The organism is Aliiroseovarius salicola (genome assembly GCF_027891095.1).
Classification (GTDB): Bacteria; Pseudomonadota; Alphaproteobacteria; order Rhodobacterales; family Rhodobacteraceae; genus Aliiroseovarius; species Aliiroseovarius salicola.
Window position 1 is genome coordinate 277,016 of sequence record NZ_JAQIIO010000001.1, and the last position, 56,033, is coordinate 333,048.

General features: G+C 57.3%; 58 protein-coding genes, 1 tRNA gene, 3 pseudogenes and 1 riboswitch (2 of these 63 running past the window's edge). Of the genes and pseudogenes, 42 read left to right on the forward strand and 20 right to left on the reverse strand.

Annotation, left to right across the window (positions count from 1 at the left end; translation table 11 throughout):
- Positions 1–842, reverse strand: the 5' portion of a protein-coding gene (locus O2N63_RS01400; protein WP_271052283.1) for a phosphoserine transaminase. It extends 301 nt beyond the left edge of the window; 842 of the gene's 1,143 nt are visible here — the first part of the coding sequence; it begins with the start codon at positions 840–842; the stop codon falls past the left edge of the window.
- A 268-nt stretch (positions 843–1,110) separates the two neighbouring features.
- Here O2N63_RS01400 and serB point away from each other — a divergent pair, with 268 nt between their 5' ends.
- Positions 1,111–1,989 carry a phosphoserine phosphatase SerB gene (serB, locus tag O2N63_RS01405; protein ID WP_271052285.1) on the forward strand — a complete coding sequence of 293 codons (879 nt, stop codon included), beginning with the start codon at positions 1,111–1,113 and terminating at the stop codon, positions 1,987–1,989.
- An 18-nt stretch (positions 1,990–2,007) separates the two neighbouring features.
- Here the strand turns inward: serB and O2N63_RS01410 are convergent, their stop codons facing one another.
- The gene (locus O2N63_RS01410) at positions 2,008–2,439 is read right to left on the reverse strand and encodes a 6,7-dimethyl-8-ribityllumazine synthase (protein WP_271052286.1); all 432 of its coding nucleotides are present in this window, start codon (positions 2,437–2,439) and stop codon (positions 2,008–2,010) included.
- Between the two features lie 96 nt (positions 2,440–2,535).
- Positions 2,536–2,663, reverse strand: a riboswitch (FMN riboswitch).
- A gap of 47 nt (positions 2,664–2,710) precedes the next feature.
- Here O2N63_RS01410 and O2N63_RS01415 point away from each other — a divergent pair.
- Positions 2,711–3,469 carry a TSUP family transporter gene (locus O2N63_RS01415; RefSeq protein WP_271052287.1) on the forward strand — a complete coding sequence of 253 codons (759 nt, stop codon included), beginning with the start codon at positions 2,711–2,713 and terminating at the stop codon, positions 3,467–3,469.
- 132 nt (positions 3,470–3,601) lie between these two features.
- Here O2N63_RS01415 and O2N63_RS01420 read toward each other — a convergent pair whose 3' ends face one another.
- A complete protein-coding gene (locus O2N63_RS01420; RefSeq protein WP_271052791.1) occupies positions 3,602–4,588 on the reverse strand; it encodes an asparaginase in 987 nt (328 codons plus the stop codon).
- A 270-nt stretch (positions 4,589–4,858) separates the two neighbouring features.
- On the opposite strand from O2N63_RS01420, the gene O2N63_RS01425 reads away from it, so the two are divergent.
- The 3 genes from O2N63_RS01425 to O2N63_RS01435 all read left to right on the forward strand — a co-directional run bounded on the left by O2N63_RS01425 (position 4,859) and on the right by O2N63_RS01435 (position 7,236).
- Positions 4,859–5,386, forward strand: coding sequence for an invasion associated locus B family protein (locus O2N63_RS01425; RefSeq protein ID WP_408629773.1), 528 nt, complete (start codon positions 4,859–4,861; stop codon positions 5,384–5,386).
- A gap of 145 nt (positions 5,387–5,531) precedes the next feature.
- The gene (gene rlmN, locus O2N63_RS01430; RefSeq protein ID WP_271052288.1) at positions 5,532–6,728 is read left to right on the forward strand and encodes a 23S rRNA (adenine(2503)-C(2))-methyltransferase RlmN; all 1,197 of its coding nucleotides are present in this window, start codon (positions 5,532–5,534) and stop codon (positions 6,726–6,728) included.
- A gap of 304 nt (positions 6,729–7,032) precedes the next feature.
- The gene (locus tag O2N63_RS01435) at positions 7,033–7,236 is read left to right on the forward strand and encodes a hypothetical protein (RefSeq protein WP_271052289.1); all 204 of its coding nucleotides are present in this window, start codon (positions 7,033–7,035) and stop codon (positions 7,234–7,236) included.
- A 65-nt stretch (positions 7,237–7,301) separates the two neighbouring features.
- Here O2N63_RS01435 and O2N63_RS01440 read toward each other — a convergent pair whose 3' ends face one another.
- Positions 7,302–8,144 (reverse strand): LOG family protein, encoded by an 843-nt coding sequence (locus tag O2N63_RS01440; protein ID WP_271052291.1) that lies wholly within the window; start codon positions 8,142–8,144, stop codon positions 7,302–7,304.
- A 182-nt stretch (positions 8,145–8,326) separates the two neighbouring features.
- Between O2N63_RS01440 and O2N63_RS01445 the strand changes: the two genes are divergently transcribed.
- The 6 genes from O2N63_RS01445 (at position 8,327) to O2N63_RS01470 (ending at position 12,199) form a co-directional block, all read left to right on the forward strand.
- Positions 8,327–8,926, forward strand: coding sequence for a GntR family transcriptional regulator (locus O2N63_RS01445; RefSeq protein ID WP_271052292.1), 600 nt, complete (start codon positions 8,327–8,329; stop codon positions 8,924–8,926).
- A gap of 9 nt (positions 8,927–8,935) precedes the next feature.
- On the forward strand, positions 8,936–9,859 hold the full coding sequence (locus O2N63_RS01450) for a threonine/serine dehydratase (protein ID WP_271052293.1): 924 nt from the start codon (positions 8,936–8,938) through the stop codon (positions 9,857–9,859).
- Positions 9,860–9,967: 108 nt separating this feature from the next.
- Positions 9,968–10,795 (forward strand): 2,3,4,5-tetrahydropyridine-2,6-dicarboxylate N-succinyltransferase, encoded by an 828-nt coding sequence (gene dapD / locus O2N63_RS01455; protein WP_271052294.1) that lies wholly within the window; start codon positions 9,968–9,970, stop codon positions 10,793–10,795.
- 21 nt (positions 10,796–10,816) lie between these two features.
- Complete coding sequence (locus tag O2N63_RS01460; RefSeq protein WP_271052295.1) at positions 10,817–11,068, forward strand: hypothetical protein; 252 nt, start codon at positions 10,817–10,819, stop codon at positions 11,066–11,068.
- A 109-nt stretch (positions 11,069–11,177) separates the two neighbouring features.
- Positions 11,178–11,555 carry a hypothetical protein gene (locus O2N63_RS01465; RefSeq protein ID WP_271052297.1) on the forward strand — a complete coding sequence of 126 codons (378 nt, stop codon included), beginning with the start codon at positions 11,178–11,180 and terminating at the stop codon, positions 11,553–11,555.
- The gene (locus O2N63_RS01470; protein ID WP_271052299.1) at positions 11,555–12,199 is read left to right on the forward strand and encodes an HAD hydrolase-like protein; all 645 of its coding nucleotides are present in this window, start codon (positions 11,555–11,557) and stop codon (positions 12,197–12,199) included. The genes O2N63_RS01465 and O2N63_RS01470 overlap by 1 nt, the downstream gene beginning before the upstream one ends.
- Before the next feature lie 257 nt (positions 12,200–12,456).
- On the opposite strand, the gene O2N63_RS01475 is transcribed toward O2N63_RS01470, so the two are convergent.
- From O2N63_RS01475 to O2N63_RS01485, 3 genes are all read right to left on the reverse strand, one after another.
- The gene (locus O2N63_RS01475; protein WP_271052300.1) at positions 12,457–13,050 is read right to left on the reverse strand and encodes a hypothetical protein; all 594 of its coding nucleotides are present in this window, start codon (positions 13,048–13,050) and stop codon (positions 12,457–12,459) included.
- 92 nt (positions 13,051–13,142) lie between these two features.
- Positions 13,143–14,297: a Hint domain-containing protein gene (locus O2N63_RS01480; protein WP_271052302.1), complete on the reverse strand. Its 1,155-nt coding sequence runs from the start codon at positions 14,295–14,297 to the stop codon at positions 13,143–13,145.
- A 113-nt stretch (positions 14,298–14,410) separates the two neighbouring features.
- Positions 14,411–15,808 (reverse strand): Hint domain-containing protein, encoded by a 1,398-nt coding sequence (locus O2N63_RS01485; RefSeq protein WP_271052304.1) that lies wholly within the window; start codon positions 15,806–15,808, stop codon positions 14,411–14,413.
- A 298-nt stretch (positions 15,809–16,106) separates the two neighbouring features.
- Here O2N63_RS01485 and dapE point away from each other — a divergent pair, with 298 nt between their 5' ends.
- The 3 genes from dapE to O2N63_RS01500 all read left to right on the forward strand — a co-directional run bounded on the left by dapE (position 16,107) and on the right by O2N63_RS01500 (position 20,992).
- The gene (gene dapE, locus O2N63_RS01490; RefSeq protein WP_271052306.1) at positions 16,107–17,273 is read left to right on the forward strand and encodes a succinyl-diaminopimelate desuccinylase; all 1,167 of its coding nucleotides are present in this window, start codon (positions 16,107–16,109) and stop codon (positions 17,271–17,273) included.
- Positions 17,274–17,510: 237 nt separating this feature from the next.
- Positions 17,511–19,760, forward strand: coding sequence for a ribonuclease R (rnr, locus tag O2N63_RS01495; protein ID WP_271052307.1), 2,250 nt, complete (start codon positions 17,511–17,513; stop codon positions 19,758–19,760).
- A 77-nt stretch (positions 19,761–19,837) separates the two neighbouring features.
- Positions 19,838–20,992, forward strand: coding sequence for a lytic murein transglycosylase (locus O2N63_RS01500; RefSeq protein WP_271052308.1), 1,155 nt, complete (start codon positions 19,838–19,840; stop codon positions 20,990–20,992).
- Positions 20,993–21,026: 34 nt separating this feature from the next.
- On the opposite strand, the gene O2N63_RS01505 is transcribed toward O2N63_RS01500, so the two are convergent.
- From O2N63_RS01505 to rsfS, 9 genes are all read right to left on the reverse strand, one after another.
- The gene (locus O2N63_RS01505; protein ID WP_271052309.1) at positions 21,027–21,980 is read right to left on the reverse strand and encodes an MBL fold metallo-hydrolase; all 954 of its coding nucleotides are present in this window, start codon (positions 21,978–21,980) and stop codon (positions 21,027–21,029) included.
- A 257-nt stretch (positions 21,981–22,237) separates the two neighbouring features.
- Positions 22,238–22,930: a ribulose-phosphate 3-epimerase gene (gene rpe, locus O2N63_RS01510; RefSeq protein ID WP_271052310.1), complete on the reverse strand. Its 693-nt coding sequence runs from the start codon at positions 22,928–22,930 to the stop codon at positions 22,238–22,240.
- A gap of 189 nt (positions 22,931–23,119) precedes the next feature.
- Positions 23,120–23,611, reverse strand: coding sequence for a hypothetical protein (locus tag O2N63_RS01515; protein WP_271052312.1), 492 nt, complete (start codon positions 23,609–23,611; stop codon positions 23,120–23,122).
- 14 nt (positions 23,612–23,625) lie between these two features.
- A complete protein-coding gene (locus O2N63_RS01520) occupies positions 23,626–24,135 on the reverse strand; it encodes an RNA pyrophosphohydrolase (protein WP_271052313.1) in 510 nt (169 codons plus the stop codon).
- Positions 24,136–24,320: 185 nt separating this feature from the next.
- Entirely contained in the window at positions 24,321–25,652 is a 1,332-nt protein-coding gene (locus O2N63_RS01525) for a S41 family peptidase (RefSeq protein WP_271052314.1), read from the reverse strand.
- A 6-nt stretch (positions 25,653–25,658) separates the two neighbouring features.
- Positions 25,659–26,828, reverse strand: coding sequence for a murein hydrolase activator EnvC family protein (locus O2N63_RS01530; RefSeq protein ID WP_408629778.1), 1,170 nt, complete (start codon positions 26,826–26,828; stop codon positions 25,659–25,661).
- Between the two features lie 2 nt (positions 26,829–26,830).
- Complete coding sequence (gene gpmI / locus O2N63_RS01535; RefSeq protein WP_271052316.1) at positions 26,831–28,348, reverse strand: 2,3-bisphosphoglycerate-independent phosphoglycerate mutase; 1,518 nt, start codon at positions 28,346–28,348, stop codon at positions 26,831–26,833.
- A gap of 155 nt (positions 28,349–28,503) precedes the next feature.
- Entirely contained in the window at positions 28,504–28,974 is a 471-nt protein-coding gene (gene rlmH, locus O2N63_RS01540) for a 23S rRNA (pseudouridine(1915)-N(3))-methyltransferase RlmH (protein ID WP_271052317.1), read from the reverse strand.
- Between the two features lie 7 nt (positions 28,975–28,981).
- Positions 28,982–29,383 (reverse strand): ribosome silencing factor, encoded by a 402-nt coding sequence (gene rsfS / locus O2N63_RS01545; RefSeq protein WP_271052318.1) that lies wholly within the window; start codon positions 29,381–29,383, stop codon positions 28,982–28,984.
- 248 nt (positions 29,384–29,631) lie between these two features.
- Here rsfS and O2N63_RS01550 point away from each other — a divergent pair, with 248 nt between their 5' ends.
- The gene (locus O2N63_RS01550; protein ID WP_271052319.1) at positions 29,632–30,507 is read left to right on the forward strand and encodes an RDD family protein; all 876 of its coding nucleotides are present in this window, start codon (positions 29,632–29,634) and stop codon (positions 30,505–30,507) included.
- Between the two features lie 60 nt (positions 30,508–30,567).
- Here O2N63_RS01550 and O2N63_RS01555 read toward each other — a convergent pair whose 3' ends face one another.
- A complete protein-coding gene (locus O2N63_RS01555) occupies positions 30,568–32,019 on the reverse strand; it encodes a mechanosensitive ion channel family protein (protein ID WP_271052321.1) in 1,452 nt (483 codons plus the stop codon).
- Between the two features lie 312 nt (positions 32,020–32,331).
- Here O2N63_RS01555 and leuC point away from each other — a divergent pair, with 312 nt between their 5' ends.
- The 10 genes from leuC (at position 32,332) to O2N63_RS01605 (ending at position 41,591) form a co-directional block, all read left to right on the forward strand.
- Positions 32,332–33,741 carry a 3-isopropylmalate dehydratase large subunit gene (leuC, locus tag O2N63_RS01560; RefSeq protein ID WP_271052322.1) on the forward strand — a complete coding sequence of 470 codons (1,410 nt, stop codon included), beginning with the start codon at positions 32,332–32,334 and terminating at the stop codon, positions 33,739–33,741.
- 12 nt (positions 33,742–33,753) lie between these two features.
- Positions 33,754–34,359, forward strand: coding sequence for a 3-isopropylmalate dehydratase small subunit (gene leuD / locus O2N63_RS01565; protein ID WP_271052323.1), 606 nt, complete (start codon positions 33,754–33,756; stop codon positions 34,357–34,359).
- A 314-nt stretch (positions 34,360–34,673) separates the two neighbouring features.
- On the forward strand, positions 34,674–35,468 hold the full coding sequence (locus O2N63_RS01570) for a hypothetical protein (protein WP_271052324.1): 795 nt from the start codon (positions 34,674–34,676) through the stop codon (positions 35,466–35,468).
- A 20-nt stretch (positions 35,469–35,488) separates the two neighbouring features.
- Complete coding sequence (locus O2N63_RS01575) at positions 35,489–36,496, forward strand: endonuclease/exonuclease/phosphatase family protein (protein ID WP_271052326.1); 1,008 nt, start codon at positions 35,489–35,491, stop codon at positions 36,494–36,496.
- A gap of 93 nt (positions 36,497–36,589) precedes the next feature.
- The gene (gene leuB / locus O2N63_RS01580) at positions 36,590–37,693 is read left to right on the forward strand and encodes a 3-isopropylmalate dehydrogenase (RefSeq protein ID WP_271052327.1); all 1,104 of its coding nucleotides are present in this window, start codon (positions 36,590–36,592) and stop codon (positions 37,691–37,693) included.
- A gap of 143 nt (positions 37,694–37,836) precedes the next feature.
- A tRNA-Pro gene (locus tag O2N63_RS01585) sits at positions 37,837–37,913 on the forward strand.
- A gap of 370 nt (positions 37,914–38,283) precedes the next feature.
- Positions 38,284–39,693, forward strand: coding sequence for a sensor histidine kinase (locus O2N63_RS01590; protein ID WP_271052328.1), 1,410 nt, complete (start codon positions 38,284–38,286; stop codon positions 39,691–39,693).
- The gene (locus tag O2N63_RS01595; protein WP_271052329.1) at positions 39,690–40,298 is read left to right on the forward strand and encodes a response regulator transcription factor; all 609 of its coding nucleotides are present in this window, start codon (positions 39,690–39,692) and stop codon (positions 40,296–40,298) included. The genes O2N63_RS01590 and O2N63_RS01595 overlap by 4 nt, the downstream gene beginning before the upstream one ends.
- Before the next feature lie 91 nt (positions 40,299–40,389).
- Positions 40,390–40,872 carry a GlcG/HbpS family heme-binding protein gene (locus O2N63_RS01600; protein ID WP_271052330.1) on the forward strand — a complete coding sequence of 161 codons (483 nt, stop codon included), beginning with the start codon at positions 40,390–40,392 and terminating at the stop codon, positions 40,870–40,872.
- A gap of 53 nt (positions 40,873–40,925) precedes the next feature.
- Complete coding sequence (locus O2N63_RS01605; protein ID WP_271052331.1) at positions 40,926–41,591, forward strand: ankyrin repeat domain-containing protein; 666 nt, start codon at positions 40,926–40,928, stop codon at positions 41,589–41,591.
- Positions 41,592–41,785: 194 nt separating this feature from the next.
- Here the strand turns inward: O2N63_RS01605 and O2N63_RS01610 are convergent, their stop codons facing one another.
- Positions 41,786–42,454 carry an aspartate/glutamate racemase family protein gene (locus O2N63_RS01610; RefSeq protein ID WP_271052332.1) on the reverse strand — a complete coding sequence of 223 codons (669 nt, stop codon included), beginning with the start codon at positions 42,452–42,454 and terminating at the stop codon, positions 41,786–41,788.
- A 303-nt stretch (positions 42,455–42,757) separates the two neighbouring features.
- Here O2N63_RS01610 and O2N63_RS01615 point away from each other — a divergent pair, with 303 nt between their 5' ends.
- The 9 genes and pseudogenes from O2N63_RS01615 (at position 42,758) to O2N63_RS01655 (ending at position 47,861) form a co-directional block, all read left to right on the forward strand.
- Positions 42,758–42,955 carry a hypothetical protein gene (locus O2N63_RS01615; RefSeq protein ID WP_271052333.1) on the forward strand — a complete coding sequence of 66 codons (198 nt, stop codon included), beginning with the start codon at positions 42,758–42,760 and terminating at the stop codon, positions 42,953–42,955.
- 35 nt (positions 42,956–42,990) lie between these two features.
- Positions 42,991–43,566, forward strand: a complete 576-nt coding sequence (locus tag O2N63_RS01620; protein WP_271052334.1) for a carboxymuconolactone decarboxylase family protein — start codon at positions 42,991–42,993, stop codon at positions 43,564–43,566.
- 40 nt (positions 43,567–43,606) lie between these two features.
- The gene (locus O2N63_RS01625; RefSeq protein WP_271052336.1) at positions 43,607–44,974 is read left to right on the forward strand and encodes a pyridoxal phosphate-dependent decarboxylase family protein; all 1,368 of its coding nucleotides are present in this window, start codon (positions 43,607–43,609) and stop codon (positions 44,972–44,974) included.
- A 123-nt stretch (positions 44,975–45,097) separates the two neighbouring features.
- Positions 45,098–45,781: a winged helix-turn-helix transcriptional regulator gene (locus tag O2N63_RS01630; RefSeq protein WP_271052337.1), complete on the forward strand. Its 684-nt coding sequence runs from the start codon at positions 45,098–45,100 to the stop codon at positions 45,779–45,781.
- Between the two features lie 143 nt (positions 45,782–45,924).
- Positions 45,925–46,083 carry a hypothetical protein gene (locus O2N63_RS01635; RefSeq protein ID WP_271052338.1) on the forward strand — a complete coding sequence of 53 codons (159 nt, stop codon included), beginning with the start codon at positions 45,925–45,927 and terminating at the stop codon, positions 46,081–46,083.
- Positions 46,084–46,104: 21 nt separating this feature from the next.
- Positions 46,105–46,293, forward strand: a pseudogene (locus tag O2N63_RS01640) (carboxymuconolactone decarboxylase family protein); the annotation flags it as partial.
- The gene (locus O2N63_RS01645) at positions 46,287–46,493 is read left to right on the forward strand and encodes a hypothetical protein (protein ID WP_271052339.1); all 207 of its coding nucleotides are present in this window, start codon (positions 46,287–46,289) and stop codon (positions 46,491–46,493) included. The pseudogene O2N63_RS01640 and the gene O2N63_RS01645, both read left to right, overlap by 7 nt.
- A gap of 158 nt (positions 46,494–46,651) precedes the next feature.
- Positions 46,652–47,488 (forward strand): PhzF family phenazine biosynthesis protein, encoded by an 837-nt coding sequence (locus tag O2N63_RS01650; RefSeq protein ID WP_271052341.1) that lies wholly within the window; start codon positions 46,652–46,654, stop codon positions 47,486–47,488.
- 136 nt (positions 47,489–47,624) lie between these two features.
- A complete protein-coding gene (locus O2N63_RS01655) occupies positions 47,625–47,861 on the forward strand; it encodes a DUF1127 domain-containing protein (protein ID WP_271052343.1) in 237 nt (78 codons plus the stop codon).
- Positions 47,862–47,883: 22 nt separating this feature from the next.
- Here O2N63_RS01655 and O2N63_RS01660 read toward each other — a convergent pair whose 3' ends face one another.
- Positions 47,884–48,075, reverse strand: coding sequence for a hypothetical protein (locus O2N63_RS01660; protein WP_271052345.1), 192 nt, complete (start codon positions 48,073–48,075; stop codon positions 47,884–47,886).
- Here O2N63_RS01660 and O2N63_RS01665 point away from each other — a divergent pair.
- The 8 genes and pseudogenes from O2N63_RS01665 (at position 48,069) to O2N63_RS01700 (ending at position 54,909) form a co-directional block, all read left to right on the forward strand.
- Entirely contained in the window at positions 48,069–48,701 is a 633-nt protein-coding gene (locus O2N63_RS01665) for an OsmC family protein (protein ID WP_271052346.1), read from the forward strand. The genes O2N63_RS01660 and O2N63_RS01665 overlap by 7 nt on opposite strands.
- A 31-nt stretch (positions 48,702–48,732) precedes the next feature.
- Positions 48,733–48,942, forward strand: a complete 210-nt coding sequence (locus O2N63_RS01670; RefSeq protein ID WP_108856052.1) for a hypothetical protein — start codon at positions 48,733–48,735, stop codon at positions 48,940–48,942.
- A 111-nt stretch (positions 48,943–49,053) separates the two neighbouring features.
- Positions 49,054–50,295, forward strand: a complete 1,242-nt coding sequence (locus O2N63_RS01675; RefSeq protein ID WP_271052350.1) for an NAD(P)-binding domain-containing protein — start codon at positions 49,054–49,056, stop codon at positions 50,293–50,295.
- Positions 50,296–50,307: 12 nt separating this feature from the next.
- Positions 50,308–51,477, forward strand: coding sequence for an NAD(P)/FAD-dependent oxidoreductase (locus tag O2N63_RS01680; RefSeq protein ID WP_271052351.1), 1,170 nt, complete (start codon positions 50,308–50,310; stop codon positions 51,475–51,477).
- A gap of 11 nt (positions 51,478–51,488) precedes the next feature.
- Positions 51,489–52,598, forward strand: a pseudogene (gene cysK, locus O2N63_RS01685) (cysteine synthase A); the annotation flags it as partial.
- A gap of 120 nt (positions 52,599–52,718) precedes the next feature.
- Positions 52,719–53,057, forward strand: coding sequence for a glutaredoxin (locus O2N63_RS01690; RefSeq protein ID WP_271052794.1), 339 nt, complete (start codon positions 52,719–52,721; stop codon positions 53,055–53,057).
- Between the two features lie 50 nt (positions 53,058–53,107).
- Positions 53,108–54,064: a DMT family transporter gene (locus O2N63_RS01695; RefSeq protein ID WP_271052352.1), complete on the forward strand. Its 957-nt coding sequence runs from the start codon at positions 53,108–53,110 to the stop codon at positions 54,062–54,064.
- 145 nt (positions 54,065–54,209) lie between these two features.
- Positions 54,210–54,909 (forward strand): annotated as a pseudogene (locus O2N63_RS01700) (IS6 family transposase).
- A gap of 438 nt (positions 54,910–55,347) precedes the next feature.
- Here the strand turns inward: O2N63_RS01700 and glpK are convergent.
- Positions 55,348–56,033, reverse strand: the 3' portion of a protein-coding gene (glpK, locus tag O2N63_RS01705; RefSeq protein WP_271052353.1) for a glycerol kinase GlpK. 805 nt of this gene lie beyond the right edge of the window; the window shows 686 of its 1,491 coding nt (coding positions 806–1,491); the start codon falls outside the window, past its right edge — the gene reads right to left on this strand; the stop codon is at positions 55,348–55,350.

Here is a 56,033-nt window from a genome sequence, read left to right on the forward strand (position 1 = left end):
GCCTTGGTGTTGGCATCTGCACGGTGGATCAGGCCCTCAAGCCCTCCAACCGAACGCGCCCAATCCAGCGCAAAGAGGTAATCCTCGACCGCCAGCATTGACGGCGTGTTGATCGTTGCACCGGTGAAGATGCCTTCGATCAGCTTTCCACCTTTGGTCAGGCGGAAGATCTTCGGCAGCGGCCATGCAGGCGTATAGCTTTCCAGACGCTCAACGGCACGGGGGCTCAGGATCAGAATGCCGTGGGCGGCTTCACCACCCAGAACCTTCTGCCAGGAGAAGGTCGTCACATCCAGCTTGTCCCAAGGCAGGTCCATCGCAAAGGCGGCGGAGGTCGCATCGCAAATGGTCAGACCTTCGCGGTCCGCCGGGATCCAGTCGCCGTTCGGAACCCGCACGCCCGAAGTGGTGCCGTTCCAGGTGAAAACAACATCATTGGTAAAATCAACCGAGGCCAGATCCGGCAGCTCGCCGTATTCGGCGGTCTTGGCGACAGCATCAAGCTTCAGCTGCTTCACAACATCCGTGACCCAGCCCGAGCCGAACGATTCCCACGCCAGCATTTCCACGCCACGCGCGCCCAGCAAAGACCACAGCGCCATTTCAACGGCACCGGTGTCGGAGGCCGGAACGATGCCGATCTTGTAATCTGCGGGAATGCCCAGCACCTCACGGGTGCCTTCGATTGCCGCTTTCAGCTTGTCTTTGCCGATGGCGGCACGGTGCGAACGTCCGAGCGCAGCACCGGACAAAGCTTCCAAATTCCATGTGGGGGGTTTGGCACAGGGGCCAGAAGAAAACCGCGGATTCGCCGGGCGGTTCGCCGGTTGCTGAGTAGCCATTGATGCTATCCTTACAGATAAATGCCCTTCGTTGGGGAAGGGTGTCCCACTGACCGAAATAAGGGGCGAATTTGTGCTGCACAAGCAAAATAATGTCGGATTTGCATTTCGATAGGTCGATTTCGGGCGCAAAATGACCACTATCGGAAACTTTCGTACCGCACCGGGACGCCAGTTTCACAGCCAACCTGCGCATTTCATCTTGTGAACCGCCCCGGATTCGCCGCATGAGAGGGGCAGGTAAAATCGCAGTCCAAAGGCCCGCTCCATGTTTATTGCAACACTTCTTGCCGCCCCCATCGCCCGCAATCTCGACCCGGCTCTGGTCGAAAACCTGCGCAATGCATGGGGTGGTGGCGATGCGATCTGGCTTGCGGCGGATGAGGCGGCAGAATTTCCATTGGATCGCCTGCCCGACAATCAGTGGGAGGTCTGGGAAGACCTTCAGGACATGGGCATCGACCTGATTGTGCTGCCCGCCGAGGGACGCCGGAAAAAGATGCTGCTGGCGGATATGGATTCGACCATGATCCAGCAGGAATGCATCGACGAGCTGGCCGATGAGGCGGGCGTCGGCGAGCGGGTCAAGGACATCACCGCCCGCGCCATGAATGGCGAGCTGGATTTCGAAGGAGCGCTGACCGAGCGCGTGGGGCTTTTGAAAGGCCTGCCGGAAAGCGTGATTGCGGATGTGATCGAAAGCCGCATTACTCTGATGCCGGGTGGCAAGGCGCTGCTTGCAACGATGAAGGCCAACGGGGCTTACGCGGCGCTCGTCTCGGGCGGTTTCACTGCGTTTACCGGCCATGTGGCAGGGGCGCTTGGTTTTGACGAAAACCGTGCCAATACGCTCAATGTCGCGGATGAGGTGCTGACCGGCACAGTTGGTATGCCCATTCTGGGGCGCGAGGCCAAGGTGCAGGCCTTGAAAGAGATTTCCGCGCGGCTTGGTCTGGACCACACAGAGGTCATGGCCGTAGGGGACGGCGCCAATGACCTCGGTATGCTCGGGCTGGCCGGTGCCGGTGTCGCCCTACACGCAAAGCCGTCAGTGGCCGCCGAATGTGACATCCGAATCAACCATGGCGACCTGACCGCGCTGCTCTACATTCAGGGCTATACGCGTGAAGAGTTTGCGGGGGTATAACCCCCGCATCCCATTGTTCTAGCTTATCTCTGCATGGAGTGCGCTGATCTGAAGCGCAGCCTCTGCGGCCTCACGCCCCTTGGTCACAAAATGCTCCTTGTAGATCTCGATATGATGATCCGTGGGCTGGAAATGATGCGGGGTGAGCGAGACCGACAGAACCGGCACGCCGGTGTCAATTCCTGCCTGCAGCAAGCCGTCCACCACCGAAGCGGCCACGAAATCATGGCGGTAGATACCCCCATCCACCACCAGAGCAGCGGCGGCAATCGCGCCATATTTGCCCGATTCCCCTAGCTTTTTCGCCAGCAGCGGCATCTCGAACGCGCCGGGCACGGTGAAAACATCCACCTGATCCGGACTGATCTTTTCCTGAAATCCTACCAAAGCCTGATCGACAATATCCGCGTGCCAGGCGGCTTTGATGAATGCGTAACGGGTGTGTGTCATCGTGTTTCCTTTCTTCATCAGACACGTCACCCAAGGCGCAAACGAAGAAAGGGGGGCACATTCGCCCCGTCTGCGCGCCCGAACCGGCGCGCCCTTACCCGCTCTCTTCCATCCGGACTATCACCGTCGGCCCCGGAATTTCACCGGATCTGCTGACACCCGAAATGGGCCGCTCGCGGGCTATAACCGCCGGTGGGGAATTGCACCCCGCCCTGAGAACGGGCAAAACCTGACACGAGTTTCCCTGTGTGGCAAGAAGCAGAGCAAAAAAATGATCGAAATCTCCTTTGACCTGTTTGCTCTGCTGCTTGGCGCTGCCTTCATCGCCGGGTTCGTGGATGCGATTGCCGGAGGGGGTGGTCTGATAACCGTGCCCGCTTTGCTGCTTGCCGGTGTGCCGCCGGTCACCGCACTTGCCACCAACAAGGTGCAGGGATTGTTCGGCGCAGGCATGGCGGCAATCACCTATGCGCGGGCGGGCCATGTGAACCTGCGCCGCCAGATCCGCCCGGCAATCTTGTCCTTTGCAGGCGGTATCCTTGGCGCGCTTCTAGCCTCTTCCCTGCCTACAGATCTGATCCGCATGGGGCTGCCTGTTTTGCTGATTTCTGTGGCCCTGTTCTTTGCGCTGAAGCCGGGGCTGGATGATGTGGACAAGCATGAACGGATTTCGCCTTTCCTGTTTTCCCTCACCTTTGTGCCTGCAATCGGGTTCTATGATGGCTTGCTTGGGCCCGGAACCGGCGCGTTCTTCATGCTGGGTTTCGTAAGCCTCGCGGGCTATGGCATCCTGCGTGCCACGGCGCATACCAAGCTGTTGAACTTTGCCTCCAACATCGGCGGGCTGGCAGGGTTTGCCCTCGTCGTCCAGCCGCTGTGGCTGTTGGGTCTGGCGATGGGGGCTGCGCAAATCGCGGGCGCATGGCTCGGCTCTCACCTCGCCAGCAAAATCGGTGCGAAATTGATCAAGCCGGTGCTTGTCATCGCCTCGTCAGTCTTGGCCATCAAACTGATCAGCGAGTGGTTCTGAGCCTTTTTCTTGCCTTAAATACCTCGGGGTGAGCCGCGTATGCGGCGAGGGGCAGAGCCCCTGCCCGACGCCACGCAGCAATAAAACGGCACGCAGCAATAAAACGTGCATTTGACGCAATGCACCCCTGCTTTACCCAGCCCAAAGCTCCGCAACCGGACGAATACCACCGGTATCCTCTCCGGCCCGGCTCAGGATGCGCGGAGCGAGGCGCTTTTGCACCATCGGATCTGACGGATCAGCGACACCAAGACGCGCAAGGATCGCCGCAATGGCACATTCAGAGGCGCGGGTGGAACCATCGCTGATTTTCAGCGCCACGCCCAGCTTCTGTTCTGGCAGGATTGCAATGAAAAAGGCTTCTGCGCCGGTTTTCACCGCCACTTTACCCGGCGTGGCCCGCATTAGTTCAGTGCAGGCGCGCCCTTCGCCTGCCACCAGATCCGGGTGCGCCATCATCGCCTCGCGCAAGCGCACCATGGCGCTGTCACGGGCAGACCGTCCCTCCTCCGCCGCAGCAAATGCGGCCATGGCGCGGCCCATGCCCGACAGAGAGGTCGCGAAATTCGGGGCAGAGCAGCCGTCGATACCAAATCCGGGGGTGTCCAACCCGGTCACCTCTTCAAACGCCAATTTCGCCGCCTGTTGCACCGCATGATCCGGGTTCACGTAATCGGCAATATCTGCCCCGAGATGGCGCGCAAGGGTCAGAAAACCCGCATGTTTTCCCGAGCAATTGTTGTGAATACGGCAGGGCTTTTCGCCCGCACAGATCAATGCCTTTTTTGAGGGTCTGTCGTCCGGCAGCTGCGGACCACAGCAAAGATCATCCTCTCCAAGCCCCATATCGCCCAACCAGTTGCGCACGCGATCAGTATGGATCGCCGCCCCATCGTGGCTGGCGCAGGCCAAAGCAAGCTGCTCTGGCGTCAATCCGGCCGCATCCGCCGCACCGCTTTCCACGAGCGGCAGGGCCTGAAGCATTTTGGCCGATGAGCGCGGCAAAATGATCTCATCCGGGTTGCCCCAGCTTTCGATCACCTCTCCGTTTGCATTGACCACCACGGCATGGCCCCAATGCTGACTTTCCATGAACGGTCCGCGCCAGATTTCCACCAAACGCTCTGCTGCTTTTGCCTCGTTCACCCGTTTTTGCTCCTTCAATCCGAACTCTGCCGACACCCGCGCCTTAGAAACACGCAAAAATCCGCCACTTATTCAAGCTCCGGGGCTTTCACAATCCCGGCAATTCACGTTAGACTATGTGCCGTAGGTTTGAAATGCCCGCACGCACCCGAAAGCAGATGAAGACCGCACCAGACGGTCGGGGCATCACGCTGGGGGCACCACGGGGCAAGAGGCAGGAACAGCTTGGAGGCTGTAACGGACATGAAACAAGTGATCGCAGCTGCGATAGGCGCCCTGATGATTGGCGCCATCAGCACAACAGACGCATTGGCACAGGAAAGCACCAACCGCGTCGCCGCTAACACGGACTGGAGCATTTTTGTCGACGACAACCCCACCGAATGCTGGGCCGTGTCATCGCCGAAAGAGACCGTGAACACCAAGGACGGCCGGGCCGTGGCGGTGAACCGTGGTGATATTCTGCTATTCGTCAGCTATCGCCCCGGTGCCAACGTCAAAGGTCAGGTGTCATTCACGGGCGGTTATCCTTTCGCAAAGGAATCGTTCGTTTCACTGACTGTGGGCAGCAATTCCTACCAGCTGTTCACCGACGGTGAATGGGCCTGGGCCGCCCCCGCTGATGATGCCAAAATCATCTCGGCGATGAAGCGCGGTGCCAAGGCTACTCTCGAAGCAAGATCATCGCGCGGCACAAAAACCAAAGATACGTTTTCTTTGCTGGGTTTCACCGCGATGGTGGATGAAGCGGGCAAGCGCTGCGGCGGCTGAATCTCTATCCAGTTTCGTAAAAGATTTCCCCTGCCCGACCATGTCCCGGGTGGGCATTTGACCTGTGCAGACTGCATGGCTGATGGGGTGACAAGCTATTTGTGCTAGGCTATAGACTGCTGTCTTCTATCACAGGAACACGCGCATGGACCCCAAATCGCAAACCCCAATCACGCAGGACGTGAAGGTTGCCCCCCGCATTCAGGCCCCGGCGGCCAAGCCGAACCTTGTTGGCATGACCCGCGACGCGATGCGCGCGGCACTGATTGAGATGGGCACGCCTGAGAAACAGGCCAAGATGCGGGTGAACCAGATCTGGCAGTGGATCTATCAATGGGGCAAACGCGATTTTGCCGATATGACCAACCTTGCCAAGGCCTATCGCACCGAACTGGCGGAGCATTTCGTGATCGAAATCCCGGAAGTGGTCTCGAAGCTGGTATCAGAGGATGGCACGCGCAAATATCTGGTGCGGATTGCCGGCGGGCATGAGGTTGAGGTTGTTTACATCCCCGAAGAGGGGCGCGGCACGCTGTGTATTTCCTCGCAAGTGGGCTGCACGCTGACCTGTACTTTCTGTCATACCGGTACGCAGAAACTGGTGCGCAACCTGACCGCGGCCGAGATCATTGGCCAGGTCATGATGGCGCGGGACGATCTTGAGGAATGGCCCGTGCCCGGTGCGCCCAAGGATGAAACCCGGCTTTTGTCGAATATCGTGCTGATGGGCATGGGCGAGCCGCTTTACAACTTTGAAAACGTGCGCGATGCGATGAAGATTGCGATGGACCCGGAAGGGATCCAACTCTCGCGCCGCCGCATCACGCTGTCGACCTCAGGCGTCGTGCCCGAGATTGCCCGCACCGCCGAAGAGATCGGCTGTCTTCTGGCGATTTCCTTCCACGCCACCACGGATGAAACCCGTGACGTACTGGTGCCGATCAACAAGCGCTGGAATATCGAGGAATTGCTGGGGTCACTGGCGGCCTATCCCAAGGTGTCGAACAGCGAGCGGATCACCTTTGAATATGTGATGCTGGACGGTGTGAATGACAGTGACGAGGACGCGCATCGTCTGATCGACCACATCAAGCGCCACAATATCCCCGCCAAGATCAACCTGATCCCGTTCAATGAATGGCCCGGCGCGCCTTACAAACGATCCTCGAACAACCGGATCCGCGCCTTTGCCAACATTATCTATCAGGCGGGCTATGCCAGCCCGATCCGCAAGACACGTGGGGATGACATCATGGCGGCCTGTGGCCAGTTGAAATCAGCCACGGAACGTGCCCGCAAGTCGCGTAAACAGATCGAGGCTGAGGCGGGTCTGTCTTCTTAACGGATCATCTGGACGATGAGGAGGAAGCGAGGGCGCTGCCCTCGCGCTCCCGAAAGCGTTTCGGTTTTGTTCCAGAATGGTGAAAACTGAAACGCCGCGGAAGATATCAATGTCATGGGCGTTTCGAAACAAACATGTACGTCATGTTTATCCCGAAACGCTTAGGATATTTTTGGCAAGAGGAAGAGATGCGCGTCGATTGATGCCGGATTTCAAACAATTGCCACGATTGTGCTGAATTTGCGCCATCTGCGAGGGCAAATGTGACCTTAGGGTTAACATCTCGCAAAAGAGGGCTGGGCAGATGGAACACACCGACACCAAGGAAATGGAAGCACTGGTCCAGTTTTTGCGCAAAGAACGTGCAAAGGTCACAAATTTCCGGGCCTTCAAGGCGCGGCTTCGCAACTATGGATATTGTATTCGCCGTGAAGCGGGTGAGTTGACCATCCACAGCCTTCCCTCACGCGAAATGATCTGCCCAGTGCCGCGGGAATTGCTTGGCTGACCACCAATGCGAGTTCCACAAACGCCCCCGATCACAGATCAAGGGGCGTTTGTGGGCCCGGGAACTTAACGCCCCGGCAGCACGTCGCGCGTTTGACCGGCGCTTTCCCAGTTATCGATGGCCTCGATTGCAGCTTCGGCGCTGTCGACAAAACGGAAGAGTTCCAGATCTTCCGGGCTGATCGTGCCCGCATCCGACAGCGCATCCCAATTGACGATCTTCATCCAGAAATCCGTGCCAAACAGCAGGATCGGCAGACGGTTCATCCGGCCCGTCTGCACCAATGTCAGCGTTTCGAAAAGTTCGTCCAGCGTTCCGAACCCACCGGGGAACACCGCAATCGCTTCTGCGCGCATCAGGAAATGCATCTTGCGGATCGCAAAGTAGTGGAAGTTGAAGCAAAGATCCGGCGTCACAAATTCATTCGGTGCCTGTTCATGTGGTAGCACGATGTTCAGGCCGATCGACACGCCGCCGGCGTCTAATGCACCGCGGTTGCCTGCCTCCATCACGCCGGGGCCACCACCGGTCACAACCACATGCTCCTTGCCGCCTGTGGCAAGAGACCGTTCAGTCAACAGCTTGGAAAATTCACGCGCCTCTTCGTAATAGGCGGACAGATCGGCGAGCGTCTGGGTGCGTGCACTGTCTTTCTTGGCCGGTTCGGGAATGCGGGCCCCGCCGAACAGCACTACGGTGCTTTCGATCCCATATTCCGACATCATCAATTCGGGCTTTAGCAGTTCCAATTGCAACCGAACCGGGCGCAGCTCTTCGCGACACATGAAATCCTGATCGTCATAGGCAAGACGATAGGCAGGCGCCCGGGTTTGCGGCGTATCGGGCGTGTGATGTGAGGCTTCACGGTCCTGGCGCGAACGGCGCAGGGGATGGCGTTGTTCCGTCATGAAATATCCTGTTCAATACTCGTTTCTTCCCAGTGTTAGCCCTTGCTGGCCCAAGTGACCAGTCACGGCAGGTCACCATCTGGTGCAATTTTCTGCCGAAATTGCAGGGGAACCTTCTGAAAATATCGTCTTGCATCCTGCCGTCGTGAGATTTTATCTATTATCTCGGAAATGAGGGACAAATGACCGCAACCATCGCTGACACGATTTATCAGGCGCTGAGCCAACAGATCATCTCGGGCCAGCTTGAGGCCGGAGAGAAACTGCGTCAGGACCATATCGCCAAGGATTTCAACACCAGCCATGTGCCGGTGCGCGAGGCGTTGCTCCGGCTTGAGGCGCATGGGCTGGCGCAAAGCCAGCCACGGCGGGGGATGCGGGTGACCGCCCTTGATCCGGGTGAAGTGCGCGAGGTAATTGACATGCGCGTCGTGTTGGAAACGCTTGCGCTTTCCCACGCCATTCCGCGCCTTCTGGCGGCGGATATCAAACATATCGACGAAGTTCGTATCGCCTGCGATGCGGCGGAAGACATGGCCTCCTGGGAGGCCAGAAACCGCAAGTTTCACCGGGCCATCCTGACCCCCTGTGCCATGCCGCGCCTGCTGTCCACCATCGACGATCTGCATATCGCGAGCGCGCGCCACCTGTTTGCCCATTGGAAACATCGCTGGACGCAACGGGCAGATATGGACCATGCTGCCATACTGCAGGCGATGAAAAAACGAGATGTCGATGCGGCCTGTGATATCCTCACCCGCCATCTGCGACGTGTGCGATAAGGATCACAAATGAACTGGGCCGATGAAATCACCGCCGCCGCCAAGCGGATCACCCCTTATGTGCTGCGCACCCCTATCGCTACCGTCAGATTGCCGGGGCTGGATCACCCGGTCGAAGTGAAGTTCGAGCAGATGCAACATACCGGCACGTTCAAAGCACGCGGGGCGTTCAATTCGCTTCTGTCCAGTGATGTGCCCAAGGCTGGGATCGTAGCCGCGTCTGGTGGCAATCACGGGGCGGCCGTGGCCTATGCCGCCAGTCGGCTGGGTCATACCGCTGCGGTGTTTGTGCCCGAAATGGCAGGCCCCGCGAAGATCGAGCTGATCCGCCGGGCAGGTGCCGAGCTGCATGTGGTGCCGGGGGCCTATGCAGACGCGCTGGACGCCGCAATTGAATACGAACAGGCGACCGGGGCGATGCAGATCCATGCCTATGACGCCATCGACACGCTGGCGGGGCAAGGCACATTGCTGCGCGAGTGGGAAGAACAGGGGCTTGAGGCCGATACGGTATTGATCGCCGTCGGTGGCGGCGGGTTGATCGGTGGGTCACTAGCATGGACGCAGGGCAGTCGCCGGATTGTCGCGGTTGAGCCGAAAACCTCCTGCGCATTGAATGCCGCCCTTTCAGCGGGCAGCCCCGTGGACGTGGATGTGTCGGGTATTGCCGCCAACGCCTTGGGGGCCAGACGGATCGGCAGCCTGTGTTTCGATCTTGCCCAACAGCATCTGCACAAAAGCGTGCTGGTCACGGATGATGCCATTGCGCATGCGCAACGTCTCTTGTGGCAATCTCTCCGCCAATTTGTAGAGCCAGCCGGGGCAACCGCACTGGCTGCGCTTCTCTCCGATGCCTACCGCCCCGACCCTGACGAGCGTGTCGCGGTCCTGATTTGTGGGGCAAATCCGGCGCCAGATCCGTTTTCCGGATGAATCTGGCGCAATCAGGTCGATAATCCGTCGTTTTGGCAATTGAGCGCAGGCTACAGGACCTTTATACGCGTTTGAAAATTGACCGACCGGAAGGCCAGGGAGAATACCATGTCAAACGCCCAACTTGAAACCGCCATCGAAGCCGCGTGGGATGCCCGCGACACCATCACCCCGTCGACCGGTGGGGAAACCCGTGAAGCGATCGAAGACACGCTGAATGCACTCGACAGCGGCAAATTGCGTGTGGCCGAAAAGCTGGAAAATGGCGACTGGCATGTAAACCAATGGGCCAAGAAGGCTGTACTTCTGGGCTTCCGCATCAAGGACATGGAATTCCATGATGGCGGCCCGCAGGGCGGCGGCTGGTGGGACAAGGTCGACAGCAAATTCAAAGGCTGGGGCGATCACGAGTGGAAAGAGGCCGGCTTCCGCGCCGTACCGAACTGCGTTGTGCGCAAATCGGCCTATGTGGCTCCGGGCGCCGTGCTGATGCCATCCTTTGTGAACCTCGGTGCCTATGTGGACGAAGGCACCATGGTCGACACCTGGGTGACCGTGGGCAGCTGCGCACAGATCGGCAAGAACGTACACCTGTCGGGTGGCGTTGGGATCGGTGGCGTGTTGGAGCCGATGCAGGCCGGCCCGACCATCATCGAGGACAACTGCTTTATCGGTGCGCGTTCGGAAGTGGTCGAAGGCTGCATCGTGCGCGAAGGGTCTGTGCTGGGCATGGGCGTCTTTATCGGCCAGTCGACCAAGATCGTCGACCGTGAAACCGGCGAAGTCATGTATGGCGAAGTACCCGCAGGGTCCGTCGTGGTTGCAGGCTCCATGCCGTCGAAGAACGGCGTCAACCTTTACTGCGCCGTAATCGTGAAGAAGGTCGATGCAAAGACCCGGTCGAAAACCTCGATCAACGATCTTCTGCGCGACTAAGATAAAGGTTTCTATCTGCCAATGATTATCGCGTGCATCGCGGACAATACGGGGCGCGCCGGGCCACATGCACGGCGCGCCCTGGCCATTCTGGATCTCGGGTGTGTTGTCGGGTTCGGAGTGCTTTGCTTTGAGCCGCTTCTTTTGCTTATCTACCTTTTCGGAATTGGAACGCTGGGCGCGACCATCCTGATAACACTATTCGCCTTGCCGCTGATTGTGTTGGCGATCCTCGCTTTGCGGGCGTTCCACCCGACCAGCGAGACCAGCTGACAGGAAGGCTGCTCATCATTTGGGAAGTTTGAACGTTCCGCAAATCGTGCAGGGCTGGACCTTGGGCCGGTTTTTCGGCATGTGGGGAACAGACAGACAGGAGCGCCACATGTCCGAAGAAACGAAACCCGCAAAGAAACCCAAGAAAAAACATCAGGTCTACACGCTTCTGGTCGAGGTGGGCCGCAAGGATGGTGATGGGTTGCCGGAAGGTGCCACCGGCGGTGCATTGGTCTGTTATGCCTCGGGTGTGGATGAGGCTGAGGCGGTTCGTGAAACCGTTGCCATTCTGAAACAGGCTGAGCTCGCGCCCCTGGACGTATCCGGCTATGGATCGCTGGATGAGCGTCTGGCCGAAGGGCATGATATTCCCCCGGAAGAACGCAAGCTGATGGGCCGTGCACTTGAGGAAAACAGCGTGATTATCGCCCAGATGACCCCGTTTTTTGACGGGGAACGTCTGGATGATGCAGCAGGGGAAGCGTGATGCGTCAAGCCGGGAGCAGTGTCTATTGGGACCTCGATGGTACGCTGACGGACCCGAAGAAGGGTATCACTGAAAGCATCCAACACGCCCTGCGCGAACTGGATCTTCCGGTGCCGCATGTGGATGAACTGACTTGGTGTATCGGCCCCGCTTTGGTCTGGAGCTTCGACCGGCTGGGGGCGCCTGATCCTGAGGTGGCCCTTGACCACTATCGCTCGGTCTACACCAGCAAGGGGTTGTATGATTGCACACTATATAAGGGCATTCTGGACGCGCTGGCTGTGATCGGGGCAAAAGGCCCCATGCATATCGCCACGGCCAAACCGCATTCCTATGCAAAAAAGATCACCGCGCATTATGGCATTGCGCCATATATGACCCATGAATTTGGCCCCGAGCTTGACGGCACCCGCAACGACAAAGGCGAGCTTTTGGCCCATGCGCTAGAGATCACGAGGGATGATCCGGTGCGCTCGGTTATGGTTGGCGATCGCCATTATGATCTCAAGGCGGCGCGTGATGTTGGGATGAAATTCATCTCGGTTGGTTGGGGATATGGTGGCAACGATGACCTGTCCGGCGCAGATGCCCATGTGAATTCTACTGCCGAACTGGCTGGTGCTGTAGCGGATCTGATTGGGTGAACAGGGCGACGCCCTGCACTCTCAGATCCCCACGCAGAAAACCAGAAAACCAGAATACTAGTTTTCTAGTTTTCTAGTTTTCTAGTTTTCTAGTTTTCTAGTTTTCTAGTTTTCTAGTTTTCTAGTTTTCTAGTTTTCTAGTTTTCTAGTTTTCTAGTTTTCTAGTTTTCTTCGAAATGCGCTCCCTAGGGATTGTGTCAATCCCTGAAGGTTTCGCGGCTTACCATGGCAATGATTGAAGGGCTGTTTTCAACGGTTCAGCTTGGATCAATCACCACAACAAAGCTGTCAGGCAGATCGTTTTCCGGTGCAAAAAGTATGGTCAGCGGGATCTGCATCGTGGCAGATTTACCATCCGCCGCGATCACCCCATTCGCCTCAACCACCTCAGGGCCGGCCACGGTGATGGTGATATTGCGCCCGGTAAAGGCCTGCATCATTCCGGCCATCATTTGCGGGTCCATACCCTGTTGATCCATATCGCTGCTCATGCTGTCCAGATCAAAGGCAATCTTGATATTACCGTTTTCCAGACGCTCCAGTGCAAATCCATCCCCCATATCCATCGGGTTTTCTGGGTCAGACGATCCTTCCTTCAGCTCGGCGATGATATTGTCGATCGTGTCGGTTTCTTCGATGGTGCACAGATAGCCGCCATCGGCCTGCACTTCGCCTACCCCTTCTTCACAAGGGTCTTCGCCCGAGGCTGCGATCATGCCATAAAGCTCTGGCCCCATACGCATCACCGCGTTCATGCTTGCGTTCTCTTCGTCCTGAATGGTGAGGGTCATGTCGGCGTCGAAACAGGCCGCAAGCGGCAAGATGAGCAGTGCGAGGAACAGCTTCTTCATGGAAAATCTCCTTTTCGCCCGCTGGTGCGCAGCAGGGATCAATATGTGATTTCTCCAAGGCTACGCCCCGGACCACACAAAATCCAGCACGATCAGGCGTAAAGTTCGGTGACCAGATTGCGAGCTTCAAACCGGGTCAGAGTTGGCGTTGGCATCAACTTGTGGATCGGCACATTGAGCGGTGCCATCTCTGACAGAACCGTTGTGCGCAGCATGTCCGGGACAATAGGCCCGACAAACAGGCTTTCGACGCATAACCCCTGCGCAGACAGGCATTCATGGCTGTCGAGAAGTACGGCGTGATAGCGGATCAGCGGCCCACATTCGGCCCAGCTTGCCCCCCGGAAATGACGCAGGTGTTGCGCCTGGATCATCACCGAATCCTGTCCATAGAGATACTCGGCCTCGCCACCCTGCATCACCAGACGCTGTTGCGGGCCAAGCACCAGGTCACTTGTCAGACCGAGAAAAGGTGCGTGCAGGTGCAACGGGCGCATCAAACCCATCGCAGGCACCAGGCGGCTGACCACTCGGCGCACCGGCTTCATCACGTTTTCGCTGGTCAGCACCATGTCCCCTTCACACAGGTTCTCTACCGGGCGCAGGCCTCTCGGTGTCTTGACCAGACTGCCGGTTGCAAGCCCCGGCGCAAGGCCCACAGGTGCAACACCATGGGCCACGCCAAGAGACAGGATCTGGCCATCTCCAGCCTCAACGCCATCACCGCGTACCAGCCTTTCCGCATCTCCAAGCGGCAGCGGCAGTGGGTCGCGGAACCGGGTTTGATGGATGGTTTCCGCCTCAAGATGCTCGACGCTAAGGATGCCCGTCCGATGAGGCGCATCCCAGCTATAGGTCACGCGTAGCTCTGTTTCGCCGATGACCGGGGTGATATGCACCGACACCCGACGCAATTCCTCGCCCTGCACCATGTCGACAACCAGTCGATCCTCGCCCGGCCGATAGGTGATCATCATGCCCCGCAGCCAGCGATCGCGCGCACCATAGCGCATGAGCGTTGCATCGCGGCCCGGCCAGGCATCCACCCTGACTTCAACCACAATCGATCCGCAAGTGACAAGATCATCCGAGGTCGGATTAGCGCCGAACAAAGGTGCGGTTTCCGGCCTGCCCGGCTCTGGCAACCCTCGCTTATCAAAAAACGATTTCTCTCCGGATGCCGCACCCAGCCAGATCACGGGACCGGCTGACAGGACTTTGCGTCTGGCGGTTGGTGAACGGGTCACGCCACACCCCCGGTCTCGCGCCGCGCCTGAACAAAACCGGTCCCCCTTGTGGCGTCAAACAAGACGCTGTGAGGAATAAGATAATCAGATTTGAACATGTCTATTTTCATAAATCAGGCCGCATGGACCGTGGCTGCAAGGAGCTGCGCTTCATAACTGCGCAGCGTTCTTCGGGCGGCGGGGGAATACCCTTCGCCGGTTTTTGGATCGAGGTCGGGAAAAATTTCGCAGATCTCATTGACCACCTCGAGATCAAGACTATCGGTCACTTGCGGACCGGGCAGGAAGCTTTCGGTTGCCAGACCTTGCGAATACACCATCTGGTGCTCGTCAAAGAGGATATGGACATATTCCACTTCTCCACCCTCAATGCGGCGCACGCTGCGATCATTGACCAGGTCTTTGGCAGCCACCAGAACCTCTGGCTCTGCAAACAGAAGATCGGCCAGCGCGTCACGGATCAGCACCCGGTGCTGCGGGGACAGGACTAATTTTCCGTGCCGACCAAATGTATTCGCGGCAATGTGAATCGGGGCAAACTTGCCGATTGCAGGCACTTTGCGACGGCCAATCCAGCGCAGCGGCTGTGCCCCGTTGTCATGGGTAAGGATCATGTCACCGGGGACAAGCGTTTCAATCGGCATCTGGCGTCCATCGCCCAGTTCGATCAGCGTGCCAGCCACAAAACAGGGGATCGAGTTCAGCGTAACCAGAGCCGTATCTGTAACGCCGTTTCCGGTTCCGTTACCAACGGTGTAGGAAAAAGCGACCCCGTCGATGTCCCCATCCCCGACAATGGTCAAGGTCCCGTCGGGGTTCAGAGTTACCTCTTCGCCTGTGGAAAGCGTGATGGTTGACCCAGCGGTGACGGGCTGACCGTCAATATGGGTGATGACAAGGGTCGCCTGGCTGTTGCCGGTGTCATTGGCCAGAACATCCACTGTGGCGGTCCCATCCGCCACCATATCAACCGTATCATCTTCAGCCACAATGGCTTGTGAATTGCCCGGCGCAGCGGACGCTGCAGCGCTATCGGAAATCGCAAAGGACGAAACCGTGTCGGATGCCGCAATTCGGATCGACGTCAATTCCCCAACCGGCACTTCCAGATCGACCCTGAGGGTCAGCGTTGTCTGTCCGGATGTGTCGCTGGCCTTCGAATTCCCACCGCTTTGATCACCCAGCGGCGCCCCTTGGGCATCCAGAATAGTGGCCTCGACCAACTCGCCGTTGACCAGAATTTCGACCACGTCACCAATATTGAACGCGTCGAACATATCGAGCGAGACCGTGGTTTCGATGTTGAAGGAAACCGTGGAACTTGTCGCGATGAAATCGACATCCAAACCTGAACCACCGTCCAGATTGATGGACTGACTGCCACCTTGGGTCTCCAAGGTCGCGGTCATGTCGGGATCGGTAAAGCTGGCCCCAACGACCAGAACCTGGTCCCCCAATATGGCCTGTGCCGTTTCCTCGGCAGTCAGTGTGTTTTGTGTTGGACGTGCCATATCCGCTCTGCCTCAACCTCATTTAAGAGGACAGGCGCAGAGAAAAAGGACGGCCAAGGGCCGTGGATTTCGTCTAACTGCATATCGAACCGACGCGCTTTTGCGCTTGTTTTTCAGCTCGTTGCCCTGCCTCGGGTCATTTTATTGCCCCGACTATGCCGCAGTTTCTGCCTATTGTTAACCCTCGGGGTGCAATATTTGCCGCAACCCACAAAGGTGACACATTTTCCCCACAGCCTCTCCCGCCCGGTTTTCCTTTTCTGCTCAACCCTGTAAGGGATGAGTAAAGGAGAGCACCATGTCCGAAACCAGCACAACCGGGACCGATCCCGTCCTTCTGACCCAACGCCTGATCCAATGCCCCTCGGTCACGCCGGAAGAAGGGGGTGCATTGGTGCTTCTGGAAGGGTTGCTTGCGGAGGCTGGGTTTGCCTGCACACGGGTGGACCGGGGTGACACATCCAACCTTTTTGCACGCTGGGGTTCAAAAAACGCTCGCACGCTGGGGTTCAACGGACATACCGATGTGGTGCCGGTTGGCGATGAAAGCGCCTGGACGGTGGATCCATTTGGCGGCGAGATCAAAGAGGGGGTTCTCTGGGGACGGGGTGCCACCGACATGAAATCGGGTGTCGCGGCCTGGGTCGCTGCCGCCATCGACTATGTTCAGGACGCGCCGGAAGATGCCTCGCTGGTGATCACCATCACCGGGGATGAGGAAGGGGATGCCACTGATGGCACCGTGGCAATCCTCGACTGGATGGATGCGCAGGGCGAAACCATGACGGATTGCATCGTCGGTGAACCCACCTGCCCAAACGAGATGGGCGAGATGATGAAAATCGGGCGGCGTGGCTCGATGACGGCTTTTTTCACCGCGCGCGGCGTGCAGGGCCATGCGGCCTATCCACATCGTGCCAAAAACCCGGTGCCTGCACTGGCACGGCTGATTGCGGATTTGGATGCACATGTGCTGGATGAGGGGACGGATCACTTTGATGCGTCCACCCTTGCCGTGACCACAATGGACGTGGACAACCCGACAACCAATGTGATCCCCGCGGAAGCGCGTGCGACAGTGAACATCCGCTTCAATGACGCACATACATCAGACGAGCTGACCCGCTGGCTGCGCTCGGAGGCGGATCGCATTGCAGATGCCACCGGCATTGATATCGACATGAGGGTCAAAGTGTCGGGAGAGAGCTTTGTCACTCCTCCTGGCGCGCTGTCTGAACTGGTGGCCACCTCAGTCAAATCCGAAACCGGCCGCGACCCGGAGCTGTCCACCTCGGGCGGCACCTCGGACGCGCGTTTTGTGAAAAACCATTGCCCCGTGGTGGAATTCGGTCTTGTGGGCAAGACCATGCATCAGGTGGATGAGCGAGTGGACGTTGATCAGATCCGCCAACTCAAGGCAATCTATACGCAGGTGATGCAGGACTACTTTTCCGAACAACCGTGAGGCGCGGGCGCCTTCACGAATGTTCAGGCGCGCTGTTGGTGGCCTCGCTTCGCTCGGCAGGGGCTTTGCCCCTCGGCCTACGGCCTCACCCCAGGATATTTCGGGTAAGAGAAAGAAGCGCGCGCATGTTTTCCTCTTGCCATAAATATCCCCGCCGGAGGCAAGAAAATAGAATGCACAGTCAGCAAAGCTTTGCGAACGCTTTCTCATCCTGCCGAGCTGTGCTAGGGGCTGGACATGAAACAGATGCCCACAAAAGACGAGATCCTTCAGTGGATCACCGACAACCCCACCCTGACTTCGAAGCGCGACATTGCGAAAGCGTTTGGAATCAAAGGGCAGGCGCGGATTGATCTGAAACGGATCCTGAAGGAACTGGAAGCCGAAGGGCATCTTCAGAAACGTAATAAGACCTATCGCGAGAAGGACAAGCTGCCACCGGTTTCAGTGCTGTTGGTGGGTGACGTTGATATGGACGGCGACCTGTTTGCCAGCCCGCTGGAGTGGCATGGAGAAGGCGAGATGCCACGCGTCCTGATGGTCGCCAAAGCCTCGGAACCGGCGCTGGCCAAAGGCGAGCGCGTTTTGGCGCGGCTAACCGAGGTGCAGGATGAGGATTACGCCTATGAAGGGCGGCTGATCCGTAAGATCGGCACCAATCCCCGCACCATTCTGGGCCTTTACCGCGCGGGCGCGGAAGGCGGGCGGATTGTACCCATCGACAAGGGCGCAGATCGCGAGTGGATGATCCCGGCTGGCGCAGATGAGGGCGCACGCGACGGTGAGTTGGTCGAGGCGCAACAAGTTGGCCCGAAGGCACGTATGGGTCTGCCCAATGCACGGATCATCGCACGGTTGGGCGATCCCTCCGCCCCCAAAGCCGTCAGCCTGATTGCCATTCATCAGCACGGTATCCCCGACCGCTTTCCTGACGCAGTAATTGCAGATGCCGACCGTCAGAAACCGGCGGGGCTCAAGGGCCGTGAAGATCTGCGCCATCTGCCGCTGATCACCATCGACCCGGCGGATGCGCGTGACCATGATGATGCTGTTTACGCCCATGCCGACGACAATCCGAAAAACCCGGGAGGCCATGTGGTCTGGGTCGCCATTGCCGATGTGGCACATTACGTGACACCGGGATCTGCACTGGATCAAGAAGCGCGCAAACGGGGCAATTCCACCTATTTCCCGGATCGCGTGGTGCCAATGCTGCCAGACCGACTGTCCGGTGATCTCTGTTCATTGCACGAAGGCGTGCCGCGCGCCTGTCTGGCTGTGCGCATGGTGCTGGACGCGCAGGGGCACAGAATCAGCCACAGCTTCATTCGCGGCTTGATGAAATCCCATGCCTCGCTCAACTATACCGAAGTGCAGCAGGCGCAGGATGGCAACCCGAACGAAAAATGCGCTCCATTGATGGAGGAGGTCATCACCCCGCTTTATGCCGCCTATCAGGCTGCAAAACTGGCGCGTCATGACCGACAGCCGCTGGATCTCGACCTGCCGGAACGCAAGATCATTCTCAGTGACGAGGGTAAGGTGGAAAGCGTGCGTTTTGCCGAGCGGTTCGACGCACATCGCCTGATCGAGGAATTCATGATCCTCGCCAACGTGGCCGCGGCCGAGGAACTGACGCGGCTGAAGCGCCCGCTTCTGTTCCGGGTGCATGAGGAACCGAGCCCGCAGAAGCTTGAGGCGCTGCGCGAAGTGGCGCAGGCATCGGGGTTCACGCTGGCCAAGGGGCAGGTCTTGAAGACGCGGCATCTGAACAGCCTGCTGGCGCAGGCACAGGACACCGAGTTTGATGAGCTGGTGAACATCTCAACCCTGCGGTCGATGACGCAGGCCTATTACCATCCCGAAAACTATGGGCATTTTGGCCTTGCGCTGCAAAGCTACGCGCATTTCACCAGCCCGATCCGGCGCTATTCAGATCTGATTGTGCATCGCGCGCTAGTCTCGGGGCATGGCTGGGGCAAGGATGGCCTTAGCCCCGAAGATATCGAACGGCTGGAGCCCACGGCGGAACATATTTCCGAAACCGAGCGCCGCTCCATGGTGGCAGAACGCGACACCAATGATCGCTACCTCGCGGCCTATCTGTCAGAGCGGCTGGGCAACGAATTCACCGGTCGCATTTCCGGCGTGCAGCGCTTTGGCGCCTTTGTGCGGCTGGATGATACCGGGGCAGATGGCCTTATTCCCGTTGCCAATATCGGCACCGAATACTTCCGCTATGACCGCGACGAACAGACCCTGACGGGCGAGCATTCCGGGACCGTCATTGGCATTGGCGGGCGCGTTACTGTGCGGCTGGCTGAAGCGGTGCCCACCACGGGCGGCGTCATGCTGGATCTGCTCACGCTGAATGGTGCGCCTCTCCCACGCGGCGGGCGTGGTCGCAAGGGGCGGGTGGTCAAACGCAATGCCGCCAAAGGCAAGCGCAAACAGGCCAAACTCAAGAAAAAGCTCACGCGAAAGTGAGGCGCGCCGTTTTGACAGGTCTGTATGATGGGTTAGCGTAAGGTAAATCTATTAACGACAAACGAGGGACTGATCCTGTGGCTGACACCGCAGAAATTTTATTTAGCACGTGGCAAGAAGATTTTTGTCTGCGGGTGCAGGATCAAGGTATCCGCGCACGCACTCGACGCGTGTTTAGCGAAGCGGCCTCATATCTACCTGACGTTCTTGACCGACAAATGAACCAGAAAGAGGTTCTGTTCTCGGTCCATGATTACCTTGAACTCACCGTATCAGACGAACGCGTGCGCAAAGGACGCAAAGCATTACGCAAGCACCGGAAGCTGATGGGGCAGATTGAAGAGCATTTCAATGTCTCTGCTGACGCCGTACTGGCGATCTGGGGGCTGGAGACCGGTTTTGGTGCCAATCGGGGGAACTTTCCGGTTCTCTCCGCTCTTGCCACATTGGCATTCGCAGGCGAACGCAAGGCGTTTTTTGAAAGCGAACTGATTGCCGCATTAAAGATCGTTCAGGCACGCGATATTACGCCAGAGAAAATGCTGGGCTCTTGGGCGGGTGCCATGGGGCACGGACAATTTATACCGTCCAGCTATTTGAAATACGCGGTAGATTTTGATGGGGACGGCAAGCGGGATATCTGGTCTGATGATCCGACTGATGCGCTTGCTTCGATTGCCAATTATCTGTGTGAACATGGGTGGCGCAGCGGCCAACCCTGCGGCGAAGAAATGGAGCTGCCCAAGGGGTTCGATCTGTCCCTGACCGGGCGGGACCAGATGCGTCCCGTGGCGGAATGGGGTGCAATGGGCGTGCGCTCTCCCAGAGGGATGCACCCGGCTGACTATGGCGAAGCGTCAATCCTGCTGGCCGCAGGGGCGGCGGGTCCTGCCTATCTGGCGTATCGCAATTTCGACGTCTTCCTCGCCTATAACAACTCGGTCTCCTATGCGCTGTCAGTCGGATGTCTCGCCCACCGCATTGACGGAAACATGAAATTCACCAAACCATGGCCTGCAAATCAGCGTGTCCTGTCACGCGATGAAACACGCGAGTTGCAGGAACGCCTGACCCAATTGGGACATGATACGCAGGGGGCAGACGGGATTGCCGGACCGAACACTTATCAGGCCCTTCGCACCTGGCAGCAAAGTGTTGGGCTTCCGGCAGATGGTTTCCCCTGTGGGGAAATGCTGGATCAGCTTCGGGAAGATACGCCAATCCGGCACTGATACTCAGTTGCGGTCGGAACCGTTCTCTCGCTGACTATTCAAACTCCATCTCAGAATACACCTGACCCGCGTTCTTTGTGGCGAGTTCTTCAAACGTGTCGTGATGGGCATAGGCCGATTGATCGACGTAGTAGGCATCATCCAGCGAGCCGCCGTTTTCGAGATGCTCACCCACCTTGCCACGCAAATGCTTCAGATAGCCAATTGTATGGTCTTCGACCTGCGCCATATTCGTCGGATACCCATGACCGGGAATCACATAAGTCGCGTTCAGGGGAGCAAAGGCAGTTTCCCAGGTCTCGATCCAGCAACTGGTGCAGGTGTCTTCAAATATCGGCGGGATGCGGTTGTGGAACGCCATGTCGCCTGCGATCATCATGCCTTCCGAAGGGATCCAGACCTGCGTGTCACCAGGGCTGTGGGCCGGGCCAAGGTTCATCACCTCGAGGGTGAATCGGCCCATTGTGATCACTTCCCTGTCTTCAAAAGTGCGCGTTGGCCCTACCGGATCGGTGCCCTCGGCATTCTCTTGTGCATATCGTTTCATGCCTTCAAAAATCTGCCCGGCATATTCTTCGAACTCATGTGCCGCATCCACATGGGCCAGAACCTCGACCCCCTGTTCTGTCCAGTAATTGTTGCCCAGCATGGCATGGCCCTGCCCGTTTTCATTGATCACCAGCTTCACGGGTTGATCGGTGATCAGCCTTATCTCGTCGTGTAAAGCCTTGGCCAATTTCGCATTGGCGCCCGCATTGATCACGATGACCCCGTCCCCTGTCACAATGAAGGTTAGATTATTGTTATGCCCGGCGTTTTCATATGTGGGTGGAGCGGTGGCCCCGATCGCGGTCCAGACATCCGGGATCACTTCTACCGGTTTTTCATAAAGGACCGAAGCTGGGTATTGATCCTTGATGTCTTCATCTGCCAGTGCGGGCATTGCCAGAGCGACAAACGCGACAAGTGCGGGGATTATGCGGGGCATGCTTGGGCTTTCCTTCTCCTGCTAGATGCATACATAATCGAATTCGCATATATCTATCTAGTATATTTTTCGCGATTGGTTTGCCAAGGAACACTCCCGCGCCCTATTCTCCCTTCGGTCGCCAGGCTTGGGGGTGGCTCACTTGGTGAGCCTATGGGGCTCTGCCCCTCGGCCTGCGGCCTCACCCCGAGATATTTTTGGCAAGAAAAAGAGGGCTCGGAAGAGCCCCCTTGGTCTGATCTCATATGCTGCCGGGTTTAACCCCGTGCTGCATCAGCAGCAGTGCGGATCGCGCGGATATTCTCGCCATACACCTCTGGCTGCTCAACCGACCCGCCTTTGAATACGGCGGACCCAGCGACAAAGCAGTCAGCCCCGGCGGCGACCAGCGGTCCGACAGTGGTAGGGTCTACTCCGCCATCCACCTGAATATGGATCTCGCGATCACCGATCATCTCGCGCACCTGTCGCACCTTTTCGATGCTTGAGGGGATGAACTTCTGCCCCCCAAAGCCGGGGTTCACGCTCATCACGAGCACCATGTCGCAGAGCGGCAGCAGATGTTCGATCACGCTTGCAGGTGTGCCGGGGTTCAGGCTGATGCCCGCTTTGGTACCGGTGGCCTTGATCGCTTGTAGAGTGCGGTGCGGGTGTGGACCTGCCTCGTAATGGGCCACAATCATGTCGGCACCCGCCTCGGCATAGGCTTCGATATAGGGATCAACCGGCGCGATCATCAGGTGAACATCCATGAAGGTTTTCACGTGCGGACGAAATGCTTTCACAGCGGGGGGCCCAAAGGTCAGGTTCGGCACAAAATGCCCATCCATCACATCCACATGCACCCAGTCGGCACCCTGCGCTTCGATGGCTTGAATCTCTTGGCCAAAATTGGCGAAATCGGCAGAAAGGATCGACGGGGCGATCTTGATGGAACGATCAAAGGACATGGTGTGCCTCTCGCAGTTTCTGTTGCGCGCCTTATACCGGGTTTCCACCGGATGCGAAGAAAATTCGCTCCTTCCTCTTGCCGAAAATATCCCGGGGTGAGACCGAAGGTCGAGGGGCAGAGCCCCTTGCCGAGCAACGCGAGGCCACCGACAGCGCGCCCAAAGCAAAGCGGCGGACGCCCTTGCGATTTACCGCCTAGGTAGATCCGGGTCACATCTTTCTCCGCGAAAGCAGGCTTTGATCCGCGTCAGCATCTCGGGATCGGGATCCTCAAAAGCGAACCCACCACAGGGACCAGTCTCCAGAAAATAACCGTCATCCCGCATCTCAAGAAACGTCAGATAGGTTTCATTTCTAGTCAGCCCCCCACACCAAGGTCCGGTACATTGCACATTCACCGTGATATCTTCGTGAAACGGCATCTCAAACCCACGCCCCGTCAGACTGCGGCCAACGAGCTTGGCTGCGAACCGATTGTCCGGCCGCACCTCGTCTTGTTTGCTCCAATCCACCTTGGGCCGTTTCTCATCATCAAATGTCAATCTGCCCAGCACGATCAGATATGGGGCCGCAGCCTCATCCGCGTCCAGAAACGCCTGAACTGCATTATAGGGCATGCAGGACAAGGCAATTGCCGGGGCCGCGAGAAGAGAGAATATGAGCGCCAAAAACGCGCGCATCTTGCAGATCCTTTTCAAAGGTGAGCTCTGAACCCTTCAACCACCTTCGCATAAATCTCGCGCTTGAAGGGCACAATGTTGTCGACGAGCTGATCGGCGCTCATCCAGGCCCATTGCGAAAATTCCGGATGGTCTGTTTGGATGTTCACATCGCTGTCCTGCCCCTTAAAGCGCATCAGGAACCAACGCTGTTTTTGCCCCCGAAAGCGGCCTTTCCAGATCTTTGGCACGATGTCATGGGGCAGGTCATAGGGCAGCCAATCCGGCAGTTCAGCCTCGACATCCACCAGATCCGCGGTCACACCGGTTTCTTCCCACAGCTCGCGCAGGGCCGCTTCGCGTGGATCCTCGCCATCGTCCACCCCACCCTGTGGCATTTGCCAGGCGTTTTTGGTTCCGAGCTTTGGGGCATCCAACCGCTGCCCAACAAAAACGCGCCCATCTGCATGGACCAGCATGATACCGACACAGGGGCGGTAGGGCAGTTTGGCAATCTCATCCGGGGTAAGTGCGGCGGCGGTCATCTGGAGTTCCTTTTCACGGACTGGCAAAAATCGGGCAGGCAAAAATCAGGCGGGTATCGAGCAGGGTCATCCCATTTGCCCTGATACACGGTTCTGATTTTAAACGCAAAACCCGCCCGCCCTGGAAACGGGCGAACGGGTTACTTGCTTATTTTCAAAGGGTTTCCCCTCATGCACCGCCTGACTTATTTGGCCAGCGCAATGGTCGAAAGGCCCTTGATCAGATCCACCGCATAAGAGAGCTGGAAGTCGTCGTCACGCAGCTGGGCCGCCTCTTCTGCTGCAGACCGCTCTTCCTCGATCTGGCGGCGCTCATCTTCCGACAGGCTGTCATTGTTCAGGCTGCCGCGCAGGTCTGCCTCGGTGCGGGGCGAACGCCCTTCTTCCTCGGTCTCAGCGTTTGGCTGGCGCGGTGGCTGTTCCACCACGATGTCGGGGGACACGCCCAGCGCCTGGATCGAACGACCAGACGGAGTGTAATACCGCGCCGTGGTCAGGCGCATGGCACCATCAGATGGGAGCGGCATAACGGTCTGCACCGAGCCTTTGCCAAAACTCTTGGTGCCGACAACAATCGCACGGTGGTGGTCTTGCAGTGCACCGGCCACAATTTCAGAAGCCGACGCCGATCCGCCATTGATCAGCACCACAAGTGGTTTGCCTTCAGCCAGATCCCCAGCCTTGGCGTTCACCCGCTCGCTTTCACCGGGATTGCGACCGCGGGTCGACACGATCTCACCGCTTTCCAGGAACGCATCCGAAACCGAGATCGCCTGATCAAGCAGACCACCGGGGTTGTTACGCAGGTCGAGTACAAAGCCCGAGACCTTGTCGATCCCGCCCAGCGCTTCTACTTCGCGTTTCAGGCCATCAACCATATTTGGTGTGGTCTGGTCGTTGAAGGTGGTGACGCGCATCACGACGGTATCACCCACAGTGCGCACGGTGGCGGCGGTCAGTTTGATCGTGTCGCGGATGATCGAGACGTCAAAAGGTTCGTCCACCCCTTCACGCACCACGGTCAAAATGATCTCGGACCCGACCGGTCCGCGCATCATGTCCACCGCTTCATCCAGTGTCAGGCCCAGCAGGCTTTCTCCGTCCACATGAGTGACGAAATCACCGCTTTCAATCCCGGCCTTGTCGGCAGGCGTGTCATCCATCGGGGTCACGACGCGGACAAACCCTTCTTCCTGCGTCACTTCGATACCCAAGCCGCCAAACGACCCTCGGGTCTGCACACGCATTTGGGCAGCGTCATCAGCCGACAGATAGCTGGAATGCGGGTCAAGTGACGAGAGCATCCCGTCGATCGCCGCTTCGATCAGATCTTTGGCCTCAACCTCTTCCACATATTGTGCGCGGATGCGTTCGAACACGTCACCGAACAGATCAAGCTGTTCATAGACCGTGTTCCCCCGGCCCGCATCCTGAGCCAGAAGGGGCGCTGCGACCTGCGTGGTCAGCAAAGCGCCCGCAAGGGTTCCGCCAAGGGCGGCCATCACGAATTTCTTCATCCGTCTCTATTCCTTACCTGCCGTGAACCAGTCGGACGGGTTCACGGGTGATTGGTTCTCTCTCAACTCTATATAAAGCGTTTCCGAGGCCTCAGCGCCAGCACCTTGCACAAGATCGATCAAAAACGCTTGATCTGTGCTGTTTTCCGCTGGTGAAACCGAAGTAATTGGGAGTGCAGAGCCACTCATCAAGCCAATTGCCGACCCCTGCGCCACAACTTCACCCACTTCGCCGTAAAGCTGACCCAGCCCGGCGAGCACCAGAAGATAGCCGTCGCCGGGTTCAAGGATGGCCACATTACCATAATCCAGCAAGGGTCCAAGATAGCGGATTGTCGCCGGCCACGGGGCCGAGACCAGTGCCAGCGGGCGGGTGGCGATCACCCAGCCGGGGCGCTTTACCCCCGCAGCATCCGCCTCGTCATACCGACGCAGGATGCGGCCCAGAACGGGCAGATCCAGCCGCCCTTTGGCTGAGGCGAAATCATCCAACGTCCCGGCGCTTGCGGTGCTGATCGGGTCCGACAACAGTCCACTGGCAAAACTCGCCAGTGTATCCGAGCTTGCCAAAAGGGTTTGCATCGCGGCCTTATCTTGCACAAACCGGCGCGGCAATTCGGTGCGTGCGGCAATGGCCTGGCTCAGTTCGGTCCGTGCGGTCTGCGCCCCTTTCAGCCCGTTTTGCAAGGTATCAAGCGCACCCTCTTGTAGCGTGCGGATGGTGGCCAGCTCTTCCAGTCCCTGCCGAAGAGTTTCTGCCTGCTGTTGCAACGCCGGGGCGACCTCGGACAGGATCATGCCAGACCGGGCCGTGCCGATCGGACCATCGGGATGAAACAAAAGCGAAGGTTCCGGCGCTTTCTCAATCGTCTGCAATACACCCAGAAGCTGTGCCAGCCGGTCACTTTCGGCATCAAATGCACTTTGGATCGTCGCCTCACGCAAAGACGCCCGGCGCAACCCTTCGCGTAGCGTCGACAGTCCGCTTTCATAGGCCTTCACGGTCTGGGTCAGCGCATCAACGCGATCCCGAGCTGATTTGGCCTCTTCCAGCGCAGCTCCTGCCAGTTCCAATGAAATCATCGCCGCCCGCGCATCTGCCGCCGGGCCTGCCTGCGCCATGGCCTGCCCGGCGGTGACGCAGAGAAGCAGAGCAGACAGGAGGCGACGGGCAATGCTCACTTGATCAGGCTCTCACCGGTCATTTCATCAGGCTTGGGCAGCCCCATCAACTCCAGCAATGTCGGCGCAAGATCCGCCAAGCGGCCATGGCCAAGCTCTGCGCCATCCGGTCCGCCAAACAGAATAACCGGCACCAGATTAGTCGTGTGCGCCGTGTGGGGGCCGTTCGTTTCTTCATCCCACATGGTTTCGCAATTGCCGTGGTCAGCGGTCACGATCATCGCGCCCCCAACCTTCTCTAGCGCAGCTATAACCTGACCAAGCCCCTCATCCACAGCCTCACAGGCCGCCATTGCAGCCTGAAGATCGCCGGTATGGCCCACCATATCGGGGTTGGCATAGTTGGTGACAATGAGGTCATAGCCCGCCTCAATCGCCTCAACGAAATGTTCGGTCACTTCCGGGGCGGACATCTCTGGTTGCAGGTCATAGGTGGCGACCTTAGGGCTGGCGGCCATGTAACGCACCTCGCCTTCCACCGGGTCTTCTTTGCCGCCGTTCAGGAAGAAAGTGACATGGGGGTATTTCTCGGTCTCGGCCGTATGAAACTGCGTCTTGCCCTGTTTGGCCACCCATTCGGCCAGCGTGTTCACGATGTCACGTTTGGGGAAGCAGGTGGTCATATAACCATTATGGGCGTCGGAGTACTCGACCATCCCCAGCAGAGCGGAAAGCGCGGGGCGGGTGCCGGCGTTGAACTCGGCAAAGCCGGGCTCACCAATGGCGCGCAGGATTTCACGCGCCCGGTCTGCGCGGAAATTGACGAAGAAAAGCCCGTCACCATCCTGCATCCCGGCATAATCTCCAATGGTGGCTGGTCGGACGAATTCATCGGTGGTTTCATTGTTATAGGCGGCTGAAATGACGGCATCCGCACTGCTGAATGCCGTGCCCGTGCCGTGGACGATGGCCTCATAAGCAAGCGAGACACGTTCCCAGCGATTGTCCCGGTCCATAGCGAAGTAACGCCCAGAGAGGGTTACGATCTCAGCCCCTTCGGGCAGGGCGTTCTGGAACGCAGCAACCTGTTCACGGGCAGATTGCGGGGCCACGTCGCGGCCGTCGGTGATGGCATGGATGGCGACTTTCAGACCCCGATCTGTCAGCGCCTTTGCTGCCGCGACCAGATGGTCCTGATGCGAGTGCACGCCGCCGGGGCTGACCAATCCTGCGATATGTGCGGTGCCACCCGTCGCCTTCACCTTGTCGGCAAATTCAATGAGCGCTTCATTCTTGAAAAAACTGCCGTCCTCGATGGAGAGGTCAATCTGCCCCAGATCCATTGCCACCACACGGCCCGCACCGATATTGGTGTGACCCACTTCGGAATTACCCATCTGCCCGGTCGGCAGGCCCACGTCCGGGCCATGGGTGATCAGCGTGTTGTTCGGGCAGGTCGCCATCAGGTGGTCAAAATTGGGGGTATTAGCCTGCGCGGGAGCGTTATGAGCGGTCTCTTCCCGCAAGCCCCAACCATCGAGAATGCACAGGACAACGGGTTTCGGGGCGGTCATAGGGGAGATCCTCGCATAGGTAGTGGCCGTTCGTGGATGTTCTAGGCGGTGGAGCGGCGTATGGCAACGGGGATGGGGAAAAGGGGCGCTGCCCCTCGGCCTACCGGCCTCACCCCGAGGTATTTCCGGCAAGAAAAAAGCGCGATTTTAGGGAGTCAGACCCGATGATACGGGCTGCCCCCCAGAATGGAAGCGGCGCGGTAGATCTGTTCGGTGAGCATGACGCGGGCCAGCATGTGGGGCCAGACCATTTTTCCGAATGAAAGCGAGGCATCGGCGCGGGCGCGCAAGCTCGGGTCGATCCCGTCCGCGCCACCAATCACAAAGGCAACGTCCTGTCGGCCATCATCACGCCAACGCGCCAGCATCTTGGAAAACTCTGGCGAGGACATCAGCTTGCCGCGTTCATCCAGTGTGCAGATCAGCGCACCTTTTGGGATCGACTTTTCCAAGAGAGCTGCTTCGGGCTTCATGCCGCCACCCTTCTTGTCTTCGACCTCAACGATTTTGGCCGGGCCAAGCCCCAAAGGCCGCCCGGTGCGGTCAAATCGTGTGAGATAGTCGTCGATAAGCTCGCGCTCGGGGCCGCCACGCAGGCGGCCTACAGCGCAGATTTGTACGCGCATTCGGGCCTCAGCCCTCTTGCTTGGCCACGTCCACAGGTCCGGGCGGGTTGGTCTGGGCGGCGCCCGGTTCCATCCACATCTTCTCGACCTGATAGAACTCGCGCACTTCAGGGCGGAATACGTGAACGATGACGTCACCTGCGTCGATCAGCACCCAGTCACCTTGCGACTTGCCTTCGACCTTGGAAAAGATCCCGAACTCAGATTTGATCTTGTCGGTCAGCTTTTCCGAAATGGCAGCCACCTGACGCGTGGAACGGCCAGAGCACACCACCATGTGATCGGCCATCTCCGATTTGCCATGCAAATCGATCACCACCACATCTTCGGCTTTGTCTTCTTCAAGGGATTTAAGGATACGCGCCAACAATGCGCCGTCCGCTGCGGATTTCAGGATCTTGACCGTCATTCGCGGTTCTCCTGCGGCCGTGTTTGTATCAGCCTGATTTTCAAATGACAGGACATAGTCCTCCGATCAAAGCGCGCCGATCCGCCCCGGCGCTGGGCATAACGAATCGTAGCACCAGATGGTTACGATCTCAATGACAGGCGCGTTTACACCTTTGTGAAGGGATGCAAAAGGGTCACGCCACATTTGTGCCTCAAAAATGCGATATTCTGCCTCAGTTAAGGTTAACTGCTGGTTTGAGGTTGTGAATGTCGCAGCAAGAAGTCCCTGAAACTTTTACCAAAACAGAAGATTCACCCGGTCTATACAAGGCGCCCGACACATCGGCATCAGATCCGGACCTTTTGGCGATCCAGGCTATGATGCAGGATACCACAGAGCCGAACATTGGTGTGGCTCCCGCTGAAACAGCGCAGGAACGCGATATTTTGTTGGGTGAAGATGGTGCCTCTGATACACAGCCCGCCTCCCCAGCCGAGGAGATTGGCCCTGCTGCCCCGGACGCGCAGGAAACCTCCGTCATTTCGGATGAGGGGCTGCAAGCCAGCATTGAAAGCGCAATGTCGGACCCCGAGGTGATCGCCGCCGCTGAATGCGCCGAGATGCGAGAGCAAGGGCAGCCTGAGCCGCAAAAGGAGCCTGAGCCACGAAAGCCATCGCGGCGACGGTTTTCCCGACTGAAAATTAAACTGATCCCCACCAAGGAGGACGCAGGACAGGCGCGGCGTTTACTTGCGCGTCTCGCGGTGCAAGCCCTGTCTCATCCGCGAACCCCACGGGTGCTCGCAGTGACGATTTTACTGGTTGTCTTCATCCTGTGGCCGGTGTTCATTCTAATGCTGGCCCTCTTTACCCTGATGGTTGCGGCGATCATCTATCTCTCGGTGGGTCCCGCTACGGTGGACGCTTTTGTCGCTAAACGGTTCTACAAGCTGCGCGACCGCGATCCGGGTCGGGCCGAGGAACTGCGGCAACGCGCCATCCGAACCGTCCGGTTTCTGGACAAAATCGTTACCCGATTGCCAGAACGCTGGACCGATGGTCTTTATCTGCCTGATTTCGAGGATGGCGCGCCAAAGCCGGAAAAAATGCAGTCCGATCCATTTGATCGCCTGTCACCGTAATTGGTGGCGGTTCGGACCGTGGCCACTGCCGGGCTGCGCCAACTCCTAGGGAAAGCACCGTTAATCGGCAATTGATCTCCCAGGAGTCGCGCCAGCCTCGCCGACCTCTGTGCCGCCTTCACCTATAGCGCCGTCGGAGAGCAACCGGACCTCGCGCTGCGGGAAGGGTATGTCGATGCCGTTGTCCTTGAACGCATCCCAGAGCGCCAGATAGACATTACCGCGAATATTGGTGAGCCCGCCGGTCGGATCATCAATCCAGAACCGCAGGATGTAATCCACCGAACTGTCGCCAAATCCAACGATATGGCACACCGGAGGGCGAAAACTCAGCACGCGATCCACGCTGGTGGCGGCTTCAATTGCAATTTTCCTCACGAGGTGGGGATCATTGGCATAGGCCGTGCCGAAGAAGATATCGAGGCGCACAAAGGCGTTGGTATGGGACCAGTTCACCACCTGCCCGGTGATCAGGTCTTCGTTCGGGATAAGGTATTCGCGCCCGTCCCGCGTCACCACCGAGACATAGCGCGCGCCCAGCTGTTGGATCCAGCCGAATGTTTCACCCAAGCTGATCACATCCCCCGGCTTGATCGACTTGTCCAAGAGGATGATCACCCCGGACACGAGGTTCGACACCACCTTTTGCAGGCCGAAACCAAGCCCCACACCGATCGCACCGGACAGGACGGCAAGACCGGTCAGGTCCACACCAACCGCCTTCAACCCGATGAAGAACGCAGCGCCGTAAAGCACCATCTGCAGGAACTTGACCACCAGCACCTGCATTGACGGTGAGATATCTTCATTCTTTTGGATCTGCTCTGCAGATGTGCGAGAGAACATCCGCGCAATGGCAAACAGCGCCCCCGTGATCACCACGGCCCGGATCACATCCAAGAGCGACAGGCGCATGTCTCCAACCGACAGGGCGAGGTTGTTCAGAACCCCTGAAACTTCATCAATTGCGCCGAGATAAAAGAGCGTGACATAGATCCACAACCCCCATTTGATCAGGCGCCTGAGGGCACGGTTCTCGACGACAAAAGAGGCGATGCCAACAGCCACCCATGCCAAGGCAATCGTGCAGGCCAGCCCGATGAGATAAGAGCGGGACGGCCAAGTGACCTCGCGCATGATTGTCATCGTGATCCACGTGAGAATGACAAAGATGATCATCGATGCGCGGCGGCGCAACTGAAGTGCAAAGCGCAAACGACGCTTGGACCAGCCTTCCCGGCCCCGGAGCCAGTCTTCGAGCTTGGGGTCGAGCATTCGGCCAAGCCCCCAAGACACCACGGCAAGCGCGATGATGATGCCAACCTGATAAAGTCTCCAGGTCTGGGTCAGGCTGAGAAGGAAATTTCCGCCTTCCTGCGCCAAGTCCACGACCTGCTCGCTTAAAGTGGATATCTCTTCTGCCAGCTCTTCCTCGCCATCAACAAGGGGCGCCTCTGCGCTTGGCACTTCTTCTATTGTGTCCTGCGGGGGCTTTATCTCTTCCTGCTCCATAAACTTACTGTGACATGGGATATTTCTTGCGTCCAGAGCGGGGGTTTAGGCAATAAATACTCTTTCCCCCGCCGAAAGGGGGGTCGCAAAGCTTGCCCTAAGTGCAGCAAAAGAGTATCCCCCCCTCATGACTCGGATTTTTGACATGGATGACCACGCCTTTTTGCCGTGGCGCTTCTTCGGCGCCAAGAAGGCCGTGCTCGCCCGACTATAAGCTGCTGCGCCCCTGAACCGGGGCGCTGATTGCTCGCCTTTGATCGGGCGAATGATCCCTGTCACCTTTCTCATAACGACCATCCACGGAGAGCGAAAATGACCGCCCCGAAGACACTCTATGACAAGATCTGGGACGCACATGTGGCCCATGAAGCGGACGATGGCACTTGCCTGCTGTATATCGACCGCCACCTGGTGCACGAAGTGACCAGCCCACAGGCCTTTGAAGGGCTGCGCATGGCAGGCCGCAAGGTGCATGCGCCAGACAAGACCATTGCCGTGCCGGACCACAACGTGCCGACCACAGCAGGTCGCGAAGACCCGGCACAGATGACCGAGGAAAGCCGCATCCAGGTGGCTGCCCTTGACACCAACGCCAAGGAATTCGGCGTACATTACTACCCGGTGTCTGACGTTCGTCAGGGCATTGTGCACATTGTTGGGCCCGAGCAAGGCTGGACCCTGCCCGGCATGACCGTGGTTTGCGGCGACAGCCACACCGCGACCCATGGCGCATTTGGTGCGCTGGCCCACGGCATCGGCACCTCGGAAGTGGAACATGTTCTGGCGACGCAAACGCTGATCCAGAAGAAATCCAAGAACATGAAGGTGGAAATCACCGGCAAACTGAAGCCGGGCGTGACCGCCAAAGACATCACCCTTGCTGTGATCGGCGAAACCGGCACCGGCGGCGGCACCGGCTATGTGATCGAATATTGCGGTGAAGCCATTCGCGACCTCAGCATGGAAGGCCGGATGACCGTCTGCAACATGGCGATCGAAGGCGGCGCGCGCGCCGGTCTGATTGCCCCGGACGAGACCACCTTTGAATATTGCAAAGGCCGCCCGCACGCTCCGAAAGCGGGCCAGTGGGAACAGGCGCTGGAATATTGGAAAACGCTCTTCACCGACGAAGGCGCGCATTTCGACAAGGTTGTGACGCTGAAAGGCGAAGATATTCAGCCCGTTGTGACCTGGGGCACCTCGCCCGAGGATGTTCTGCCGATCACTGGCGTCGTGCCACATCCTGAAGATTTTGAAGGCGGCAAGGTCGAAGCGGCCCGTCGCTCGATCGAATACATGGGTTTGACACCGGGTCAGAAACTGACTGACATTGAGATCGACACCGTGTTCATCGGATCATGCACCAATGGCCGGATCGAGGATTTCCGCGCTGTGGCCGAGATCGTGAAAGGCAAGAAGATCAAGGACGGCATGCGGGCCATGATCGTGCCGGGATCAGGTCTTGTGCGTGCACAGGCCGAAGAAGAAGGTCTGGCCGACGTCTTCCGCGAAGCGGGCTTTGAATGGCGCCTTGCGGGCTGTTCGATGTGCCTCGCCATGAACCCGGATCAACTTTCCGAAGGCGAGCGTTGTGCTGCAACCTCGAACCGCAACTTCGAGGGCCGTCAGGGCTACAAAGGCCGCACTCACTTGGTGTCGCCCGCCATGGCCGCTGCTGCTGCCCTCACCGGTCGCCTGACCGATGTGCGTGATTTGATCTAAGGACCCGTGACAATGGAAAAGTTTGAAAAACTCCAAGGTATCGCAGCCCCCATGCCGCTGGTGAATATCGACACCGACATGATCATCCCCAAGGTGTTCCTGAAGTCGATCCAACGCACAGGCTTCGGCGTGAACCTGTTTGACGAGATGCGCTACAATCGTGACGGTTCGGAAATCCCCGAATTCGTGCTGAACAAACCGCAATATCGCAACGCCGAGATCCTGATTGCGGGTGACAATTTCGGCTGTGGCTCGTCACGCGAACACGCGCCATGGGCAATTGCTGATTTCGGCATCAAATGCGTGGTTTCGACCAGCTTCGCCGACATCTTCTTCAACAACTGCTTCAAGAACGGCATCCTGCCAATCGTCTTGCCGCAAGAGCAGGTTGATGTGCTGATGGCGGACGCGGAAAAGGGTGAAAACGCCCGCATGACCGTGGATCTGGAAGCACAGGAAATCACCACCTCGGATGGCGACGTAATCTCCTTCGACGTGGATGAGTTCAAAAAGCACTGCCTGCTGGAAGGGCTCGATGACATCGGTCTGACCATGGAGAAAAAAGCCTCAATCGACACATTCGAAGCGCAGGCTTCTGCTGCACGCCCATGGGTCTGAACCCGGTCTAAAACATTTTGTTTTGACAAAAATCCTAAGGCAGCCCGACATCGGGCTGCCTTATTAATATCCCGGCAATGATGCATTGTCGCACCAGTTCCGCCACAAAACTGCCCGATTTATGACTAGAAATTAACCGATTGCTTGCAGATCTCCTGCAACAGATGCAACGTGAACCCCAATGAGGCACCCGCCATCATCAGAGCGGAGTTCAACATCGGAATAAGGGCGCGGCATTGCATCGCTCCCGTCCTAAGTTGGGGTAAAAGACAGTGATTTCGAAATGGTTAGGCGCCTTTGTGCGCGCGATCTTAATGGTTGTGGTAATTGCTTTGCCGTCCATAGCGGTTCCCGGCACCAGCGCCGACACTGCTCAGATCGTGTTGCTGATTGCCCTATGTGCCGGCGCGCTGACATTATTCGAATACGCGTCCACCTATCCCGGACTGGTCGAGTTTCGCGATGCCCCACCATTCAACCGCATTCGTTTTCTCAGCCTTTTTGCCATGGTGCTGTTCTTGTCAATTGTGGTGCGTGGCACAACCAATCCAACCGCATTGACCGAGCTTGTGACCCTGATCGGAACACTGATTGGCCACGCGATCGACTTTCCCTATTCACCGGTTCGTCTGATCGTTCTGATTCTGCCGGAAAATGCCAGCGCTGCTGATATTTCCACCATGCGAACTGCTGCAGGAATGACGTATCTGATCTCGCTCCTGTCATTGTCCGTTTTCTTGCTTGCCCTGCGGGCCAGTCGCTGGCCGTCAAGCGGAACCTTCAATGTCTGGGTCAACCTGCCCACGTTTGAACCAACAGCAGGGGGGGATGTCGTCGAGCGTCTGGAACGCGATGCGCGGATCAATATCGCACTTGGCTTCCTTCTGCCCTTCCTCACACCCGTTGTGATCCATGCTGCGTCATCGCTGTTCGGATCCATCTCGTCGACCAATGACCAAACCTTGATCTGGACAATCACTGCATGGGCCTTTTTGCCTTCAAGCCTATTCATGCGCGGCATCGCCATGGGGCGGGTCGCCACCATGATCAGCTCGGAACGGAAAAAAAACACCGAAGCAAACAAGGACGAGCTGTTCCAGCCAGCCTGATTCTGCTGATCACATGCCTGATGCCCTTGTCGGTACAGGCCGAACGGCTGCGCATTGCCACTTTCAACTCCGATCTGTCCCGCGACGGACCCGGGCTTTTGCTCCGTGATATCACGCGTGGGAAGGACAAACAGATCAGCGCCGTGATCGAGGTGATTGCCCATATCCGCCCCGATGTGCTGGTTCTGCAAGACATCGACAACGATCTCGAAAACCGCGCACTTGCCGCCCTGCAATCGGCCCTTGCCGAGGCCGGGCATCCCCTTCCCCACCGCTTTGCCACGCTGACCAACGCGGGTATGGAAAGCGGATTGGATCTGGATGGTGACGGGCATCTGGGCACCGCGCGCGACAGTCAGGGATATGGCAGCTTCACTGGACAGGGCGGGATGGCCGTTCTGTCACGATTGCCGCTTGGTGAAGTGCGCGACTTTTCCGACATCCTTTGGCGCAGCCTTCCCGGCGCTGATCTTCCCCAATATTCCGATGGCTCCCCCTTTCCCTCCGAAGAAGCACAAGCCGCCCAACGCCTGTCGAGCGTGGCCCATTGGGATGTCCCTGTGATGCTGCCAGACGGGAAAACACTGAACCTGCTCACCTGGCATGGCTCCACCCCGGCTTTCGACGGCGCAGAAGATCAAAACGGTAAGCGCGGTGCGGATGAAGCGCGGTTCTGGTTGCGCCTTCTGGATGGAGATCTGCCCTATGCCGCCCCCACGCCCCCTTTTGCCGTGATCGGACAGGCCAATATTGATCCCACTGACGGCGAGGGGCGACATGATGCGATCAATGAGCTCTTGTCAGATCCCCGCCTGATCGACCCGACCCCGACCGGATCCGAAGGCACCGATACCGCAGATTGGAGCGCCATTGGCGTCGGCAAATTGCGCGCCGGATACATCTTGCCCTGGGCCGAGGCGCAGATTCTGGACACCGGGGTCTTCTGGCCCGCTGCCGGATCAGAAATGGCCGTGACCGCTACCACAGCCTCACGCCACCACCTGATTTGGCTGGACCTCAATTTTTGAACGCTTTTCCCCCTGCATTTCTTGACGCTTTGCGCCTGAGCCGCTAGGCCACAGGGCAACAGATTTTCTGCAAGATATGCAAGGATACGCGACATGACGAACCCCTCTCTCCTCATCCTCCCCGGCGATGGCATCGGTCAGGAAGTGATGGCCGAAGTGCGCAAAGTTATCGACTGGATCGGTGACAAGCGTGGTGTGACATTCGACGTGGACGAGGATCTGGTGGGTGGTGCCGCCTATGACAAGCACGGTGTGCCGCTAGCGGATGAAACCATGGCCCGCGCGCAAGAGGTAGACGCCGTACTGCTCGGCGCCGTGGGCGGCCCGAAATACGATGATCTGGATTTCTCGGTAAAGCCGGAGCGCGGCCTTCTGCGCCTGCGTAAAGAAATGGATCTTTACTCTAACCTGCGCCCTGCTCAGTGCTTTGACGCCCTGGCCGATTTCTCCTCGCTGAAGCCTGAGCTTGTGTCGGGCCTCGATATCATGATCGTGCGCGAGCTGACCTCCGGTGTCTATTTCGGCGAGCCGCGCGGCATTTTCGAAGAAGGCAACGAACGCGTGGGCATCAACACCCAACGCTACACCGAGTCGGAAATCGAACGCGCTGCTCGCTCTGCATTCGAGCTGGCGATGAAACGCAACAAGCGCCTGTGCTCGATGGAAAAAGCAAACGTGATGGAATCGGGCATCCTGTGGCGCGAAGTTGTCGAGCGTGTGGGTAAAGAATATCCAGAAGTGGAGCTGAGCCACATGTACGCCGACAATGGCGCCATGCAGCTGGTGCGCGCGCCCAAGCAGTTTGACGTGATCTATACGGATAACCTCTTTGGCGACATCCTGTCCGATTGTGCCGCCATGCTGACCGGCTCGCTAGGCATGCTGCCGTCGGCCTCGCTTGGTGCTCCGATGGCCAATGGCCGCCCGAAAGCGCTTTACGAACCGGTCCACGGATCCGCTCCGGACATCGCCGGTGAAGGCAAAGCCAACCCCTGCGCCTGTATCCTCAGCTTTGCCATGGCGCTACGCTACAGCTTTGACATGGGTGAAGATGCCGATCGTCTGGAAGCAGCGGTTGAGAAAGTTCTGGCGGACGGCGTACGCACTGGCGACCTTTTGAACGAAGAGGGCGTGAAACCGGTCTCGACCAGCGAGATGGGTGACGCAGTGATCGCAGCGCTGAACGCCAGCCTGTAAACGGCCTTAAGTCGCATCCAAGACGGCCCGCTCTCGTGCGGGCCGTTTTCATTTGAGCCATACCCACAAGGCAAGTTTCCCGACCGGGGTTCATTTTGGGGCTTGCAGATCACGCCTATTGGGGCTATCCCGCACGCCACGGTCGGGCTGTAGCGCAGCCTGGTAGCGCACCTGCTTCGGGAGCAGGGGGTCGGAGGTTCGAATCCTCTCAGCCCGACCAATTTCACGATATTGAACGTCACATGACTTTGACCTTTATCGTTAAAGGCTGGCCTTGTATGCACTGCAAAGCGGAAAACAGCGGCTATGAGCCGAAAGTTCCAAATGCTGCAGGCTGCATCAATGCCCGCTTCTTTGCTCCGATAATATTGTGAAAGTGACGGGTCTTTTCGATACGGAGTCTCAATCGAATTGTCATCACGGCAAAGCCTTGTACCCGTAGAAATACGGATTGGTGTTTGCACCCACACCTGCGATGAATGCAAATGGCTGTCTCACACCCAAAAAAATTCTGGCGAAACGCTTTGCTATGGGCGTGTGCCGTCACACTCGCGCTCAGCGGGTTGGCGTTCTTTGAACGGCAAAACCTGGTGCGTGAACTGACTGTCAAAAGTGAAACGCTGCATCGTCTGGCCTCTCAACGTGCGGATCAGCATGATGCGCATTTAACATCGTTGTCTGCGATTTTTGTGGCGGGCGGGGTTGCGCGGCAGGATTTATTGCTCGAAGTGGCCGCGACGATCAAGCGGTTTTACCCACGGATTACGTCGGTGAATGTTGTGCCTTACGATCCGTCCCAACCCGTGATAGAAACGCAGCCCGGCCTCTCCGCACAGACGAAGGAGCGCGTTGTTGAACTAGCCCGCCGCTCAACCGGGGCATTGCAAATCGGGCAAATGCCAGACTTGCCAAATCACTACCTGCTCGTGAAACGGACGCCCAATTCTGACGCAGCACAGCATGGTTTGGCGCTGGTGATCGACGCCCGTGCGCTGATTGAAACAGATGATCCATTTTGGAACGCCCCGTCGGCTTCTTTGCGTCTTTCCACGCCGGACGGGCAAACAGCTTTGGTGGGTCATTTTTCATCGGGTGAGACTGGATTTTCGAAACCGCTTGGCAGTGTGTCTCAACCTTTGATGTTTGAAACTTCTCTGGCCATTGGGCTTTCTGACCTTTTGCCATTGGGAAAAGTGATGTCGGTCATCGCACTGGTCATGGTGGTCTTTTTGCTGTCAGCTTTCGGTTTCAAGCAACGCCTACGCACCAAAGATGCGGAAAGCCGCGCAAAACTTAGCGCGCAGGAAACCCGGCTGGCCCATGCTTCCCGCGTCAATGCGATGGGTGAAATGGCCAGCGGCATGGCGCATGAACTGGCGCAACCACTGACCGCGATCCTGAGCCAAGCACAGGCTGGCCGCCACTTGGCGCGACGTGGTGATGTTGAACGTCTTGGCACGGTGTTGGAAGACACGGTTTCCCAAGCACAACGCGCGGCGAATATCCTTGAGCGCCTAAGACGATGGAGCAAACCAAACCGTGCGTTGTCTGAGGCCTGTTCCGTCCATGAAGCCGCCCAGAACGTTCAGAATCTGCTGGCACTAGAAGCCAAGATCAAAGGGGCTGCCATTACCCTGTCGTTGCACAGCGATCCCCTGTTTATAGACGCCGATCCGGTCGAGTTGGAACAGGTTGTGTTTAATCTGGTGCGCAACGCGCTTGATGCCTCGGACGCGGCACAGGTCACGATCCGCACGCATGTCGATGGGCGCTTGGTCATATTGGATATCAGCGATACCGGGCCGGGGGTGCCTGACCATCTCAAGCCCCGCATTTTTGAACCTTTCGTAACAGGCAAACCAGACGGAACGGGGCTTGGCCTCGCGCTGTGCCAAAGGCTGGTTGAGGAAATGGGCGGTGAAATCATGTTGTTGGACGAAACTGACCAGACCACTTTCCGTGTCTCCCTGCCGCTCTCAAACAAGTCGGAGGCGCAATGACCAACCATGTTTACCTTGTTGATGATGATGAGGGCGTGCGCAACGCGCTGAGCCTTCTGTTGGAAACCGTCGGACTGAATGTGCGCAGCTTTGCGTCACCCGAGACATTCTTGGCAAAAGCGGCAGACCTGACGCCGGGCTGCCTGATCCTTGATATCCGGATGCCCGCGATTTCGGGTCTGAAACTACAAGAAAAGCTGACCGATCAAGGCGTGTCGTGGCCCACGGTGATTATCAGCGGGCACGGCGATATCGAAGCGTGCAGGCGCGCGTTTCGCAATGGGGCGATCGATTTTTTGAGCAAGCCAGTAGACGAACAAGATCTGATCGACGCAATCCAAAAGGGTCATGCAGAACTTGAAATACGCCGACAGGCTTCAGAGGAACGCGCAGAAGCGGTGGCGTTGGTGCAGCACCTGTCCACGCGGGAACAAGAAGTTCTTGAGATGATCGCAAAGGGTTTGACCACAAAGCAAATCGCAGATGCGCTGACCCTGTCGCCCCGCACGGTTGAAAGTCACCGTGCAGCGATTGCGGCCAAAGCGGGCACGTCTTCAGCGGCGGAACTCACGCGTTATTGGCTGGATGCAAAGGCGGATCAGTAGAACTACGGACACCTTTGCGGATGCTACGAGTATAGCGAGTCAGCGCCGCGAATTAGAAACGGAGCATCAGTTCAACAAAAGGAAATACACAATGATCCGTTCCGTCGCACTTGCCACAGCTCTGCTCACACCCATCGCAGCCTTCGCACAAGACCTGCCCACAGCACCTTACTTGCCGCTCGAGATGGCAACCACAGCCGCCCAAACCGCTGTCGCTGCATGCTCTGCCGAAGGCTACAACGTCAGCGTCGCAATCGTTGCGCGCAGCGGTGAGACCAAAGTGCTTTTGCGCGCTGACAATGCAGGTCCACATACTGTCGGTTCCAGCACAGGCAAAGCGTTCACATCCGCCAGCATGGGCCGTGACACGGCAGGTCTTGCGGGCTTTATCGGCGGCAACCCTGAAAACGGTGGACTGCGCGATATGGATAGCCGTCTGGTCATCCAGGCTGGAGGTCTGCCCATCCGGATTGGTGGCGCATTGGTCGGTGGCATCGGGGTCGGTGGCGCGCCATCTGGTGCAATCGACGAGACATGCGCCCGTACAGGTCTTGACGCAATCGGTGCTGAGTAAACCACACGGCCCGTCCCTTTTTGGGGCGGGCCCTCTCTTTGAAAGGTCACGCCATGCTTCGTTCCCTCCTGTTCGCTTTGGCAATCGGCACCGCTGGGTCTGCCCATGCGCAAACGGCCCCATCTGCCTCAGACATCGCGTCTTATACAGGCTTGCATCTTGCCGCCCACGAGGGCGACGTGGATGAGATCAACCGATTGATCGCAGCAGGTGCCGATGTGGACATCCGAGATCGGTCACAGCGCACGCCCGCACATGTCGCAGCCTTTGCATCACATGATGACGCTCTGATCGCACTGGCCAATGGTGGAGCGGACATGAACGCTCTCGAAAATCGTGTTTATGATGTGCTGACAATCGCAGCCGTCGCCGACGATCCCGAAATGGTATCGCTGGCAATGGAACTTGGAAACGCACCGGATCTGATCACCAGCGTTTACGACGGCACAGCCTTGATCGCTGCAGCCCACCTCGGACATCACGACGTGGTCGCGCGTCTTGTCGAAGGTGGCGCACCGCTGGATCATATCAACAATCTTGCGTGGACGGCTTTAATAGAGGCTGTCGTCTTGGGCGACGGTGGACCTGATCACATCAAGACAGTGCAGATCCTCGTTGATGCAGGTGCAGATAAATCCATCGGAGATCGCAATGGAGTCACGCCACTGCAACACGCCAAGTCACGCGGCTACGCTGAAATGGTCGGAATCCTCAAATAAGAGGTGTGGCGATGACCCTATTAAGATGTGATATTTTCAGGACCGCCGCGCGCAGCGAGGTCGTTGCCACCTTCCTATAGCCGCCGTTGGCGCAACTGCAGCGAAAGGGCATTCTGTCCCGCATTGCGGACCTCTATGCACAACGCCGCGAATGGCTGGAACGAGCCCGAAGCAGGAAACGAATTCTTGTAAATTTATCTACGTGCCAGTGATACCAAAGCATTAATGTGAATAGCGAGGGCATCAATGGTCTTATAGCCTGGGGATTGTCCGTCGAAGGCAAGCGCAAGGTCCGTTCCGGCAAGCAATATCGCCTCGGCCTTTTGCCCGGCTACCATATTCGCCCCTGCATTAAGAAACTTCTGGCGGGTCAGTTCGGAGCAAACGCCGGAGGTTGCCATTTCAAAGTAGTCTCTTCCCAACTCCTCTGGGTTAGACTTAGGGATTACACAGCTAGTGTTTCGCAATTGTCCGAATAAACGGGAAGACAGAACAGGCGGGCTGCCTAGCAAGCCGACAATACTAATCCCTTGATCCTCGCAATAGCGGTCTATTGCTTCGATTGCGCTAAGCAATGGCAAGGGAGATTGTGACAGCGTTTCATTGAAACAGAAATGCCCAGTGAGCGCAGTGATCGCCGCCACATCGCATCCCGCTCCCTTCAATTGTCGAAGATGCTTCACAAAAACGGCAGCCTGAGCTTCACGGTTATCGGAACCAGCGTTGGATATCAAAGTGGTAACATCTGCGTGCACAATAGTCAGTTCTAGGGGTAGTCCCGCTTTCCTAAACTCAAAAACCAGATTGTTGTAATAGGCAATTGTTGCGGCAGGACCAATCCCGCCAATCAGGCCAATATGCATGCTGAACTTGCCCCCTTGTCATCACAATACATACGCATCGATTGTCACGAAAGTTGTGCGCGCTAGAATATTCTTTGTCCCTAACAGCATACATTAATGTGGAATGTGCAATGTGGAATGTGCCCAAATCCCTGAATCCAACTGTAATTTAGCCGAAGTTTGGTCGGGAAAATTTGACGGGGGGCTTCTACCTTCCTGTGGGTGACTTGCCGGATGGTCGCGCCCAGTTACTTTCATTTGTGTAGTGGATTGCTTTCGATCGGGCAGTATATCGCGGGTCATTGGTTCGTTAGACAGCTGTGTATGGCGCTGAAATCAGTCAGCTCAATACAGATCAGATTGGACCACACAACGACACCAAGGAAAATCGCGCTCCCTTTTGGAGTGGCCGAATACTTGGCATTGATCGGCGTAAGCGGCGCTCTTGCCGAGGCGTCACTGGCCGCATCGGCGATCACATGTGTCGTTCACGAGGCGCAGGACGTACCTTTCGGGGCCTAAACCATTTCGCCTTCGACAACCAAGGAGCCACCCACATGCCATATAACAATGAAACAATGACCAACCTTGCACCCGAAGTGCGGAACATATTCGACCAAGCCATTGAGAAGAAGGGATTTGTACCCAATGTCCTATCAATCTATGGACCCCGCCCGGAATTGCTTGGTGGAATTGCTGCACTTTCAAGTGGCTTTGGAGCGGGCCAGCTTACGGACGCCGAGCGCGAGGTCGTATTTCTATCCACAAGCGTTGCCAACAAATGCCGGTATTGCGTCGCAGGGCATACCTATTATGGACTCAAAGCAGGTGTTGACGCAGAGGACGTGGACCGAATGCGGCGGGCGAAACCCATTTCCAACGCCAGATATGAGGCCTTGCGGGTGTTTAGCCAAACCCTTGCCTTGAATCGGGGGCATTCTGCCAAGCACGTAGAGGAACAGTTTCAATCCGCCGGATACACACGGTCCCACACATTTGACGTCATCGTTGGCGTGGCCGCGAAAACCCTATCTAACATGACCGCGAGCTTACTTGACCTGCCGCTTGATGAAGAGTTCAAGCCTTACGGCTGGAGCACTGAGCAAGCGGCACTACAAGTACCTATTGGCTAATCGACGACCACTGAGCGATCCATTTTATTCGGAGCCTACAATGCAAAACCCCCTGACACATTCACAGGCCGCACTGGTCGAAGCGTTCACCAGAGCCGATGCCTATCTTGAAACCATCCCGGATCGTTCGGTCGCCCCGACGCCCGATGCCATATCCAGGCTAACGGAGTTTGACACGCCAATGCCGGAGCAACCCAGCGCTCCGGCGAAGACAATTGCCATGCTGGATGAGATAGGCTCGCCCGCCACAACTGCCTCGGTTGGGGGGCGCTTCTATGGATTGGTTGTTGGTGGAACCCTGCCAGCGGCTCTGGGGGCCAGAGTGTTGGCAAGTGCTTGGGACCAGGTTGTCTTCAACGAAGCGACCAGCCCGATTGGTGTGAAGCTGGAAAGAGTCGCTTCAGCCTGGCTGCTGAACATCTTGGGACTGCCAAAAGACTGCTCTGTCGGATTTGTGACAGGGGCGACAATGGCCAACTTCACCTGTCTGGCCGCAGCAAGGAACACATTGCTTGAACGTCAGGGATGGGACGTTTCGAGGAAGGGACTTTGGGGCGCGCCACCTGTCCGCATCGTGGCCGGGCGGCAGGTGCATGTAACAGTGCTCAAGGCGCTTAAATTGCTTGGCTTTGGAACTGACGAAATCGAGTGGGTTGATTGCGATGCACAAGGCCGAATGATATCGGCGAAACTGCCCGATACTGACGACAGAACGCTGATTTTGACTCAGTCAGGCAATGTGAATTCCGGGGCAAGCGACCCAATTGCCGAAATCGTCGCTGCGGCAAACGACGCGTGGGTCCATGTGGACGGTGCTTTCGGTCTTTGGGCGGCGGCCTCGCCACGAACGCAAGCGCAGCTACACGGGTATGACGCCGCAGATAGCTGGGTGACCGATGGGCACAAATGGCTCAACACGCCTTATGATTGCGGAATGGCCATTTGTCGGCACCCAGACGCCATCCATAATGCAATGGCGACACAAGCACCGTACCTTGAAATCGGAGGTGTCGCGGCTCCCAAAGACATGGTGCCGGAGTTCTCTCGCGGGGCGCGGGGCGTAGAAGTTTGGGCAGCCCTTCATTCGTTGGGCAAAGAGGGGGTTGCTGATCTGATTGACCGGAGCTGCGCCTTGGCCAGAAGACTTGCAGCAGGATTGCAAGATAGCGGTTTTGAAATACTGAATGATGTTGTTCTCAATCAGGTTGTGGCGACCTTCCCCGATTTCGAAGGGCGCTCGTCTGATATTGCGCAGATGGTGCAGGAAAGCGGAGAGGCATGGTTCGGGGCAACCAAATGGAATGGACGCCCCGCGTTGCGGTTTTCTGTGGCTTCCTGGGCCACATCCGATGCTGATATCGACCGAACCCTTCAGGCAATAAAGAAGACTATTTCGTCCCTAGCCTGATCAGGCAGATACCCTTTTCCGGATCGAATTCAGGCTCCAAGATTTGCATGCCGACTGTTCCCGGTCTACACTTCACTCCATAAAGTGTAGAAGCGGCTGGCGCGCCCGGCCACAGGGGGCGAGATGGAGTACGGACAATTTTGTCCTATTGCGAAAGCATCTGAGATTATCGGAGAAAAATGGACGCTTCTCATCATCCGCGAATTGTTGATGGGAAGTCGCCGTTTCTCTGAATTGCAGCGGGGGTTGGGTACCATCTCTCCGACACTTCTGACACGACGTCTTGTTCATCTGGAAGACCGTGGAATGATCATGAAGCGACGGATCAGCGGGCAGAAGGGCTTCGAGTACCTCCCAACCGAATCCTGCCGGTTGCTTTTGCCTATTTTGCTTTCTCTGGGGGACTGGGGCATGCAATGGGCGCGATCCAATTTGACCTCCAAGGACTACGATGTTGGTCTGCTCATCACCAACCTGCAGCGCAGCATCCAGCCTGACAAACTGCCGTCGGGGGAAGTCGTCATCCACTTCAAATTCATCGATGTTCAGGAAGAGTCTACCTGGTGGCTCGTCGTGCAATCCGGCGAGATTGATATTTGCAACAAAGACCCGGGCAAGGACGTTGATGTCTATTTCACGACCACCGTCAAAGTCATGGTGGATGCCTGGATGGGGGACACAACGTATCGCAAGGCAATCGCTGACGGAGATATGACCATCATCGGACCAAGATTGCTGACCGACAACGTTTCGGGTTGGATGAAACCCAGCATGTTCTCCGGTTCGGATTCCGACAGCGGAAATTGAATCACTACATATTATGTAGCTTTCTGCAATTCAAACGATAGTGAATTCGCACCGATCGTGGAATATCGAACGGGCCGTTCCATCTCCTAGGATTTGACTGATTTCGATGAACTCGAAGACCAGAAAAACCTTAGGAGACACAAATGAAACACTTCACAATTCACAACCTGCAATCAGCAGCACCAAAGGCACGGCCCATTCTTGAAGGGCTGGAATGGATGGTTGGCTTTGTTCCCAATGTCTTTGCAGTTATGGGCGGTTCAGCCACGGCATTGAACGGTTTCGTCGAAGTGACCAAATAGTTCGGCGCATCGTCCCTCACCGCGACCGAGCGCGAGATCGTGCACATCGCGACCAGCGTCGAAAACGGATGCAGTTATTGCGTGGCCGGACATACAGGCTTCGCCAAGGCTCAAAAAGTCGACGATGCGGTGATTGAGGCCGTGCGCACCCGGGGCACCATTGCAGACCCCAAACTTGCGGCGCTTCACGATTTCACTCGGGCTTGGTAATCAAACGCGGACATGTCGAACAGAGTGAATTGGAGCGGTTCCGAGCCGCCGGATACACCGAGGATCAGGTCTATGAGGTCAACATTGGCATCAGCGAAAAGACCATCTCCAACCTGACCAGCATCTCGTTGGACCTTCCTCTCGACGAGGCGTTCAAGCCATTCGCATGGGAACCGGAAGAAGCGCGTATCGCGGCGTAAGCCCACTCCGGGTTGATCAGCACGATCGGCTCGGGGCCAGTTTCCCGACCAAATTCGCGTGATGTCAGGATAGCACTTTCCCCCCGCCCATCCTGGCTTCGTAACAGTCGCTGGCTCGCTACGCTGTTTGAGGGCGGCCCCATACAAAGGACGACAACATGGATATCCAAAGAATTGCAGCATTCAGCAAGGGTCATGAAGGCGGCAACCCCGCTGGAGTAGTTTTGCTAGACACGTCGATTGGCGAGGAAGAAATGGCGCGCGTTGCTGCAGAAGTGGGATACTCGGAAACCGTCTTTGCAGTTCCGCTGGATGCGTCTGGCAAGAAATGGCGCGTTCGGTACTTTTCCCCGGAAACCGAAGTACCCTTTTGCGGCCATGCGACGATCGCCCTAGGCACAGTATTGGGCAAGCAGGTTGGTTGGGGAACGGTTGAACTGACACTCAATGACGCAGTTATAACCGTTGATGCACATCGATCCGAGACAGGTGTGGTGGCGACGCTCACCTCACCGCCCACAAACAGCCAGGCTGTGCCCGATGCCTTGCTTACTGAAGTTCTGTCGCTCTTCGGTTTCAGGCAGGCTGATCTTGATGATCGACTGCCGCCCGCGCGCATTCATGGTGGGTCCGATCACATTGTACTGCCGTTGTCAGACCGAACAAGATTGGCAGGCATGACCTATGATCTGAGCCTAGGCCGGGACGTGATGCGTAGACTCGGAGTAGCCACAATCATGCTTGTGGTTGTCGAGGACGATCAAACATTTGTCGTTCGAAATGCTTTTGCGTCGGGGGGTGTCCTAGAAGATCCCGCCACTGGCGCGGCTGCAGCGGCTTTTGGGGGATACCTGAGGGATCGAAATTGGCCCCACCGCGGACGTTTCACGATCCGGCAGGGCGAGGATATGGGGCAGCCGTCTTTAATAGGCGTCGAACTGGATAACACACCCGGCAGCCCTGTGCGCGTATCTGGCGGCACGAGGCGTATCTGAAACCGCGCAGATGCCTGAGTGGTGCGGACGATGACTGCTCTGTCCCCAACACAATACCAAAAGAGCGAAGCGAGGAGAGACCGCCGTAGGAGTACTCATTCGCTGGCCTCCTCATAGCAGATGAAAAGGAAACGACATGACGACCACAATTTTGAATTTTTTCACACGACCCATCCTTCAAGCGGAAACCCGCAACTCCAAACCTCAATGGCGGAGTCATTCGCGCGAAGCCGCTGATCTACTGTCCATGGAGGACTGGATGCTTAACGATATTGGGATCTCTCGCGCAACCACCGTGCGCGAAGCTCGAAGATTGCAGAGGAAAGCTGCAACCGAGTGGATGGGTCCGGCTTGGTGGCGGCTCCGGGACTAAGGCGGGGTTAAAGGCCCCGTTTTTAATCCTGATATCCTGAGAACCACAGGACAGCATCACTAGCAGCCCGGTCGAATTTCGAACGGGAATCAAGATCGGAGCCCACGCCGGGCTCTGAATGGAATTTCTTTGCCAATCGTCCAGGTCGGTCGAGCGGCGCAACCAAGAGTTCCGCATGTACCGTAACCAGTTTGATTGGGTCGTCAAATGACATGGAAAACCCACGACTCGATCACTTTTGTCCTCTCTGCAAACAAACAAGGAAACATGAAAATGAACGTCCAATCCAAAGCAAATACCGCCAACAATGGTGTCAACGTGCAAGCACTGCTCGACGCACGCGATGCGCTTTCTCAGGCGCCTGCCGCAGCCCAGTTTACCTGGCGGGCAGCAACCGAATGGCAGAACGGTGTGCATAGCCGTTCGACCATCGAAGGGTTCTTCGGCCTGGGTGAAGAGCACAAGCATCGTAAAGCCTTTACCATCGACGCGGATCACCCGGCGGAATTCGCGGCCTCGGACAACGGTCCGACGCCTGTCGAAATCGTGCTTTCTGGTCTGGGAAGCTGTCTGGCTTCCGGCGTCGCCTCGGTCGCTCAAAACCGCGGCATTCAGTTACGCTCGGTCACAGCCTTCGTCGAAGGTGACATGGATCTCTACGGCATCCTGGGCATCGATGCAGACGTCCGCAACGGCTTTACTGCCATCCGCGTTCGTTTCGAAGTCGACGCTGACGCTACCGACGACGAGATCGCCGCGGTTGTGGCCCAGTCGCAGAAACGCTCTGCCGTCTTCGACCTCATCACCAACCCTAGCAACGTGAGCGTGTCCGTCGCCTGAGGCGGGACACAGCATGAAAGGAGCCAATGTTATGGCCGCTTTGCCCCAACCGCGTTGGAGTTTTCGCTGGATCGCATCCGCGATGAAATCCGCGCAGAAATCCCGACGGGAAAAACGCCGCGGTCGTTTCAAGCTGATCGCAGAACGCGAGTTGCGTTTGAACGACCATCTTCTCAGCGACATCAATTTGACCACCGACGATGTCAAGCGTGCGCTCGTTTCACCGCGCAGCTGGCTCTGAAGCCCACCGGTGGCGGCTCCTACGGGGCCGCCGCCGCACACTGCACACCGCACAATCTGTCTCGCAATCGGCCCACCGTGTTCTGTTGCTCCCGCCAGAAGGATTAAAACGATGAAACGCTCAAATACAGTCATTATCGGGGCGGGACAAACCGGTCTCGCCATGAGCCGAGAGCTGTCAAAGCGCAGCATAAACCACGTCATTCTGGAACGCGGGAAAATCGCCAATAGCTGGCGCAAAGAGCGCTGGGATTCACTGCGCCTGCTGACCCCCAACTGGATGAATGGTTTGCCCGGTGCGCCCTATTTAGGCAGAGATCCCGAAGGCTACATGCCCGTCAACGAATTCGCGGACGATCTGACCGGTTTTGCCGCCGCAAACCGGGCCCCTGTGAAGGAGGAGACTTCAGTTCTCGGTGTCTCGCCCTTTGGCGTAGGATACCGGGTCCAGACCGATCAGGGGGCAATCGACTGTGAAAATGTCGTCGTCGCAACTGGGGCAGCGTCTCGTACCAGCCGACCTTCGTTTGCTCAGGATCTGTCCGCAAATATTACCCAGTTATCGCCCTTGGATTACAAGCGCCCCAACGATCTGCCGCCTGGCAGGGTGTTGGTGGTTGGCGCCTCTGCCTCTGGCACCCAGATCGCCCGGGAAATCCACAACTCCGGCCGGGACGTAACGATTGCCGTGGGCGAACATTTCCGCGTGCCACGCAGCTATCGCGATGCTGACATTCTGAGTTGGATGGAGATAACCGGCCGCTGGGGCGATCGCTATGACGAGGTTGAGGATCTCGACCGTCAGCGGGGCGTACCCTCTTTGCAATTGACCGGTCAGGCCGGGACGAACCCGCTCGATCTAAACGCCCTTCAGGACATAGGCGTTGAAATCGTCGGCCGCATGGCTGGCGTTCGCGACAACACCGTGATGTTTTCCGGCTCGCTCGCAAATGTTTGCGCTGCGGCCGACCTGAAAATGAACCGTCTGCTCAAAGGGTTTGACGACTGGGCGCATGAGAATGGGCTGTTCGACAAAGTGGATGCCTGCGACCGGCCAGCACGTACCCGTGTCCCCCATGCGCCGCGCCTTTCAATTGACTTGGGCCGTGAAGGCTTTGGCACGGTGATTTGGGCGACCGGATACCGTCCTGATCACAGCTGGATCGATCTGCCTGTCTTTGATCGTAAAGGGCGCATTCGCCACGACGGAGGCATCGTTTCGCCGGGCCTTTACGTCATGGGGTTGCCGTTCCTGCGCCAACGCAAATCGACCTTTATCGACGGGGCCGCCAACGACGCCCGCGACCTTGCAAATCACCTCACTCGTAACCTCGGCCTGATCAAGGCCGCCTGAAGGAGAAATCATATGAACAAGAGAGTTTTCAAGCACAGCCATTACGATGCCGTCATTATCGGTGCCCGCTGCGCAGGGGCCGCGACCTGCATCGAACTGGCGCGCGCCGGTGCGCGGGTGCTGCTGATAGATCGTGACGAACCCGGAAATGACACTTTGTCCACCCACGCGTTGATGCGTCCGGCGATTAGCCTTCTGAATGATTGGGGCGTGCTGCCCGATATCGAAAAGGCAAAAACGCCTTTGGTTAGTGTCACCAATTTTCACTACGGGGCCGAAAAGATATCGGTGGATATCAAGCCAGACGGTGCCATTAAGGGATTTTACGCTCCACGACGAGGCATTCTTGACCGGTTGCTTGCCGACAAGGCAGTTGCCTTTGGGGCCGAGTTACACACCGGAGTAAGCTTCCAGTCCGCCAGCAAGGATAGCCAAGGCCGTGTGTGCGGAGCGCATTTGGTCACCGCAGACGGACGGCAAATGTCGGTATCCTGCAATGTCTTGATCGGGGCGGATGGTCGTCAGTCTACTGTGGCCAGCGCGGTCGGTGCCGCGACACAAGTCGAAGGGCAGGAACGTTCTGCCGTCGTCTACGGGTACTTCGACGAAATTCCCAACGACGGCTACCGCTGGTTCTTTGGGCGTGACAGTTACTCCGGTGCAATTCCGACAAACGCAGGCGCTCACTGTGTCTTTGCAGCGGTGCACCGGGACGCTTTCAAGGACCGGTTCGGTCCAGATCCGCTTGCTGGGATGCAGTCAGTGGTTGCCGAATGCGATCCAGATCTTGCCCAGCATCTGCAGCGCGGCTCAACCGATGGTCGATTGCGCCGCTTTGGCGGGGCACCAAGCCATATGCGGGACTGCGCTGGGCCGGGATGGGCGCTTGTTGGCGACGCCGGGTATTTCAAAGATCCGGCAACGGCTCATGGCATAACGGATGCCTTCCTTGATGCGCATCGCTTGGCACGGGCACTCGGCAGCAATCCTTCCTACCCATTGGCGTATCAACTCCAACGCAACGCCCAAAGTAGGCGGCTATTCGACATCACACAAAAAGTTGCCACGCTGAACTGGAACCATTCGTCGCTGAAGGCTCTGCACCGTGACCTCAACCTTTGCATGAAGGCGGAATACGCCGAATTGCGCGGTCCAAATGCCGACGCCGCCCAAGCTGCATAAAGGAGAAGAACATGAACATTCTGGCACCTCTCAATTCCCTTCACAGTGATGTACGTCAACTGCTGTCCGAACCAGATCATACGCGCGACCGCCGCGGCTTCGGGCCCAGGGCATCCATCCTTGATACAGTCGGTGATACGCCGGTGGTCAGGCTCAACAACATCGGACCGGCCGATGTGGAGATTTTTGCCAAGCTTGAAAGCTTCAACCCGCTTGGATCAGTCAAAGACCGCGCAGCGCTTGGTATTATCGAGGCCGCAGAAAGATCCGGTGCTCTCAAACCCGGTCAGACCGTGGTCGAAGCAACGTCGGGCAATACGGGCATCAGTCTGGCAATGGTCTGCGCTCAGAAAGGGTATCCGCTTGTCATCGTGATGGCCGAGAATTTCTCGGTCGAGCGGCGTAAACTGATGCGGTTCCTTGGGGCCAAGGTTGTTCTGACCCCGGCCTCAGAAAAGGGCAGTGGCATGTTGTCCAAGGCAGAAGAACTGGCCAGAACCCATGGCTGGTTTCTGAGCCGCCAGTTTGAAAACGCCGCAAATGCAAAAGTTCACGCTGAAACGACAGCCCGGGAAATTCTGGCTGACTTTGAAGAGACCGGTCTTGATTACTGGGTGACGGGCTTCGGGACCGGGGGCACTTTGCAGGGGGTGGCGCGCATCCTCAAACAGCAATCCCCCGAAACGCGGATCATCGTGGCTGAACCGGACAACGCGCAGATACTCGCCAGCGACACCCTGCAGCTTGAACCTGGCCAAAGCCACCCGCGCTTTCGTCCCCATCTTATGCAGGGCTGGTCACCGGATTTTGTCGCGCCATTGGCTTATGAGGCGTTGGCCGACGGCCTGATCGACGATTTCGCACCTGTTTCGGGTAAGGACGCATTGCGCTTGGCAAAAGAGCTGGCGGTGCGCGAGGGCATTCTTGCTGGAATCAGCAGTGGTGCAACTCTGGCCGCTGCTTTGAAGATCGCCGAAAGCGCTCCTGCAGGTTCTAGGATACTGGCCATGATCCCCGACACCGGGGAGCGCTATCTATCGACGCCGTTGTTCGAAGACATCGCCGAAGACATGTCTGTTGACGAATTGGCGATATCGGCCTCCTCGCCCGGATTTCGCTTTGGTCAGCCACAAGCATCAGCACCTTCGGCGTCCGCGCCCACTGCAGCGGCACCAGAGGTCGACGAGAGAGCCAAGGCTTTCGTTGAAGAAGCAGTTCGCGACACCAAAGAGCCGGTTGTCATATTTGCGCTGGAATGGTGCGAATTCTGCTGGTCGGTGCGCAAGCTGTTTGCAGCCGCAGGTATCAGCTACAGATCGGTCGATCTGGACTCCGTGGAGTTCTCTGGCGGAACGGAATTTGCATCCAAAGTGCGCGCGGCACTGCTTGTGAAGACCGGCAGCCTGACAATTCCCCAGATTTTCGTCAACGGCACACATATCGGCGGCGCAACCGAGACGTTCGACGCAATCAACGACGGATCGCTTGCCGACAAGCTGAAACGGGTCGGTGTAGCAGTTCGCCATGACGACATCGGCGACGCCTACAGCTTCCTGCCCAAATGGCTTCATCCCCGATAGCGCTAAGGACCATCAAATCATTGACACTAGATCACGAAAGGATCGAACAAATGTCTCTTCTTCACTGGGCCTTGATTGCCATGATCGGAACGATTTTTGGCGCATCGTTTGCTTTAAATGAGGTGCTTCTGGATGAGTTCGGCCCTCTCTCCATTTCAATGCTGCGGGTTTGTGTGGGCGCAGTGGGCTGCTGGGCTTGGGCAATCGCGTCTCGTAAACCAATGCGTTTGGATCTCAGCACGTTAATTGCGGTGGTTGCATTTGGATTCTTCCAATTTGCTATGCCTTTTGCAGTCTTGCCACTTGCACAGGGTCAGATCACATCCTCGGTCGCAGGAATTGCCAATGCAATGACCCCAGTTATGGTGGTGATCGTATCGCACTTCTGGATCGGCGGAGAAAAGGCAACGCTTCGGAAATCAATCGGGGTTGGTCTCGGGATGGTGGGAACCGTTATTCTGATGACTGGCGGCCCTGAGATCGGGATATCCGATTGGCGGTTCGCCCTGTTAGCAATGACCGCCCCGCTCAGCTATGCGGTCGGGTTGAACATAGTCACCAAGCTAAAATCGATCGATCCCGTCGTCACAACCACATGGGCGATGACGGGAGGTGCGTTCCTTATAACACCGTTTGCTCTTGTCACTGACGGCGTGCCCCACGCAACAGATCCGAGTGTCCTGAACAGCGTGGCTTTTTTTGGGATCGGCCTGACGACGCTACCATTTCTGATGATGTTCACAATTTTACCCCGCGTCGGGGCAACCAACCTATCTTTGGTGACGTTCGTCGCGCCGGTATCTGCGATTACAATAGGTGCCTTTGCCCTGCACGAGCCCACTGGCACCTCGCAATTTGCTGGCCTCACACTGATCTTGCTAGCGCTTGTCACTCTTGATGGCCGTCTGCTCGGAAGGCTATCCAGATTGGGGAAGTCAAGGCTTGCAACAAGGTCGTTTAGACAGGCCCCACCAAAGCGTCATCACCGCCCATTCGCGGAAAACTGAAAACTGAGTAAGCGTGGTCCAGCATACCCATGGGCCGTGCACAGGGTTTTGTCAGAGGAAATCGCTTGAGACGGGCAAGGCGCTAATCTAGCGTTCAGCCATGCCCAAACCACCACCTTTCTGCTAATTTAAAACCAGCCCTGAGATCATCCGCCTTGCGGTGACGCTCTACGTGCGCTTTCCACTTTCCCTACGCAACGTTGAAGATCTTCTCCACGAGCGCGGTGTCGATGTAAGCCACGAAACTATCCGCTTTTGGTGAAACCGGTTTGGTCCATTGTTTGCCTCTGAAGTCCGGAAACAACGGATCTAACAACTCCGCACTTTCTCACGATGGCAGTGGCGCCTGGATGATGGCGTTGCCCGGAAGAGCATGCGTGCATGTTCGAGAGGGTGTTCGTGAAGATCAATGGAGAACGGCACTACCTCTGGCGTGCTGTGGATCACGAAGGAGAGATCCTAGAAAGTTATGTCACGAAGCGCCGAGACAAGCGCGCAGCCCTTGAGTTTCTGAAAAATTCGATGAAACGATACGGCGACCCAAGTTGATCGTAACAGATCGTCTTCGATCTTATGGGGCCGCTATGCGGGAGATTGGCAATGCTGACAAGCAGGCAACCGGCCGCTATCTGAACAACCGGATTGAGAATTCGCACCTCCCCTTCCGACGACGAGAACGAGCCATGTCACGCTTTCGCCGCATACGAAGTCTGCAGAAATTCATCTCCGTCCATGCCTCCGTATTCAACCACTTCAATCAGGATCGCAACCTATCGAAACGTGAACATTTCAAGCTCAACCGAACCGTCGCTCTTGCCGAGTGGCGCGGTCTTTGTGTGGCATAAAGGGCAGTGATGCTGTCCAAGCTGACACTAGTTCGAATTCGTCTGACAGCACCGCCACTTTACCCTAAATAGCGATAAAGCTCAGGCGGCTTGACAGGCTAAACTTCCTTGCTTTCTTGGGGTTGGCTTTGCTTCCGTTGATTGGGGTGTGAAGTCGACTTGCAGATTGAATTCCCATTGCCACCCAAAGCTGTTCGAAACTGGGGTGCCTGTGACCGGCATTGCCAGGTTGTTTCATAGCCGGATTCGGTCATTCGAACTTGGTACATCTGATCGACGCCACAGTCACCGCTGACACGACAGAACTACTGGCTAAGCCGACATTCGGCCTCGTGCAGCGAAATAGCGCTTCGTCCGCGCAGCCGACATTGGGGCAGAAATACACGACAATTGAATCACAATTACCATTTGGTCGGCATTGATTGCTTCAGAGAACCATCAAACCGCCAATGTGGCTGAAACCGCGCGTTTCCAGCGGGCGTATTTCTCGTCACGATCAGCGTCAGCCATATCTGGTGCAAAGCGGCGATCAAGGTTCCAGTTCTTCGCAAAGCCCTGCTGATCCGGGTAGATCCCGGCTTTCATCCCGGCAAGCCACGCCGCGCCCAGCGCAGTGGTTTCAAGCACATTGGGGCGATCAACTGGTGCGTCGATGATGTCGGACAGGAATTGCATGGTCCAGTCTGAGGCGCTCATTCCGCCATCGACGCGCAACACCTGCTCGCCCTCTCCTCCTGCGGCCCAGTCGGCTTGCATCGCCTCAAGCAGATCGCGGGTCTGGTAGCCCACACTTTCAAGCGCCGCGCGCGACAGTTCAGCCGCGCCCGAATTGCGGGTCAAACCATAGATCGCACCGCGGCATTCCGCGTTCCAATAGGGTGCGCCAAGGCCGACAAATGCCGGGACCAGAACCACATCTTGCGCCGGGTCTGCGGCCTCAGCCAAGGCTTGTGTCTCGCCTGCGTTCTCAATCAACTTCACCCCGTCACGCAGCCATTGCACCACGGCTCCAGCCACAAAGATTGAGCCTTCAAGCGCATAGGTCGGCTTGCCATCAAGCTGATAGGCGATAGTGGTGAGCAACCGGTTTTGCGACCGCACTGGGGCATCGCCTGTGTTCAGAA

Excerpts from the sequence above, each read along its gene's own strand:
- serB (WP_271052285.1), top strand. The coding sequence starts at position 1,111 with ATGTTTATTGCAACACTTCTTGCCGCCCCCATCGCCCGCAATCTCGAC.
- O2N63_RS01410 (WP_271052286.1), bottom strand. The coding sequence starts at position 2,439 with ATGACACACACCCGTTACGCATTCATCAAAGCCGCCTGGCACGCGGAT.
- O2N63_RS01415 (WP_271052287.1), top strand. The coding sequence starts at position 2,711 with ATGATCGAAATCTCCTTTGACCTGTTTGCTCTGCTGCTTGGCGCTGCC.
- O2N63_RS01425 (WP_408629773.1), top strand. The coding sequence starts at position 4,859 with ATGAAACAAGTGATCGCAGCTGCGATAGGCGCCCTGATGATTGGCGCC.
- rlmN (WP_271052288.1), top strand. The coding sequence starts at position 5,532 with ATGGACCCCAAATCGCAAACCCCAATCACGCAGGACGTGAAGGTTGCC.
- O2N63_RS01435 (WP_271052289.1), top strand. The coding sequence starts at position 7,033 with ATGGAACACACCGACACCAAGGAAATGGAAGCACTGGTCCAGTTTTTG.
- O2N63_RS01440 (WP_271052291.1), bottom strand. The coding sequence starts at position 8,144 with ATGACGGAACAACGCCATCCCCTGCGCCGTTCGCGCCAGGACCGTGAA.
- O2N63_RS01445 (WP_271052292.1), top strand. The coding sequence starts at position 8,327 with ATGACCGCAACCATCGCTGACACGATTTATCAGGCGCTGAGCCAACAG.
- O2N63_RS01450 (WP_271052293.1), top strand. The coding sequence starts at position 8,936 with ATGAACTGGGCCGATGAAATCACCGCCGCCGCCAAGCGGATCACCCCT.
- dapD (WP_271052294.1), top strand. The coding sequence starts at position 9,968 with ATGTCAAACGCCCAACTTGAAACCGCCATCGAAGCCGCGTGGGATGCC.
- O2N63_RS01460 (WP_271052295.1), top strand. The coding sequence starts at position 10,817 with ATGATTATCGCGTGCATCGCGGACAATACGGGGCGCGCCGGGCCACAT.
- O2N63_RS01465 (WP_271052297.1), top strand. The coding sequence starts at position 11,178 with ATGTCCGAAGAAACGAAACCCGCAAAGAAACCCAAGAAAAAACATCAG.
- O2N63_RS01470 (WP_271052299.1), top strand. The coding sequence starts at position 11,555 with ATGCGTCAAGCCGGGAGCAGTGTCTATTGGGACCTCGATGGTACGCTG.
- O2N63_RS01475 (WP_271052300.1), bottom strand. The coding sequence starts at position 13,050 with ATGAAGAAGCTGTTCCTCGCACTGCTCATCTTGCCGCTTGCGGCCTGT.
- O2N63_RS01485 (WP_271052304.1), bottom strand. The coding sequence starts at position 15,808 with ATGGCACGTCCAACACAAAACACACTGACTGCCGAGGAAACGGCACAG.
- dapE (WP_271052306.1), top strand. The coding sequence starts at position 16,107 with ATGTCCGAAACCAGCACAACCGGGACCGATCCCGTCCTTCTGACCCAA.
- rnr (WP_271052307.1), top strand. The coding sequence starts at position 17,511 with ATGAAACAGATGCCCACAAAAGACGAGATCCTTCAGTGGATCACCGAC.
- O2N63_RS01505 (WP_271052309.1), bottom strand. The coding sequence starts at position 21,980 with ATGCCCCGCATAATCCCCGCACTTGTCGCGTTTGTCGCTCTGGCAATG.
- rpe (WP_271052310.1), bottom strand. The coding sequence starts at position 22,930 with ATGTCCTTTGATCGTTCCATCAAGATCGCCCCGTCGATCCTTTCTGCC.
- O2N63_RS01515 (WP_271052312.1), bottom strand. The coding sequence starts at position 23,611 with ATGCGCGCGTTTTTGGCGCTCATATTCTCTCTTCTCGCGGCCCCGGCA.
- O2N63_RS01520 (WP_271052313.1), bottom strand. The coding sequence starts at position 24,135 with ATGACCGCCGCCGCACTTACCCCGGATGAGATTGCCAAACTGCCCTAC.
- O2N63_RS01525 (WP_271052314.1), bottom strand. The coding sequence starts at position 25,652 with ATGAAGAAATTCGTGATGGCCGCCCTTGGCGGAACCCTTGCGGGCGCT.
- gpmI (WP_271052316.1), bottom strand. The coding sequence starts at position 28,348 with ATGACCGCCCCGAAACCCGTTGTCCTGTGCATTCTCGATGGTTGGGGC.
- rlmH (WP_271052317.1), bottom strand. The coding sequence starts at position 28,974 with ATGCGCGTACAAATCTGCGCTGTAGGCCGCCTGCGTGGCGGCCCCGAG.
- rsfS (WP_271052318.1), bottom strand. The coding sequence starts at position 29,383 with ATGACGGTCAAGATCCTGAAATCCGCAGCGGACGGCGCATTGTTGGCG.
- O2N63_RS01550 (WP_271052319.1), top strand. The coding sequence starts at position 29,632 with ATGTCGCAGCAAGAAGTCCCTGAAACTTTTACCAAAACAGAAGATTCA.
- O2N63_RS01555 (WP_271052321.1), bottom strand. The coding sequence starts at position 32,019 with ATGGAGCAGGAAGAGATAAAGCCCCCGCAGGACACAATAGAAGAAGTG.
- leuC (WP_271052322.1), top strand. The coding sequence starts at position 32,332 with ATGACCGCCCCGAAGACACTCTATGACAAGATCTGGGACGCACATGTG.
- leuD (WP_271052323.1), top strand. The coding sequence starts at position 33,754 with ATGGAAAAGTTTGAAAAACTCCAAGGTATCGCAGCCCCCATGCCGCTG.
- O2N63_RS01570 (WP_271052324.1), top strand. The coding sequence starts at position 34,674 with ATGGTTGTGGTAATTGCTTTGCCGTCCATAGCGGTTCCCGGCACCAGC.
- O2N63_RS01575 (WP_271052326.1), top strand. The coding sequence starts at position 35,489 with ATGCCCTTGTCGGTACAGGCCGAACGGCTGCGCATTGCCACTTTCAAC.
- leuB (WP_271052327.1), top strand. The coding sequence starts at position 36,590 with ATGACGAACCCCTCTCTCCTCATCCTCCCCGGCGATGGCATCGGTCAG.
- O2N63_RS01595 (WP_271052329.1), top strand. The coding sequence starts at position 39,690 with ATGACCAACCATGTTTACCTTGTTGATGATGATGAGGGCGTGCGCAAC.
- O2N63_RS01600 (WP_271052330.1), top strand. The coding sequence starts at position 40,390 with ATGATCCGTTCCGTCGCACTTGCCACAGCTCTGCTCACACCCATCGCA.
- O2N63_RS01605 (WP_271052331.1), top strand. The coding sequence starts at position 40,926 with ATGCTTCGTTCCCTCCTGTTCGCTTTGGCAATCGGCACCGCTGGGTCT.
- O2N63_RS01610 (WP_271052332.1), bottom strand. The coding sequence starts at position 42,454 with ATGCATATTGGCCTGATTGGCGGGATTGGTCCTGCCGCAACAATTGCC.
- O2N63_RS01615 (WP_271052333.1), top strand. The coding sequence starts at position 42,758 with ATGGCGCTGAAATCAGTCAGCTCAATACAGATCAGATTGGACCACACA.
- O2N63_RS01620 (WP_271052334.1), top strand. The coding sequence starts at position 42,991 with ATGCCATATAACAATGAAACAATGACCAACCTTGCACCCGAAGTGCGG.
- O2N63_RS01625 (WP_271052336.1), top strand. The coding sequence starts at position 43,607 with ATGCAAAACCCCCTGACACATTCACAGGCCGCACTGGTCGAAGCGTTC.
- O2N63_RS01630 (WP_271052337.1), top strand. The coding sequence starts at position 45,098 with ATGGAGTACGGACAATTTTGTCCTATTGCGAAAGCATCTGAGATTATC.
- O2N63_RS01635 (WP_271052338.1), top strand. The coding sequence starts at position 45,925 with ATGAAACACTTCACAATTCACAACCTGCAATCAGCAGCACCAAAGGCA.
- O2N63_RS01650 (WP_271052341.1), top strand. The coding sequence starts at position 46,652 with ATGGATATCCAAAGAATTGCAGCATTCAGCAAGGGTCATGAAGGCGGC.
- O2N63_RS01655 (WP_271052343.1), top strand. The coding sequence starts at position 47,625 with ATGACGACCACAATTTTGAATTTTTTCACACGACCCATCCTTCAAGCG.
- O2N63_RS01665 (WP_271052346.1), top strand. The coding sequence starts at position 48,069 with ATGACATGGAAAACCCACGACTCGATCACTTTTGTCCTCTCTGCAAAC.
- O2N63_RS01660 (WP_271052345.1), bottom strand. The coding sequence starts at position 48,075 with ATGTCATTTGACGACCCAATCAAACTGGTTACGGTACATGCGGAACTC.
- O2N63_RS01670 (WP_108856052.1), top strand. The coding sequence starts at position 48,733 with ATGGCCGCTTTGCCCCAACCGCGTTGGAGTTTTCGCTGGATCGCATCC.
- O2N63_RS01675 (WP_271052350.1), top strand. The coding sequence starts at position 49,054 with ATGAAACGCTCAAATACAGTCATTATCGGGGCGGGACAAACCGGTCTC.
- O2N63_RS01680 (WP_271052351.1), top strand. The coding sequence starts at position 50,308 with ATGAACAAGAGAGTTTTCAAGCACAGCCATTACGATGCCGTCATTATC.
- O2N63_RS01695 (WP_271052352.1), top strand. The coding sequence starts at position 53,108 with ATGTCTCTTCTTCACTGGGCCTTGATTGCCATGATCGGAACGATTTTT.